Raw genomic sequence first — 50447 nt, 5'->3', positions numbered from 1 at the left:
CATGCTGCTCCATCCCGCGTCCGATTTGTGCTAATCAGTTTGAATTCATCATTAAGGAATTTGCTTACGGCGCTGGATATGAACCGACAACCTTCGAGGCTCTTATAGAGAATTGAGCCCGGCTTGTTACCATGCTGTTCCATCCGGCGTCCTTCAAAGCGGGGTGGACTATAGCGACCAAGGCGCGGCAATGCAAGGACAAATCATCAAAATGCCATTGAGTGTTCAAATTTGATTCATCTGTGCGTGGAGATTAAACCAGTTGATTACAACTCAAACAATTTTGCTGTGGTTGAGAAAGAAAAGCGGTACTGAAAACGGAAGTTTTTATCTTTTGCCTGGATCAATGGTTATAATGCGCCATTCATTTTTGCTTTGCTATCTGGTTAGTTCATGTTGAATTTTTTTGCGGCGGCCCCCAAGGGGTTTGAATATGCTTTGGCGCAGGAACTGCGCGAGTTCGGTGCGCTTGAGGTCAAGGAAAGTTTGGCCGGGGTCTATTTTTCCTGTCCACTGGAGCAGGCATACCGCATTACTCTTTGGACCAGATTGGCAAGCCGTATTCTTCTTATATTGCATCGCGGGCCCTGTGACTCAGCAGAACAGCTTTATAATGCTGCTTTCTGTATCGACTGGCCGAGCCACTTTGACAACCGTTGTACCTTTAGTATCGACTTTCACGGCATGGGCGGTTTTATCAAGAACACCCAGTTCGGGGCCCTCAAGATTAAAGATGCTGTGGTGGATCGTTTCCGCGAAGATGATCTTAACCGTCCCAATGTGCAACGTGTTGATGCCGACTTCAAAATCGATGCTCACTACCGTAACGGCCAGGTAACCATAGCGCTGAACTTCTCCGGGCCGGCGCTGCATCAACGTGGTTATCGCAGCGGTACCGGTGAGGCGCCATTGAAAGAGAATCTCGCTGCCAACATGTTGGCCCGCGCCCAATGGGATAAACAAACGCCTTTGCTGGATCCATTTTGTGGCAGTGGCACTGTGTTGATTGAGGCGGCTATGATAGCGGCCGATATGGCCCCCGGACTGCAACGCAGTCGCTTTGGCTTTGAGCACTGGCATCGCCATGACGCCAAACTTTGGCAAAGCATAGTCGAGGAAGCCAAAGCGCGCGCCAGCATAGGCAAGAACCGTTGTGAAGTGAAGTTCTTCGGCTCGGACATAGACTCGCGCATGGTGGCGCTGGCCAAACGTAATGCCAAGAGCGCCGGTGTCAGTGATCTGATCGAGTTCAGTGTTGCCAATGCTCTCAATATTACGCCACCGCTGGACAAAGGCTTATTGATCTCCAACCCGCCTTATGGCGAGCGTTTGGGCAATGTCTCCTCCTTGTTGCAGCTTTACTATCAGTTTGGCGACAAGCTCAAGCGTGAGTTCGGTGGTTGGCAAGTGGCCTTGCTTTGCAGTGATATCGAATTGATCTCATCGCTTAAGCTCAAGGCCGACAAGCAGATGAAGATGTTCAACGGGGCACTTGAGTGCGCCTTTAACCTCTATACCCTGCATGCCAATTCTACCCGCAGGGCGGCGGTGGCAGCCGAGCAGTCGGGGGCTGAGGTCAGTGACATCGCCAGTGCCTTTGCCAACCGGGTGAAAAAGAATCTGAAACAATTGGATAAGTGGGCCCGTAAAGAGGGGATCGACAGTTATCGCCTCTATGACGCAGATATTCCTGAATATAATGTCGCTATCGACAAGTATATCGATTATGTGGTGATTCAAGAGTATGCAGCGCCTGCCAGCATACCTGAAGCCGTCAGCAAGCGACGTTTGACTGATGTGCTTCTGTCTTTGCCCGGCGCCATAGGTGTAGAGCCGGACAAGATCATCCTCAAGACCCGCGAGCGGCAGAAGGGTACAAATCAGTACCAGCGGCTCGACAAAGAAAAGCTGGAGCTGGTTACCCAGGAATATGGTGCCCGTTTCAAACTCAACCTGACCGACTATCTGGATACCGGGTTGTTTCTCGATCACCGGCTTATTCGCAAACTGGTGGGCAGTAAAGCCAACGGCCGTGATGTACTCAACCTGTTCGCCTATACGGGAACCGCGTCGGTGCACGCCGGGCTTGGCGGTGCCAAGTCGGTCACGACTGTGGATATGTCCAACACTTACCTTAACTGGGCCAAGGATAACTTTGTGCTCAATGGTTTGATTGGCAAACAGTACCGTTTCGAGCAGGGCGATTGCCTGCAATGGATCCGCGATTGTGACCGCAAGTTCGATCTTATCTTTATCGATCCGCCAACCTTCTCCAACTCCAAACGGATGGAAGACTCATTCGATGTGCAGCGCGATCACGTCAAGTTATTGTCTGATCTGTTCAAACTGCTCAATCCTGGCGGAGAGATAATCTTTTCCAACAATAAACGTAAGTTCAAAATGGATATCGAAGCCATGGCGGCTCAGGGTATGTCAGTCACCAATATGGATGCCCAGATGTTGCCAATGGATTACAAGCGCAATCCGCATATTCATAATACTTGGTTGATCACCCATGCCTGAGACGCCATTGACCCTATACCACACAGATGGTTGCCACCTGTGTGAGTTGGCCGTGGCCTTGCTCGATGGCCTTAATATTCGTTATCGCACCCAGGATATTTGCGAGCAAGAAACGCTTGCCGAGCGCTATGGCGTGCTTATTCCTGTGTTGGCCAATCGCCAGGGTGAAGAACTCTGTTGGCCCTTTGATGAACAGCAAGTAAAACGCTTTACAGGAGCATAATGTGAGTCTGGTTCGTATCAATAATGGCTCGCTTGCCTATGGTTATACCCCTCTGCTACAGCAGGCAGATTTCAGTATTGAAGCCGGCGAGCGGGTCTGTATTGTCGGCCGTAATGGTGCCGGCAAATCCAGCCTATTGAAGGTGTTGGCAGGAGAAGTCCTGCTCGATGATGGTGAGTTCAATATCGCCACCGATGTGAAAGTCAGCCGCTTGCAACAGGACCCACCCAAAGCGGAGCAGGGCACTGTCTATTCCTATATTGCCGCCGGTCTTGCAGATGTGGGCCAACTGCTCGAAGAATACCATCAGCTGTCGCAGTCTATGGCCAAGGCCCAGGGTGAAGCGCTCGAGAAAATGCTGAAAAACCTCGAGCGGTTGCAATCCAAGCTGGATCACTTCGATGGTTGGCAGCTCGACAACCGTATTCAGCAAAACTGCCGATTGCTGGGGTTGGACCCGGATAAGCCTCTGTCTGAACTCTCTGGCGGCTGGCAACGTAAAGTCGCCCTGGCCAGAGCTTTGGTGAGCGAGCCAGATTTGTTACTGCTCGATGAGCCAACCAACCACCTGGATATCGACACCATAGAATGGCTGGAACAGTTTCTGTTGGGATATAAGGGCGCCATCGCCTTTATCAGTCACGACCGTGGCTTTATTCAAAAGATTGCCACCCGCATAGTCGATTTGGATCGCGGAGTGGTCACCTCCTGGCCCGGTGATTACCAGAGCTATCTTGATGGTAAGCAGGAGTGGCTCAGGGTTGAGGCTGAGCAAAACGCGCATTTCGACAAAAAACTCGCCGAGGAAGAGGTGTGGATCCGTCAGGGGATCAAGGCTCGCCGTACCCGTAATGAAGGTCGGGTGAGGGCCCTCAAGGCCTTGAGAATGGAGCGCCGGGCCCGCCTGGAGCGTCAGGGCAATGCCAGAATGCAGGTCTCCGACGCCGAGCGCAGCGGCAAGTTGGTGTTTGAGGTGCGGGATCTCAATTACAACCTGGCAGATAAGGACCTGGTGCGGGACTTTTCCACCAACGTGATGCGCGGCGATCGCATCGCGCTGATTGGCCCCAACGGTTGCGGTAAATCCACGCTTATCAAGTTGTTGATCGGTCAGTTGGCGCCGCAGAGTGGTGAAATCAAGACGGGCACCAAGCTGGAAGTCGCCTACTTTGACCAATACCGCGAAGCCTTGGATCCGGAAAAGACGGTTGAAGAGAACGTCGGCGAGGGTAAGAGCACTGTTACTGTTAACGGCAAAGACAGGCATATCCTCAGTTATCTGCAGGACTTTTTGTTTTCGCCCATGCGTGCCCGCACACCGGTCAAGGCGCTCAGTGGCGGTGAGAAGAACCGTTTGCTGCTGGCCAGGTTGCTGCTTAGGCCGGCCAACCTTATCATTCTCGATGAACCGACAAATGATCTTGATATAGAGACACTGGAATTGCTAGAGTCTCTGCTCACTGAATATGAAGGCACTTTGTTGCTTGTCAGCCATGACCGGGCCTTTATTGATAATACAGTCACCAGTTCCTGGTGGTTCAGCGGCAATGGCCGTTGGAGTGAATATGTCGGCGGCTATCAGGATGCGGTTGCCCAAGGGGCACGTTTCTATCGCGATGCTGAGGAACCTGAGGCGGCTAAGCCTGTCAAACAGGAGGTTGCGCCGCAAAAAACTGCAGAACCCAAGACAGCCAAAAAGCTTTCCTATAAGCTTCAACGTGAGTTGGATGCTTTACCTGCCTTGATGGAAACACTGGAGCAGGAGCTGGAACAGCTGCAGGAGCGCGTCAATCAGCCGGACTTTTATTCGCAGGATCAAACTATTGTGAGCAGCGAATTGCAACAGTTGGCAGAGAAAGAACAGCAACTGGAGGCTTACTTCGAGCGTTGGGAAGAACTCGAGTCAATGAAGTGAGCACAAAATTATAATGGGAATCAAATTAATGAAGTTGAATAGTGCGCTGTCATTGGTGGCCATGGGGGTTATCAGTGTATTACAGGTATCGCAGGCGGCTCCTGTCTATGAAGTCGTTAACCTGGATGAATATGATCTCAAAGGTAACCTGACCGATACTCGCACCGGTTACGGTATGGGCGTTAATGCCAATAATGAAGCCATCGCTGTGGCTAAGGGCAAGAAAAAGCTCAGCACCTCGGATGTAGACAATGATGACGGTATCATCGACATTGAAGATGGTATTGCTCCCGAGGAAAAGATCACTTATTCCATTAATAAACCCATCATTGCCAATAATTTCACCTTCAACTCCCAGGAAAACGATCCTGTGAGTCCCTGGACGCCTAATTTTGAGAGTATCAACGGTAGCACACCGCCGGCTGATACGGATCCAGCCGATCCTACAAGCGTCAACTCGGTTGATAGTTTCCTCTATGACATCAATGATGCCGGTATTCGTGTTGGTGCCATGACAGGTAAAGAGAAGAAGGTTGACTATACCGGGGAAACCGAAGGGCAGGAGTACTGGTATTACCGTGACTTTGAGCAGCGCGGTTTTGTTAAAGACAGCAGTACTGAAGTGCCGCTGTTGCCGCCTTATACCACTTACACCAAAGATGATAAAACAGCGGAGCTCGGTGGTTGGTCGATGGCTTCTGCGATCAACAGTAAAAACCAAATTGCCGGTTATGCCAGCACTGCTATCAGCAAATATGGGGCAGAGAGAGTGGCTATTTGTCTCAGCGACGACAACACGTTGCCGCTGGATGTTTGTCTGCAAAGGGAAAAGTACCCTAATGCCAATAATACCCGCAATATTCAGTACCAAATGCGAGCCTATGTTTGGCAATACGAGAACGGCGCGGTTACCGGTACCGAGTTACCGCTTGGTCTGACACCCGGTGATTCAGACTATACCTTTACCGCGCAGGGGCTGGGGCTGAACAACGCAGGGGTTGTTGCCGGACGCTCCCATGTTTATCGTTATAACGATTCAGACAACCTGAGAATGGATGCGGCTTACTGGAGTAAAGATGCCAATGGTGAATACAAGTACCATTGGATCCCGGTTGTCGATGATGATGTGCGCAACTCCATTGCCTATGACATCAATGATGCAGGGATTTTGGTTGGTAGCTACAACAAATATATCCAAGGTTATATCCGCGATAAGTTCTTTATCTACGATACAAACACCCCGGAAACCAAGCCGGTTACCCCCAATGATTTCTATAGCACCATGTCGGATCTCTCCAGCAAGCCCAGAGATATCAACAACAAAGGTCAGGTCGTGGGTTATATTGAGTCAACCCATGACAAAGATAAACCAAGGCCGAAAGTGGGCTTCCTGTTTGATAAAGAGTCCGGTGAGTTCAGTAATCTCAATAAGTTGCTGACCTGTGAATCAAAAGGCTATGAGAAAGATGCCGAAGGCAACTGGAAACGTCATGAAGTGAGTGTTGAGGACGGTTCAGGCAAAACCCTGACCTACAACACTGACATAGTGGTGGTGGAAGCCAACAGCATCAATGAGGAAGGCACCATAGTCGGTACTGCCTTTATCCGTAAGCCTTCTTATCAGTTTGATGAAAAAGGTAATTTGGTAATTGGTGAAAACGGCAAGCCGCTGTTTGAGCTTAATGGCAACGGTCAGCCAGTGACTTCTTATCTGCCGCGTATGGTTGTTCTTAAGCCCAGTGGCAGTGGGGAAGCCTGTACTCAGGTGGACGACGGTGATATTGATAAGCCGTTTGAGCGTTCCGGTGCGGCCAGTTTGGGTTGGTTGGCATTGCTGCCGCTTATCTGGTGGCGCAGACGTAAAATTTAAGCTTGGTTTAAGCCTGTGAGATCGGCGCCTAAAAGGCGCCGATTTTTTTTAATCAGGATCTCAATAGTTTAAAATTTCTTCGCTATAATTGGCGATTTTTTGATTGATCTCGGCGTTGAAAAGTTCTATTCATAGCAAGTGAAGCTGATGCTTCTATGTAAAATAGTACAGAGGACGCTTGCATGAAGAGACAAAAACGAGATCGTTTAGACCGAGCCTTTTCGAAGGGATTCCAAGCCGGTGTCGGCGGCCGCTCCAAGGAGCTTTGTCCTTATTCGAATCTTGATTCTCGCTCCCAGTGGCTAGGAGGTTGGCGCGAAGGGGTAGAAGGCCGGATAAGCGGCCTGTTCAGTAAGTAATTCAGCAAGATTGCCCTCTCAGAAGAGGGCATTTTTATGCATCTCTGAAAACAACAAGGTCGGCAATTGCCGACCTTGTTGTTTGAATTCTCTACTTTAGAAGGTGGAAGTATCGCTGAACACACCTACTTTCAGATCCGTGGCCGAGTAGATCTCGCGGCCATCTACTTCCAAAGTTGCATCGGCAATGCCCATCACCAGTTTACGGTGTATGGTGCGCTTGATATTCAGCCTATAAGTTACCTTCTTGGCGCCTGGCAGCACCTGGCCGGTAAATTTGACTTCGCCTACACCAAGTGCACGGCCTTTACCCACAGCGCCCTCCCAGGCAAGGAAGAAACCAACCAGTTGCCACATGGCATCCAGCCCCAGGCAACCAGGCATAACAGGATCATCAACAAAATGACAGCCAAAGAACCAGAGATCCGGATTGATATCCAGCTCTGCAACAATTTCACCTTTGCCGAAGGTGCCGCCGTTATCGTTGATGGTGACAACTCGGTCAATCATCAACATATTATCCACGGGGAGGCGAGGGGAATTCTTGCCAAATATCTCACCATGGCCACAGGCGATAAGTTCTTCTTTGTTGAAACTGTTTACTTTAGTCATTGTTGTTACCACATCCTTCTTCAAGTGCCGCCAAGATTAGCGAACAGGTGTAAGCTAAACAACTCCGATCAGCTAGTTATTGATTAAAAAATGGCAATCTTGCCAGTAACCTCGCAAAATAGCTTGGTTCTTCATCAAGATTACCTGCCAATCTGTCCAGTCGTTGTTGAACCATGCCGTAAAGCGTGTCCTCTGGGAAGTTGTTGTCCTCGTCGGCTTCCCCGGCTTTTATTCCCATCAGCAGAGTGACGGCTTGGTCTACATGAGTGATTTCGTAGAGCTGGAATAATCCTTGTTCTACCGCTGTTATAACATCGGGTGTCAGGTTGAGTTGCTGCACATTGGACTTGGGCATAATTACTCCCTGGCTGCCGGTCAAGCCGCGCCTCGCGCAGAGTTTGAAGAAGCCTTCAATCTTCTCATTGACGCCCCCAATTGCCTGTACATTACCAAACTGATCCAGTGCGCCGGTTACCGCGAGTCCTTGGTCTATCGGCTGTTCGGTTATGGCCGAGATCAGGCTGCAGTATTCGGCGAGAGAGGCGCTGTCACCATCAATTTCCTGATAGGATTGCTCAAATACGATATTGGCATTGAGGTGCAAGGGTGCATCGCGGCCAAATACCCGATAGAGACACGCGGACAGGATCATCATTCCCTTGGCGTGGATATTACCCGCCAACTCAGATTTCCGTTCAATATCGGCGACTTCACCATCTCCATAGTGCACCGATGCCGTTATCCTGGCCGGCTCGCCATAGCAATAATCCAAGGTGTCTATTACAGTCAGGCCGTTAATTTGCCCCACCATAGCGCCTTCAGTTGGCAAATAGATGAAGGCGTCATCAAGATTTTGTGCCGACTGCTGCTCTTGGGCGTTATGCCGTTGTTGGCGTTGTGCCAAGGCATGTTCAATGGCGTTGGCATCCAGCGCTTGTCCTTGGCTATAAAAAGTAGCTTCAGCGAACACTTGTGCCAAATCTGCGCTGGCGAGGCTCAAACGTTGTTGATGCTCTGTCAGGCGACTACTGTATCTGAGCAGAGGCAGTAAGGCCGACTCTGTCAACTGACAATGGCTGAGTTTTGCCAGTTCTGCCAACCAGACTACATAGTCATTGATAGCGACTTTTTGCAGGTCTACTTCAAATACCAGTTCGCCAAGCAGGGCAAATAACTCGCTAAATCTGCGTTCGTGGAACCTGAGTTCGCTGTAGAGCAGACTCGAGCCCACCAATACAACTTTGGCTTGAAGTGGCTGCCATTGCCCTTGAAGCTCGAAACCACCTTTTTCAATGGCATCTAATAATAGCTCCCATAAAGGCTCACGTTTCCACAGGGATTCGGCGCAGATAAAGAGTATTCCTGGCGTTGTGAGGGCACCCGGTTGCCTTTGTTGTTGACTATCCTGATGGCCGAGTAGCTGCGCCCGGGTGATGCGACCGCTCAAGTATTGCATCGGCATCTTGCTCTGGGCGCTCAGGGCTTTAAATAGCCAAACGCGGTGGATACCCTGGAAATCTGCCAGGAAAAGTTGTTGTCCTGATAAAGTTTGCAGCAGGCCAAAGGCCTCTATGACTCTTTCCTGTCCAAGTAATAGATCTGTCAGTTGGCTCGATGTGGGAAGCTGCAGATTGGAGTATTGAGGGGTAAGGGCCCCGGCCGGGATCAAGCTAGGCTTCATTGTGGCTCAAAGTCATTTAAAGATAAGCTGATTTTACCACAGGGGTGACGGAGCGGCATGGTAAATCTCCATTCTGGAGCGGCTTTTATTGTGCGATATGAGTTCCGTTTGAATCTTTCGGATGGCTGAGATTTGGGCATATGAACATATTTTTAGAAATAAGGGTTTACAACGGCTTAGGGAGCTTATAATATTTGCGCCGTTCCGGAGGGGTGGCAGAGTGGTTGAATGCACCGGTCTTGAAAACCGGCATGGGTTTATAGCCCATCCAGGGTTCAAATCCCTGCTCCTCCGCCATATTCAGAGAAGCCCGCTTGTGCAAACAGGCGGGCTTTTTCGTATCTGAGTTTTGATGATAGCGATTAGCTTGGCACCGCTGTGAGGGTTGCTGGGTTTATAGCGCCGTCATGCAGGGTTCAAATCCCTGCACCTTTGTCAGCTCCAGAGAAGCCCGCTTGTGCAAACAGGCGGGCTTTTTCGTATCTGAGTTTTGATGATAGCGATTAGCTTGGCACCGCTTTGAGGGTTGCTGGGTTTATAGCGCCGTCATGCAGGGTTCAAATCCCTGCACCTTTGCCAGATCCAGAGACGCCCGCTTGTGCAAACAGGCGGGCCTTTTCATGTGATTTCCATATTTTTATCCAAGCTAGTTGTTATTCTGAAGACCGTAGGGTTTTTAGCCCCAGGCATAAGGGCTGTCCCTGAGTATTTTTCGTCCTAGATTGATAATGATCAATTCAACTCGACCACTACAGGGGCTGGATTACAGAGGTTACAGTTTTTGATTATGGTTCTAAGTTGGTGTTACCGTTATCTCCACTCAATCAGCCCGCTATTTTCTTATCATATCCATGGCAAATCCCGCTTTCGAGTGAATATCCTTCAAGTAATAAATTAAATGGCTCAGAATCTGCCAAAGAGACTATAACCTGGGCGAGGACAATGGTATAAATGGAGCCGATTTGTCCCTACATGTCCAATTACAGGAAAGCTGTCATGATTTTTTCTCAGATTACCGCCGCGCCGGCCGATCCCATTCTTGGTTTAACTGAGGCTTTTAAAGCCGATCCCCGCACGGATAAAGTCAACCTGGGTGTTGGCATTTATAAGGATGAGGCTGGCCAGACCCCGGTACTCAAATCGGTCAAGTTGGCAGAAGCCAAGTTGCTCGAAGAGGAAAAGACCAAGAGCTATCTCGGTATCGAAGGGGTTGCCCTGTATAATCAAGCGGTTCAACAACTGCTATTCGGTATAGATAGCGCCATAATCGCCGCTGGCCGGGCAGTAACGGCTCAGGCTCCGGGAGGTACAGGCTCATTGCGGGTCGCTGCCGAGTTTGTCCTTAGCAATACAGACAGCAAAACTATCTGGATCAGCAACCCAACCTGGGCCAATCATAAGAACATCTTCGAAACCGCCGGGCTTGAGATCAAAGAGTACAGTTATTATCAGGCAGAAACCCACGATCTCGACTTCGATGCCATGATGACAGATCTGCAACAGGCGACTGAGGGTGATCTTGTGCTGCTGCATGGCTGTTGCCACAACCCGACCGGTATCGATCTGAATATCAATCAATGGCAGCAAGTTGCCAAACTGTGTGCCGAAAACGGATTGGTGCCTCTGTTTGATTTTGCCTATCAGGGCTTTGGCACAGGAATTGAAGAAGATGCCCAAGGCCTCAGAGCTGTTGCCGCCATGGTGCCTGAGCTGCTGGTGGCCAACTCTTTCTCGAAAAACTTCGGGCTTTATAATGAACGTATCGGTGCCGTGACTCTGGTGGCCAAAGACAATGAGTGCGCTGCACGGGCTTTCAGTCAGGTTAAGCGCACCATTCGTGCCAACTACTCCAACCCGCCGGCTCATGGTGCCATGATTGTCAGTACTATTCTTAACGATAGTGAGCTCAATACGCTGTGGCAGCAAGAATTGACTGAAATGCGTCAACGTATAGCCAGTATGAGAGCTCTGTTTGTCGAGAGCCTCAAGGCTGAAGGTGTCGATCGCGACTTCAGCTTTATCTCCCGTCAAAATGGCATGTTTAGCTTCTCAGGACTTAACAAGGAACAAGTTGCCAAGCTGAAAGATGAGTTTGGCGTCTACATTGTCGGCTCTGGCCGTATTAGTGTTGCCGGGATGACCAAGAGTAATATGCCGGTTATTTGTAAGGCGATAGCCAAGGTGCTCTAAACCTGCTGGATTTTGCCAAAACTTGATAAGGACAGCTTTTGCTGTCCTTTTTGCTGTTTGGCTATAGTTTATCGTTATTCAAGCAATAAGTTTTTTCGGCTGTAAAGTCTGTACCAAAGCGTTGACCAAGGCGTCTCTGTCGTGACAACCACTCTGGAGTGGATCGGCCAGCGGCGAGCGATAAATTAATCCGTCCTGATATGGTTGGCCATGACACAGTACAGCATCGATACGCCCTGCGCCTATCAGTTGCTGACACCAATTCAACTTTGCCTCCAAACTCAGCTCTCCGGCCACTGACGCCTCAGGTTTCAGATTATCGATAAATACCACTCTGGCTTGACTGTATTTAATCGCTGTTGCCAGCTCTGGCAATAACAAAGGTGGCATCAGGCTGGTGAGAAAACTGCCCGGGCTTAGAATAATCAGTTCGGCTACATTCAGCGCCGCTATGGCCTCTTCTGTGGCTTTGACCATAGGTTCAAGATTCATCGCCACCGGGCGCTCAGCCATGCTGTCGACCTCCAGCTCACCGAACACTTTGCTCCCTGAGGCGTCAAGCGCCAGCAAGTGAGTAGGGTGTTCAGACATGGGATATAGGCGGGTGTCAATTTTAAGTAGGCCGCGGATAAGATTAATCGCTTCGAGGGGCCTGACACAGAGCTGATCCAATGCTGCCAGGATAAGGTTGCCCAGGTTATGACCATTGAGTTCATCCTGGCTATCGAATCTGTATTCAAATAATAAGGAACCGACAGAGGGTTTATGCGCCAGTTGGCTGAGACAATTACGTAGATCGCCCCAGGCGATACAGTCATTACTGTTTCTTAATCTGCCTGTGCTGCCACCGTTATCTGTGGTCGCAACTATGCCTGTTAGTCGATCGCCGAGAAAAGCCAGGGATGATAGGACTCTTCCTAACCCATGGCCTCCACCAATAGCAACAACTTGCTGATATTGACTGAATAACTGCCTTTGCATAGCTGATCCTTGCCGTCGCTTTGAACTTGAACATTCTACACCAATGCTGCATAAGAGTCAGAGAGCTATTTTGTGAAAAGTGATATCTGACATATAATGCGGAAATTTTCCCCTTAACTTTTGGGTAACCGGCAAAAGGAAAGACTGATTGAAAACCGGAAAACTTGGCTCATTTACCCTGGCTTTGGCTTTGGTAATACTGTCGGTATTGGCACTTAGGGTGTACCTGATACCTAGTTTGAAAACTGCCGAGCAGAGTTCAGCACCACTGATAAAGAACCAATTGGGTATCAGCTTGATCCCAGATTTCAGCAGCATAGGTAATGTCAGCGATAAGAAGCAGGCGTTTTTTGACTTCTTGCGTCCGGCGGTGCAAAAGCAAAATAGCATTATCGCTGAGGAGCGTAAATTTCTCGAACAGGTGCAAAAGCACTTGCAAAACCAACATCAGCTTAATGATGCCGAGCAATATCGTATTCAGCGTCTGGCAGAAAAGTATCAATATGCCATGCGTGCTATCGATAGCGACAGCATCAATAAATTGCTGCGTCGGGTTGATGTGATCCCGGAATCTATGGTGCTTATCCAGGCAGCCAACGAAACCGGCTGGGGCAGTTCTCGGTTTGCCCGTGAAGGGCTCAATTTTTTTGGTCAGTGGTGTTTCAAAAAAGGTTGCGGTTTGGTTCCACAGTCGCGCTCTGAAGGCATGTCCCATGAAGTGGCCGTATTCAAATCGGTCGACGACTCAGTAGCTTCTTATATGCGTAATCTTAATTCCAATGCAGCCTATTCTTTGTTTCGTTCCATACGTGCCGATCTCCGTAGTCAACAGGAACCCCTGACGGCAGAGAAGTTGGTTTATGGCCTGGTAAACTATTCGGAGCGCCAGGAAGCCTACATTGACGAATTATTGGATATGCTGCGTCACAACGAAGAATATTTGGTGGAAAACCATGTCGAAAAAACTGCTGTTTAGTACGTTATTGTTGCTGTCCCCCTCTTTGATGGCCAGTCAGGTGTCTTTGAACTATGCCGACTTTTACGCGCGGATGAAAGTGATGAATAAAGGCAATTATCCACTTATTGATCTGGCTTTTACGGTTCCTGAAACCGAAAACTGTCAATTAAAAAATGGCAGTATCAGCACAGAAACTGAACGTTTTCCTCTGACATTTGATGCCAGTCAGAGGTTGTTTATTCCCTTCGATGAAAAGCTCAAGGGTGCCAGAGCCCTGATTAACCTTGAGTTGGCTGGAGATGGGCAAGGCTGCGGCATTGGTATGCAGCTCAGGGGTCGTACTCCCAAACAGGAGTACAGCGGCGATGAACTGAGAGACATCAGTAATCAAATGAATGAAGCCCTGAAGCAGATGCAAGGATTTCCGATGAAGTATTTTGCCAAGCCTATTTCAGGTCTTAATATTGAATTTACCGGCAGTGAAAATGGTGCTTGGCTCGATGGGCGCTATCAAACGCTGGGTAAGCGCTACGAACTCAGTAATGAGGAACTCAGCCAAATTGAAGTAGTAAAATTTGACTCGGCTCCTGCAGTGATCAGTCCATGGGTCATGCGAGACAACTAACTACTTGCCTTTTATTCAGATGAGTTTCCAAGGCAGGTTATCATTTGGAATGATGTTGCTGGCAGTTTGCTGACGCTCGAGTCGCCTCACTAGATGAGACTAGGTCTGGCTTACTGCCAACGTTCTAGCTATTTATCTGCCAGGTTGGTTGTCCATTTTCATTTGAGTAACAAATCATCGTCAATGGGACAGAAGTCGCTGGCGGCATTGAGCAGGAGCATCGAGGTTAATTCAGTAACGGAATAGATTTCAACTCGTTTGCCTTTTTGACGTAGCTTTTCGGCCAACAAGGCGAAATCACCGTCCCCGGAAACCAGTGCCACAATGTCCACAGCATCGGCATATTCCAACGCATCTATGGTTATTCCCACATCCCAATCACCTTTGGCTGTTCCATCAGCGCGTTGGATAAAGGGCTTCAACTTCACCTCAAAGCCAATGGCCCGCAGGATATTTTGAAACTCGCGCTGTTTTTTATCACCTCTGTCTATAGCGTAGGCAAATGCTCTCACCAGCTGTTTCTGATCAGTGACTTTGGACCAAAGCCGGTTGTAGTCCAGGTTTCGACCGAAAACTTGTTTGGTGGTGTAGTAGATGTTTTGAACATCGGCCAAGAGAAGCACTCTACTGGGCTGATCTTTCATTGTTTCCGTTCCTTATTTTATGAACTCTGTCTCCCTTGACCTATGGCGGGGGAAAGCTCTTTTTTGTGCAAGTACTTAAGTCGTTTAAACTTGTTAGTTGCATGTTGTATTCTTTGTGGCCTGTATAAGGACAGGTTTGTTCGCCAATTATCACAGCGCCCTTGTGCCGGTAAAAATTGACACTGGCTTGGTTGTCACAATAGACGTTCAGCGTCAACCGCTCTCTTTGTTGCCTGGCATGTTCAAGTAAATGACCGCCGATCCCTAACCCTTGCATTTCGGGTTTAACAAATAACGCTGCCAACTTGTCCTCATAGAGAGAGTAGAAGCCGAGCACTTGGGTACCATGCTGATAGAGATAATTTTCTGCCGCAGGAATATAAAATTGGCGCATGTTATCCAACTGTTCTTGCCAAAATTTTGCGGCAATAAAATGATGGGCATCGATAGAGGCTGTTAGCCAGATCTTCAATACAGTTGGCATGTCTTCCATTGTAAATGCGCGGATCATATGACGTCCTTGTGGATGACTGAGCAAAATAGAGGATTAACGGGCTTTACTGCCTCACAGGACAGGCCACAAATCCTAAATAACGTGCAGGGTAACAAAGTAGGTTGAATAAAAAAATGATAAGGCGCTCAGAGTGCAGCTTTGGTTCTTGTCGGGTAACAAGTTTATGGGTACTTGATAATAATTTGAAGCTGTTGAGTTCAAGGGTAACGCAGCAGATAAAAAATTTACACTGTTATTCCGTTGGTTAACCGGCACTAAGCCAAAAGTGGATTACACTTTAAATCACACATAGCGTACTGTATTGAAAAAGGCTTAATGCCGAATTGAACTGTAACAGCTTTAGCATTAAATGAGCTGGATTGTAGACTCGGGAGGAGCTAAACCGAGAGTTAAACCGTGCTGAGTACCGGGCAGGGAAATGGTCTCCTGCTGGTTTTGTCCCAAAGCAAGTGTGGACAAAGTGACTGAGGGATTAGTAACTATGCTAGATGATTTACTGTTTTCATCTGAAACATCACCGGAAGAAACTCATCAACGCGACGCCATGTGGCGTATTTTGGCGGTGGATGATGATGTCAAATTCCAGAATTCACTGAGTTTTGCCATTAATAAAATGACATTAATGGGACGTCCCCTTGAACTCATACAAGCCTACAGCATGGCAGAGGCATCCAGCTTATTGGGAAAAGATGCCGACTTTGCTGTGGTGTTGGTTGATGTCGTGATGGAAACCGAAGATGCCGGTCTCAGGTTAGTCAAAGCTGTGCGGGATTTGCTGGGAATATCCGATACCCGTTTCGTACTCTTGACCGGCCAGCCAGGAATGGCGCCGGTCGAATCTGTGATGCAGGATTATGACTTGTCTGATTATGTGCTCAAGTCAGATCTCGCCAACCGTGGGATACGCAATATACTCACAGGTGCAGTACGTAATTATCATCATCTCAAGACTATTTCTTCTGCTCGTCGTGGTTTGCAGCTCATTGTGGAGTCCAGCAATCGTTTGCTGGGGCTGAGGACGCTTACGCAGATAGCCTCTGTGACTTTGAGTGAAATTGCTAATCTCATCAATGTCGCCGACGAAGGCTTGGTTTGTGTTAATCGTGGTTCCCACGCAATGGATAGCTCTGGTCAGGAGATCTATGAACCCTTGACCATAGCCTGTAGTGGTCGTTTTCGTCAGTATATTAATCGTGCCTTGAGGGAATTGCCGGATCCGACTATTCAATCCATGGTTGAGCAGGCACTCAGGGAAAAACGTTTTGTCAGTACCGATGAAAGTCAGGTGCTATTTTTCCCCAAATCGGCAGCACTGGCTGAGTTTGCCATCTATGTGGCTACTAACCGCACGCTGGATGATACCGAGATGGAGTTGCTTAAAGTCTTTGCGGCCAATGTTTCCAAAGGTTTTGGCAATGTAGCCTTGATTAGCCGGCTGGATAAAGTGGCTTATCAGGATGAGTTGTTGAGTATTCCCAACCGCAGTGCACTGCTGCGTGAATTGTCCAGGTTGCAGGCCATGTCCAGCGCTGATGCCCATAACCTGCTGCTACTGGATCTCGATCATTTTTCCGGGCTCAACAATTTATTTGGCTGTGTATTCGGTAATCAGGTATTACAGGCTGTGGCTCAAAGGTTACAGGAGGCATTTCCTCAACCGATAGTCATAGGAAGACTACACTCGGATCTGTTTGCCATTATCGGCCATAAAGAACAGGTCAATATTGACAAGGCCCAAGAGGTGTTTGGTGCACCCTTTGAAATTGATAATAGTCGCCATATTCTGACCGCCTGTATGACTGAAGTCTCTTTGGCTATCAGTCTTGGACAGGATCCCGCGGAGTTTTTACGAACAGCCGGTACAGGGCTGAGAAATGCCAAGTCCAGAGGCCCCGGCAGCATACAGGCGTTTGATCCTGAATTTGAACATCAAGCGGCACACAGGTTCAAATTGATGCAGCGTTTACATAGCGCGATTCAACGTCAGGAGTTTGTGTTGCATTACCAGCCACAGATAGACCTCAATACTGGTGAGGTTGTTGGGGTTGAGGCTTTATTACGCTGGCAGACCGAAGAGGGTATGGTGCCACCCGGCACCTTTATTCCGCTGGCGGAACAGTCGTCCTACATTCACGGGATAGGCGACATAGTAGTTGCTTTGTCCTGTCAGGCTGTGCATGCACTCGATCTGGCGGGGTTTAGCGATATTCTGATCAGCGTCAATTATTCCGCCCGGCAACTGGATAAGCCGGATGTTTTAGACCGGCTCAAACAACAATGTCGTCTGGCCGGGGTGGAGCCGAGCCGACTGTGTTTGGAAGTCACTGAAACCGCTATGATGCAGTCTTTTCAACAGGTCGCCAATATTCTCCAGCGTCACCGAACTTCGGGAGGTACAGTGGCGATAGATGACTTCGGCACAGGTCTTTCATCACTCGAATATTTGCTGCAACTGCCTGCCGATCACCTGAAGATAGATATGACTTTTGTCGCCAGGTTGGATGAAGATGAACGCAGTCGCTTCCTGGCATCAATGATTATTGAATTGGGAAGGCGACTGAATATTTCGGTTGTTGCCGAAGGGGTTGAGACTCACAGCCAGGCTAATTGGCTCAGAGAACATGGTTGCCACATAGGTCAAGGATGGTTGTATGGCAAGGCCATGCCATTGGATGAGTTATTGCAATGGCTCAATAATCGCTGAATGGAATCTTGCTTATGTCGATAGATTTGCCCGAACAAGCTTTAATGGCACCGCCGAACTCTGAGGGCGTATCTTTAGGACGAACAAGGCGAAACTCTTGGCTGACTTGGGTGAGTTATTTGCTGCCCTGGTGGTTACTGGTGCCCCTTGGAAGCTGGCTTATGTATCACTATGCCTCTCAATGGCAGATAGATCAGGTGCGTTATGCCCAGCAGGAACTGGTAGATAGAGATACTCTGGTACTCGGCGCCACGCTTACCAGAGTTCATCAGGACGTCAGTTTACTATCAAAGATGACCGCATCGGTATTAGCTGATAACAGGCTTGGTGATACTGAACAGCTGGAATTATTGCAGCGTCTATTTGTTGACTTCAGCAGCGCCTATCCCAGCTATATGCAAGTGCGCTGGATTGGAAATTCCGGCGTTGAGCGGGTGAGGGTTGACTATATAGATAATCAAAGGCGAGTTGTCGCTGCAGATGCATTACAGGATAAATCATCGCGCTATTATGTCATTGAGGCCAAGCGTTTGGCTTCGGGGGCGGTTTATTATTCTCCTTTCGATCTCAATATCGAAGCCGGTAAAATAGAGATCCCCTATCGACCCACCTTACGTGCTGCTACCAAGGTAATGGATAGTAACGGCAAGGAGCTCGGGCTGGCACTATTGAACCTGGATGGCAGTGGTTTACTTGAACGTTTGCGCCAATCCGGTAAGACGATGTTGCTGAATGCTGAAGGCTATTGGTTGCTGTCAACTTTGGGTCACAGAGAGTGGGGTTTTATGTTCGACGCTCCTGAACAGCGCCTGGCAGTTGTCCATCCTGAAGTTTGGCGGCGTATACAACAGGAACAACAAGGGCAGTTTATCGATGAAACCGGGATGTGGACTTTCTCCCGCGTGGCGCCAATACTGAACGGTGACAGCAAGGTACCCATACTTTACACCCTATCTCATGATGAACAGCCACTGCTCATTCAAGCCAGATTAAAACGGCTCTACGCCGGCGTTGGTGCAGTAGTTTTTTTATGTATGACTTTGCTGGGAGCGTTTTTAGCGCGCTCCAACCTGCGTTTGGAAGACAAGGCTCATGAGTTACAGCAAAGTAACGCGGCGCTTGCAATGACGCTGGCTCAGTTGAAGGCATCGCAGCAGGAGTTGGTTCGTACCGAAAAATTATCATCCTTGGGTTTGATGGTGGCCGGGGTAGCTCACGAACTCAATACACCTATTGGTGCGGCAATGCTGTGTGTTACTGCACTCAATGACAGGCTAGGTGAACTCAAGCGGGATTATCACAACGGTACTATCAAACGCTCGCAACTGGAGGAATTTATTCAATACCAGGAGGAAGGTTTGACTCTGGCCGAACGCAATCTCAAACGCTCGGCACTGCTTATTCAACAGTTTCGTCAGGTAGCTGCCGACAGAGCTAATGCTGACCGGCAAGCCTTTTGGTTGCATGAGTTGGTGACGGACATTCTGGCGCTAAATCATGGTCAGTGGAAACACAGTCATCATAAGCTGACCACTGATATTCCTTCGGATATCCATATGCACAGTTATCCTGGACCTTTGGGGCAGGTACTTCAGAATCTGGTGCACAATGCACTCATCCATGCTTTTGAAGATACTGAGCGGGGAGAGATCCATATCTGCGCCCGTAAACTTCAGCATAAGGTTGAGATCTGTGTGATGGATAATGGTGTCGGGATTGAAGATCAGGATCGTCAGCGAGTGTTTGACCCCTTTTATACTACCAAACGCAACAGCGGCGGCACCGGGCTTGGGCTGCATATAGTGCATCATTTGACCACTGAAGTATTGGGGGGGAGCGTGCGGGTTTCAAGAGGAGTCAATGGTATAGGTACTTCGATGATTTTGCTGTTGCCGCTTGAGCAGGTCGATGGCAAATCGGAAAAGGCTGCTACCGGGAATATGGCTTCCTGAACAAACCGCATAGATGCTGAGCTCTATGGCGCTTGAGAGTGCTTTAAAAACAAAATTGCTGTCTATCTACTCCTTGGCAAGCAAGACACTGACAACACCCGCTGTAACGAAACGGGCATACATAATCACGGAGTTACTCGCAGTAGGTCGGCTTAACTGTTTGCTTTTGAAGTTGTCGTTCGATTGAGGCAGAAAAGGTTGGATGCAGGACGATACCCTTGCTTTTGAGCATAAAAGGTATCGTCCTTGATTGGGAAGTGTAACTTGGATTAAAGCAGGTTGTTTTCTCTGACGTAGGCTTCAAATTCAGTGCAGCCGCCGACGTGCTCTTTGTCGACAAAGATCTGCGGCACAGTCTCAACCGGCTTGCCTACGGTTTTTTCCAGATCGGCCTTGGTGATGCCTTCGGCGTGTATATCGACATACTTAAACTTGAAATCATCACGCTTCTCTGCCAGTTGCTCAGAAAGTTGCACTGCACGTACACAATATGGGCAACCTGGACGACCGAAAATAACTACAAACATATTGACTCCCATGGACTTGATTTGCAGCAGTTATACCACAGCTTAAAGGCCTATGCTAAGTTGCTTGATCCCAGGAATGATTTTTCGGTTTGAAACCTGCCTTGATAATCAAAGAAAGTTTGCAATAAATCCCAGCGCCGCGCCTGTTTTTTCAGCAGCAGCATGTCCGGCGCCCGAAATCGCGCCGCATCTTCGACAACTTGTTGTGGTTGGCTGTATTTTGGCAGATTCAGCCCGGGTGTTTTACTGTGGGGGTGGATAAAACAAGCAAACAGTGCCCGGCGTTGAGCACTGGTCTCCATTTTAAAATACTGGTTGAAGTCATTGCCGTCGTAATCCAGATACTGAACTCTGAGACGCCCCTCTTCGGCATGCAGCAACATTTGCTGCACTTTGAACAGGTGGTGATGCTGTTTTGACAACACCTCTTTGAGGCGTTTGTCCGGGTCGACCAGGGTCGATTGGCACTGGTGGCAAATCTTGGCAGCGATATCGTTTTCGGCGCCGCAATCCGGGCATGATTTGGCGCGATAGCGATAACTGCATTGATTATTGTCCTGCAACAGTCCCTGGCAGCGGCGGCCGAAGTGTTCGATGATGTCACCATCCTCATCCGTCTTGCCCCAGAAGATATTGGCAAAACCACACTCGGGGCAGGGAACCTGCACCGGCACCGAGTTTGCCGCTGGCTTGGGAGTGCCAACCTCGGGATAGAAGAGATCAAAGCCGCTGGCGGCATAATCTATGACCAGACAGTCCTGTTTGCCTTCGGCCAGTCTCAGGCCGCGGCCAACCATCTGTTGAAACAGGCTTACAGATGCCGTAGGCCGCATGATGGCAATAAGATCCACATGGGGCGCATCAAACCCTGTTGTGAGCACTGCTACATTGACCAGAAACTTAAGTTTCTGGGCTTTAAAGGCGCGGATGATGGCATCCCTTTGCTGCATCTCTGTGGTCGCTGTGATGAGCGCTGCCTGTTCGTCAGCCAGTAGTGTTAGCACTTCTTCGGCGTGACGCACTGTGGCTGCAAAAATAATCACCCCCTTGCGGGTGTTGGCCAGTTGTCTTAGCTGGTTAACAATGGCCTTGGTCGCGCGGCCATTGTGACTGAGCAGGGCATCGACCTTGGCCTCATCGTATTCTCCATTGCCGTTGCTCGGCAGGCTGCTGAAGTCATACTGAGCGCTCAGGCCATCGTAAAGCCTGGGCGGTGTCAGATAGCCCTGCTTAATGAGGGGCCTTAAGGGCAACTCGAAAATGCAGTCATCGAAAATCCCTCGGTCGGGATTACCAACCCGGCCGTGATAGTGGCGGCGATAGATAAATCCCAGTCCAAGGCGATAAGGGGTGGCCGTCAATCCCAGCAGCTTAAGTTTGGGGTTGTGGGATTTGAGGTGTTCAAGCAGTTGTTGATACTGGCTGTCTTGCTCAAGGCTCACTCTGTGGCACTCGTCTATGACTACCAGGGAGTAGTGGCTGTCAAAGGCTTCCAGGTTGCGCCCGGCGGATTGCACGCTGGCGACAACGGTTTTGCCTTGGGTGAGCTTTTGCCTCAGTCCGGCCGAGTAGATGCTGGCTTCATCGGTCAACAGAGCAACTTTTTCGGCGTTTTGGGCGACCAGCTCTTTGACATGGGTCAGTACCAGTATCTTGCCTTTGGCGATGCGGGCCAGCTCAGCAATCACCAAACTCTTGCCGGCTCCCGTGGGCAGCACTATCACAGCCGAGCCAGACTGAGCGCGGAAATAACGTACTGCAGCATCTACGGCTTGCTGCTGATAATCACGTAGGCGAATGCCGACCTTGGCGGTATCTTCTGCCTGAGTGTTTGTCGTCGCTTTCTGATCTGCTGGCTTTTTACTATCTGTGGACACTGAGTTGCGAAGAGGAGTTGACCGTGGGGCGAGCTTATCACAGACGCGCCAGGCTTCTGTGGTTTTCCGGGTTTGTTGGCGACTTTTTACCTTCGGACACCACAACTCATCCGCCTCAGGACATCAATGGTTAAAAAAAGCACTTTTTCTAGGCAATTCATTTGCTAAAATGCCTCATGACACTGGTCAAAGACTCGTGGCTAACGTAAAATTTCACGCTTTTACTGTTTTAATTCAAACAGACACCAAAATCGCCGCCTACGGGCCGGCATGCACTGGAAGAGAAGATGCAGCAGTTAACTGAGATCGTAGAACAGGCCTTAGCCGCCATCGAAGGGGCCAGTGATCTGAAAATCCTCGATGACATCCGCGTCGATTATCTTGGCAAGAAGGGCAAGATCACCGACATGATGAAGTTGATGGCGACCCTGAGTCCACAAGAAAAGCCCGCCTTCGGCCAGAAGGTCAACGAAGCCAAGCAAAAGGTACAGCAGTTCCTCAATCAGCGCATTGAAGGGCTGAAAGCCGCCGAGTTGGAACAGAAACTCCAGACAGAGAAAGTCGATGTCACCCTGCCGGGACGTCGCCTGGATAATGGTGGTTTACATCCGGTCACCCGTACCATAGAACGAATTGAAAGCTTTTTTGGTGAGTTGGGCTTTAGTGTCGTACAGGGGCCGGAAATCGAAGATGATTATCATAACTTCGATGCCTTGAATATTCCTGAGCATCATCCAGCTCGGGCTGATCACGATACTTTCTACTTCAATCCCAAGTTAGTGTTGCGTACCCAGACTTCAGGGGTGCAAATTCGCACCATGGAAGTGGAAAAACCGCCGTTGCGAATCATCTCTCCCGGCCGAGTCTATCGTAATGACTATGATATGACCCACACGCCTATGTTCCATCAGGTGGAAGGTCTGCTGGTGGACGAGAATGTAAACTTTGCCGAGCTGAAAGGCATTTTGCACGACTTCCTACGTAACTTCTTTGAAGAGGATTTGGAGATTCGTTTCCGTCCTTCATACTTCCCCTTTACCGAGCCGTCTGCCGAAGTGGATGTAAAAGGCAAGAATGGTTGGCTGGAAGTGCTCGGCTGCGGCATGGTTCACCCGAATGTGCTGCGCGGTGTGGGAGTCGATCCTGATAAATACTCCGGTTTTGCTTTTGGTATGGGTGTCGAGCGTCTGGCCATGTTGCGCTATGGTGTCAACGACCTGCGTGCCTTCTTCGAAAACGACCTGCGTTTTCTCAAGCAATTCAAATAACGGAGCTTTAGTATTATGAAATTCAGTGAATCCTGGCTTCGTGAGTGGGTTAACCCTGCGATTAGCCGTGACGAATTAACTCATCAAATCACCATGGCCGGCCTGGAAGTGGACGATGTCATTGCCGTAGCCGGTGACTTTTCCGGCGTGGTAGTGGGTGAGGTGGTTGAATGTGGTCAACACCCCGATGCCGACAAGCTGCGGGTTACCAAGGTCAATGTCGGTGGCGAAGAGCTGCTGGATATTGTTTGCGGCGCCCCTAACTGCCGTCAGGGACTCAAGGTTGCCGTGGCCGTTGTCGGTGCTGTGCTGCCTGGCGACTTCAAGATCAAGAAAGCCAAACTGCGTGGACAAGCTTCACACGGCATGCTGTGCTCTTATGGCGAGTTGGGCATAGATATTGAAAGCGACGGCATCATTGAACTGCCGCTGGAGGCGCCTATTGGTACAGATATTCGCGAATATCTGCAGCTCGATGACGTGATTATCGATGTGGATCTTACCGCTAACCGCGCCGATTGCCTGGGTATGGTGGGACTGGCCCGCGAAGTGGGCGTGCTCAACCGACTGAACGTGACCGAGCCAAGTTGGGAAGCCGCCAGTGTCAGTAGTGAGCGTACAGTTGAAATAGAGGTCGCCAACCCGGAAGCCTGTCCAAGATATTTGGGCCGGGTTATCAGTAATGTCAATGTCAAGGCGCAAACGCCTGATTGGATGGTGGAAAAGCTGCGCCGTAGCGGTATTCGTTCTATAGACCCTATCGTGGATATCACCAACTATGTGTTGGTTGAGTTCGGCCAGCCGATGCATGCTTTCGATTTGGACAAGATTGACGGCAGTATCAAGGTACGCCTGGGTAACGGTGAAGAGAAACTGACTCTGCTCGATGGCAACGAAATTACTGTGCCAGCCGATACCCTGGTGATTGCCGATAACAGCCAGGCATTGGCCCTGGCCGGTGTCTTCGGTGGTGAGGTTTCCGGTGTCAGCGAGCAAACCCGCGATATCATGCTTGAGTGTGCTTTCTTCGCGCCGCTGGCTATCATGGGCAAGGCCCGTCGTCTTGGATTGCACACCGACTCTTCGCATCGCTTTGAGCGCGGTGTTGATCCAGAGCTGCAGCATAAAGCCATGGACAGAGCCACCCGTTTGGTGCTGGATATCTGTGGCGGCGAAGCCGGTCCTGTGGTTGAAGCCAAGAGCGAAGCGCATCTGCCAAAGGCTGCCGACATTAAACTGCGCCGCAGCAAACTGGACAAACTGCTCGGACATCATATCGATGACACAGATGTTGAACAAATTCTGACCCGATTGGGCTTCCAAGTTGTAAAACAGGGCAGTGACTGGCAGGTGAAAACCGCCACTTACCGTTTCGACATGGCAATTGAAGAAGATCTTATTGAAGAAGTTGCCCGGATTTACGGCTATAACAACATTCCGAACACAGCCCCGCTGGCGCGTCTGTCTATGACAGATCATAAAGAGTCGGATCTTAAATTGAGCCGGGTAAGAGCTTTGTTGGTGGCACGGGGTTTCCAGGAGGCCGTCACATACAGCTTTGTGGATCCCAAGCTGCAAAAACTGGTTCACCCTGACAGCGACGCTATGGTATTGCCTAACCCGATTTCCAGTGAAATGTCGGCCATGCGCCTGTCCATGTTCACCGGATTGCTGAATGCCGTGGGTTACAACCAGGCCCGTCAGCAGGCTCGTGTACGCCTGTTTGAGACAGGTTTACGCTTTATTCCTGATGTACAAGCAGAATCCGGCGTAAGACAACAAACCATGCTGGGCGCGGTGATCGCCGGCCCCCAGAGCGATGAACACTGGAGCATGGAGTCGAAAACCGTTGATTTCTTCGATCTTAAAGGTGATTTAGAAGCCATTATTGGCTTGACAGTTTCCGAAGCTGAATTTAGTTTTAAAGGAGCGCAGCATCCGGCTATGCATCCGGGGCAATGTGCTGAAATATTGAGAAATGATCGGGTCATAGGCTATATAGGTGCAGTCCATCCCAGCCTCGAGAAGCCTTTTGGGCTGAATGGCAAAACCATAGTTTTTGAGCTGGAATTGGACGCCTTGCTGCAGGCTAAATTGCCGCAAGCCCAGGCTGTGTCTAAGTTTCCAGCCAATCGCCGCGATATCGCCATAGTGGTTGATGAAGAAGTCGCCGCAGGTGAAGTGATGACGCTGATAAGAAAAGTTGGCGAAAATCAGTTGGTTGGCTTAAACTTGTTCGATGTATACCGAGGTAAAGGTGTAGAGCAGGGCAAAAAGAGTCTGGCGATCGCACTTACGTTACAAGATAACACTCGTACACTTGAGGAAAAAGAGATTGCTGAGATGGTTGATACAGTGGTTTCTGCACTCAAGTCTGAGTTCAACGCATCGTTGAGGGATTAAAGTATGGCACTTACCAAGGCCGAAATGGCAGAGCATCTTTTTGAAACGCTTGGTATTAACAAGCGGGTAGCAAAAGAGATGGTTGAAGCGTTTTTCGAAGAGATCCGAACCGCGCTTGAAAATGGTGAGCAGGTCAAGTTATCTGGCTTTGGCAACTTTGACCTTAGGGATAAGAATCAAAGACCGGGAAGGAATCCCAAAACAGGTCAGGATATCCCAATTTCTGCCCGCCGGGTGGTGACATTCCGTCCGGGACAGAAACTGAAGAGTCGCGTAGAAGCCGCTAACAAAGGCAAATAACTGCTCGGTCAGTAATTTAGAACAGGGAAGCCGCTCCTGTGGGTGGCTTCCCTGTTTGTGTCTGTAGAAAGTGCTTCTACCCTGCTGTGTCGCATTTTTAATGCCTGGTTTGGCATTGCATTGGGATTAAACCCAGGGGTTAAACCTTGTCAAATACACCTTCCAAGCCTAAGAAAGGCAAATACTTCGATAGGCGCTTCCGTTGGTCATTGCTGCACCCCAGGTTTTGGGGGAGTTGGTTGGCGATAGGCGTACTGGTTCTGTTTGGTCTCTTGCCTGCTCTCATTAGAGATCCTATTGCCCGTGGGTTGTCGCGTTTGGTCAAACGTGTCGCTCATAAACCGATAAGTGTAGCCAGAGCCAACCTTAAAGCCTGTTTCCCCGATAAGAGTGAGCAGGAAATCGAGCAGTTGCTGGAACGCAACACCGAAGCTTTTGTAATGACACTGCTGGCACAATCTGAGCTTATCTTGATGCCGAGCTCCTATATACGCAAAAGAGTCAAGGTTGAGGGAGAAGAGCATATTGCCTCTGCCCGTGAAGCCGGGCAGCCGATTATCTTTATCATGCCTCACGTTTGGGGCATAGAGTATGCCGGCCTAAGACTCAATTTGGACTTGCCCATGGTGTCTATGGCCAAAGCGCATCGAAATGAATTGTTCAACTGGTTCAATAACCGGATGCGTAGTTCGCAAGGCGGCAATATCTATATGCGTGAAGCCGGGATCCGGGCCTTGTTGGCTGAGCTGAAACAGGGCAACAGTTTCTTCTATCTGCCGGATGAAGACTTAGGGCCGGAGCAGAGCGTATTTGCGCCATTTTTAGGGACTGTCAAGGCCACCTTGCCAGTGGTTGGCCGCTTGGCACAGGCAGGTAACGCCCAGGTGATGCCTGTGAAAATTGGTTATGATGACCAAGCCAGATGTTTTCGTTTGACGGTTATGCCGGCGATTGCCCCTGAGTCGATGCAAGGTAAGGAAAATGAAGCCATTGCATTAAACAAGGCCGTGGAGCAGGTGATTACCGCCTATCCCGAGCAATATATGTGGTTTCTTAAGGTGCTGCGTACCCGCCCGGAAGGTATGCCGTCTATCTATTGAATATCAACATAGGCTCGGATTACCAAGGAACTTAATATCATTACTTGCATTTAGACTTGTGTCTCATGCGGTCATTGCCATAGCGGGATAGCTGCTTATGGCAATGACTTTGCGTGCAATACCGGCAGGTTTGTGCTTGATGGTGGGCACTATGCAATATCAGATAATTCCGGCACGACTTAAACGCGCGAGATTAACCCCTTTCAGTACCGCTATTTGATTGACCAACTTATTTACTTCAAAAGCCTGACCTTTGAGGATAATGGTTTCCAAACACTTATGATGGTCTATGTGGACATGGGTACTGCAGAGCACGTGTACTAGATGATTGTGCTGGATTTCAATCAGCTTTTCCGACAAACCTCTCTGATGATGATCGAAAACCAAGGTCAGTACACCTACAACATCCTCTTTGCTGTTGTTCCATTGCTTATCAACTATCCTGTCGCGAAACAGATCGCGAATATATTCTGAACGTGATTGATAGCCTCGCTCGCGGCTATCATTTTCTATCTCTTCGAACAGTGATTGGGGTAGGGATACGGTAAAACGTTGAGTTTCATCTGTCATGACTGTTTCTTCAGAAAAACACTATTGGTTAGTAGAGCTTACACAAGCTTTGCCACAAAATGTCCTTTTCCATTTTCATTGGGTGTGATCTATAGCAAACTTTTTATCTTTGTTGGTTTTTTGTGCTGTTACACTGAAAGGAATCGGGGTAGTGTTACTAAAAATAAATAAGTAATATCGGCGGGTGGCGTTAGGTTCCGGTCGAACATAACACTGAAAATGCCTTGTGGGCGTTTAATAAACAAGCCTATTTAAGCAATCAAGAGAGCTTGATCATTTCCTGCTGCACCCATTGGTCGGATCCCTAGCTTATATGAATAGTTAGGGTTCGGCTCAAATGATCTGGTTATGCACTGAACTTGAATTGCGCTCTTCTCCTTGGCAAACCAACATACAAGTTAGTATCACTTTGCCGCGGAACCGCCATCATATCCGTCAATAAGTCTAAAAAATTTTAGCCAGGTTCGGGAGTTTCAGGTGTTGCTTTCATCTGCTTATATCAAATCCAAGAGCAAACCCATTTGCCGGTCCAAGCCGCAAAGGTCAGAAAAACTGACACAATCAAAACATGGGTCTAAGTCGACAATATCAACTACCGGATTGCTGTTACTGACTCTGTTGGCAGTAGCTTTGCCTTTCCAGTTGAAAGCGAATACGACCCCAGAGCCCTTGGTCATGGTGCTGGGTGCGGAGCCCGATGGTGGCTTTGACCCCATCCTAGGTTGGGGGCGCTACAATAATCCGCTCATTCAATCTGCCTTGCTGCGCCGCTCAGGCGGCGGCGAGTTTATCGGTGATATTGCCAGCGATTGGACCTTGAGCCCCGACAGGCTCAAATGGACAGTAACCCTGAGGCCTAATCTGCTGTTCAGTGACGGCAGTCCGCTCAACGCAGAGGATGTGGCTTTTACCTTTGAGCAGGCCAGAAATGCTGCCGGTATGCAGGATTTATCCAATTTGGTCAAGGTGGAACAAAAGTCTGAGCTGCAAGTCGAATTCACCCTCAAGCAGGCAGATATCGGTTTTATCGATACCTTGGCCGAGCTGGCGATAGTACCAAGCGACAGTTACGGCCCGGATTATGGTCAGCATCCCATAGGTTCGGGGCCCTATAAAATGCGCCGCTGGGATAAGGGGCAGCAGTTGATCCTGGAAGCTAACCCTAAATATCAGAGTGCCGATCCTGACAACCCGCTGCTGAAAAAGCCCTTTTTCGACAAATTGGTTATCGTCTTTGCCGACGAAGACAGCCGCTTTGCCATGCTCAGAACCGGGCAGTTGCAACTCTCGGCGCTGGCACCCAGATATGCCGATGCCCTGATGGCGCAGGGTAATTATCGCCTGTGGTCACAAACCAGCGTCGATAACCGCGGCATTGCCTGGCCGATGCGGGCGGAAGATAACCCGGTCACCAGTGAATTGGCGGTGCGCCAAGCCTTCGATATGGTGATCGACCGCCAGCAACTGGTCGATAATCTGCTGGGGGGCTACGCAAGACCGGCCTGGTCAATCGCCGATGACTTGCCATGGGGCGGCGCGGTTCCCGATTGGGCCGATTGGCAGATGAAGCAGCGTTTACTCAAAGCGTCAGAACTCTTGGCCAACGCCGGTTGGTTACCGGGAGCGGACGGCATTCGCGAAAAGAATGGGCAACGGCTGACATTCCCGCTCTACTATCTGGCCGGTGACAGCATACGTGAGCAGTTGGCGCTGGCCAGTGCCCAGATGGCCAGAATGGCTGGGTTCGAGGTGGAGCCCAAGGCGGACAGCTGGGAAAATATCTATCGGGTGATGCATCAGGCGCCGGTGCTCTTTGGCTTTGGCAGCCTTTCGGCCAATGAGATGGCGCTTGTCTACGACAGCCGCAATGCCGGTAAAGGCTATTTCAACTCCGGCTATTATGATAACCCGCTGGTCGATAAGGCGCTGGAAAAGGCTCGCGAGGCAGACTCTGTCGACAGTGCGATTGCATTCTGGAAACAGGCACAGCAACAGATAAGCCGGGATGTGCCCTGGAGTTGGTTGGTGAATCTGCAGCATCTGTATGCCGCCAACCCTTGTCTCGATTTGGGGCAACCCTTGGTGGAACCTCACGGTCATGGCTGGCCGATCACCAATAATATCAACCAGTGGCGCTGGCAATGTCCATGAAACCAATGTTGTCTGCCAACAAGCCGATAGTGGCGCAAAAGTGGTCGTCAGTTTGCTGGCGGGGAGCTTTGTTGCGGTCTCTGCGGCTGGCGCTGCTGTTGTTGCTTGCTTGTTTGCTGGCTTTTGTGCTCTTGTCCTTGTCGCCGCTCGATCCCTTAATTCACTATCTGGGCGGTAATCTGCTGGCGGTATCCGATGCCCAGCGCACCCAGATGATCCGCGAGCTAGGGTTGGACACTGGACTCTGGCAGCAGATCAGCAGTTACTTTTCCGCTCTGCTGAGTGGCGATATGGGTCAGAGTCTGGTGTTTCGCCAGAGCGTTTCCGAGGTGATTGCCGAGCGCTTGCCGCTATCCTTGCTGTTGATGGCGCTCTCCTGGGGACTGGCTCTGCTGCTCGGTTATGGCCTGGGACTGCTGTGTGCCATCACCGAAGGGAGTTTCTGCGATCGCTGGCTGAGACGCTTTGCCTGGCTGCTTTCGAGCATTCCGTCATTTTGGTTGGCAATGATAATGATAAGCCTGTTTTCTGTCACTCTGGCCTGGACACCCGTGTGCTGCGCTGCGCCGCTGGGGCTGAGTTTTACCGAGCAGAGCCTTGGCAGTATGTTGTTGCACCTCGCTTTGCCCTTGACTGTCCTGACGCTAAGCCAACTCTCACCCTTGGTGCTGCACACCCGGGAAAAGGTGCTGGATCTCTACCACAGCGAATATGTGGGATATGCCCAAAGTCACGGTAAAGGTCGTCTGGCGGTATTCAAGAAGCATATCTTTGCCAATAGTCTAAAGCCCGCGATAGTGCTGCACTTTGCTTCTTTTGCCGAGCTGTTCGGCGGCTCTATTCTCGCCGAAACCGTGTTTAATTTCCCCGGACTCGGTAGCGCCTTGGTCAAGGCCGGACTCGGTAACGATGCGCCCTTGCTGATGGGGATTACCCTGTTTTCGGCGCTGTTTGTGTTTTGCGGTAACCTGGCCGCCGAGCTTATCAGCGCCAGATTGCAGCGTGGCAGGCTCAGTGGACTTTCGACTCATGCCACTGGAGTGCAGGCATGATGGGCGGATTAACGCTTTGCTTGAAAAGCCTTCAGGCCAAGGATGGCAGTCGCGTCGCCATCTGGTTTTGGCCGGTTTGCGGACTTTTCTTGCTGACGACACTATGCCTGCTATTTGGCAATCATGCCAGTGAGCTTAACCTGCTGGCCAAGAGTCAGGGGCCATCCTGGGCTCATCCCATGGGGACGGATTGGCTTGGGCGTGATATGGCCGAGCGTAGCGGCGCGGCCATGCTCAAAAGTCTGTGGATAGGCGCGCTGGCGGTACTGCTCAGCAGTTCGCTGGCACTGCTGCTGGCCTTGCTGGCGCAAACCGGCTCCAGGTGGCGTCAAGCTGTATTACTCGGTTGCGATCTCTGTATGTCACTGCCACATCTGTTGCTGCTGATCTTGCTGGCGCTGGCCTTTGGTGGACAGGAATATGGGGTGATTGCGGCCCTGGCTTTGAGTCATTGGCCGAGACTGACCCGTTTACTCTTACTGGAAATGGATGAAATCCTGGCTCAGTCCTATGTCAGTCTGGCGCTGGGGTTTGGCGGCTCCAGGTTAAGCACCCGCATGCGCCACTTATGGCCTCATATCATGCCGCAGTGGCTGATTGGCGGGCTCAACTTGTTTCCGCACGCCTTGCTTCATGTCGCGGCGCTGAGCTTTCTTGGTTTTGGCCTCGACAGCAACGCGCCCTCCATAGGCGAACTGCTGGCTGAGGCCAATCGCTATCTGTTGCTTGGCCAATGGTGGCTGGCGCTGTTTCCCGGGATCTTGCTGCTGAGCTTTGTTTTGCTGTTGTCTAAGCTTGCCGAAAATCTGATCCAGTTTGCCAGAGACGGTATGGCTGCGCCTAAGTTACCGGGCACCAATGTCTTGAGATCTAAAGGTGATTTACTTTCCTCAAGCGATGTTAAACCCGTCGTCGCCATTCATACCCAAGTGACAGATTTAACGCTTAAGGATAGTAGTGGCAGAACCTTGCTGGATGGGCTCAATATTGAGGTGGTTCCAGGACAGGTTACTGCAGTGCTGGGTGAGAGCGGCGCCGGTAAGAGCTTGCTGGCGCTGGCTATCATGGGCTGTTTGCCAAAGGGGATAGTCATGCAATGCGCTGGTTTGATGCGGCCGCAAAAGACGGCGCTTTGCGCTCAGAGTACCCAGGTGCTGGACGCCAACATTAAGATAAGCGAATTGCTTGACTGGTACTGTGATGATGCCATGCGTCCTTACCGGCAGGCTCTGTATGACGAGCTGGGTATCACAGCGGAGATCTTGGCGGCTTATCCTCCCATGCTCTCCGGCGGTATGGCCCGGCGGGTATTACTGGCGCAGGCCCTATTGCAAGCGCCGGAACTATTGCTGGCCGATGAGCCTTGTTGCGGTCTGGATGAGCTTGCCGCCACTGAGCTTTACGCCTTACTCAACGACTTTGCCAGCGGCGCCTTGCAGCAGCGGCTGGGTTTAGACGCCAGCCCCAAGGCGGTACTGGTTATCAGTCATAACCTCAGGGCTGTGCTGGCCTTGGATGCCGAGCTGTATCTGCTGCGCCGCGGTCGGCTCACCGAGGTGACGGATAGCGCCAGTCTGCGAACGAGTATTGCCGGGCATAAGCCGGGAGATGAATATGAGAGTGACGGCTGCTATAGCCACACCTTGCTGGCGGCGTTGCCGGAAAACTGGCCTGCCGGCAGCTGTCGCTTGGCTGATGCTGAACCAAAGAGCGGGCCCAAGAGTCACCTCAATAGCCGGCTCGATAATCAAGCTGCCAGTCAACCCGTTGGCGAACCCGCTAGTCAACCAGCTGGTCAACAAAAGCCCCATGGTGACAGTCTGGATAGTTTCAGCAACTCGCCTTGTCGGAGGCGTGCATGAGTCTAAATTCTTTGCAAAAAAAGCCGGCTCAATCCGGCTCTGCCTTGGCGCTTGAAAGCGCGCCTTTGCCTTCTGAATCCTTATCGCCGCTGCTTTCACTCAGTGGTGGCTTGGCTTACCGGGGCAGCAAGGTGATTGAGCTGCCTGATATCGCTATTAATCGCGCCGAAATTCTCGGGATCTGGGGTGACAGTGGCTGCGGCAAGTCCACCATGGCCGCGATACTCACAGGCTTGATGCCGCTTACGGCGGGAAAGCTTGAGTGCAGTCAGGTGCTCAAGCAGGTTGGCGGCCGCCCTTCACCCATTCAGTGGGTTATTCAGCAGCCGGAGCAGGCGTTCAACCCCAGATTGACCCTGGCGCAATCCTTGAATGAGAGTTGGCAGGGGCGTGATTATGCTCATCTCTTGCCCATGCTCGGCGTGGCCGAGTCTGAATTCAGGCGCTGGTTGGCATCACGCCCCGGCGGCCTTTCCGGCGGTGAGCTGCAGAGGCTCAATATTTTAAGGGCTGTGGCGCCGGAAACCCGGCTGCTTATCTGTGATGAAATCACGGCCCAGCTCGATATGCTGAGTCAGCAAAGGCTTTGGCAGCAACTGTTGCAGATAGCCCGTGACAGGCAGTTGACCCTACTGGTGATCTCCCACGACAAACCTTTGCTCGGCGCGGTTTGCGACAGAGTACAGCCCTTTAAGCCGGTGTAAAATACGTAGCTAAACTTGATATCCAGCCAATAAAAAACGCGCCCGGAAGCGCGTTTTTTTGGATAAGAACTCGTTAGAAGTTGGCGCTTCTTGGGGCGCGAGGGAAGGGGATTACATCGCGGATGTTGGAAACACCGGTAACGTAAGACACCAGACGCTCGAAGCCCAGACCGAAGCCTGAGTGAGGCACAGTGCCGTAACGACGCAGATCTCTATACCACCAGTAATCTTCCTTGTTGAGATTCATCTCGGCCAGGCGCATATCCAGTACGTCCAGACGTTCTTCACGCTGTGAACCACCGATAATTTCACCAATGCCGGGGGCCAATACGTCCATCGCTGCCACTGTCTTGCCATCTTCGTTGAGACGCATATAGAAGGCCTTGATATCTTTTGGATAGTTCTTCACGACCACAGGAGCCTTGAAGTGCACTTCGGCCAGATAACGCTCGTGCTCGGATTGCAGATCTATGCCCCATTCGACATCATACTCAAACTGCTTGCCGCAGTTTTTGAGGATCTCAACGGCATCTGTGTAGTCCACCTGGGCAAAGTCACTGCTGACAAAGTTTTCCAGGCGCTCAATCACGCCTTTATCGACGCGCTGGGCAAAGAACTGCAGGTCGTCCATTCGCTCTTCCAGCACCGCCTTGAAGGCGTACTTGAGCATAGCTTCGGCGAGACCGGCAATGTCGTTCAGATCGGCAAAAGCCACTTCCGGCTCAACCATCCAGAACTCGGCCAAGTGGCGGCTGGTGTTGGAGTTTTCAGCACGGAAAGTTGGGCCAAAGGTGTAAATCTTCGACAGGGCACAGGCGTAGGTTTCACCGTTGAGCTGACCCGATACGGTCAAAAATGCCTCTTTACCGAAAAAGTCTTCTTCGTAATTTACCTTGCCATCGGCGGTACGTGGCAGGTTTTCCATGTCCAGCGTTGATACCCGGAACATTTCACCGGCGCCTTCACAGTCGGAGGCGGTGATAAGTGGGGTAGAAACCCAGATAAAGCCGTTTTCGTGATAGAAGCGGTGAATCGCCTGTGACAGGCAGTTACGTACTCGGGCAACCGCGCCAATGATGTTGGTACGTGGACGCAGGTGCGCCAGTTCCCTCAGGTGTTCAACCGAGTGACGTTTGGCCGCCATAGGATAGGTATCAGGATCTTCCACCCAACCTGTGACTTCCACTTGGGTGACCTGCAGTTCAAAGTCCTGGCCTGAGCCTGGGCTTTCAACCACTTCACCTGTGACAATCACGGAGCAGCCGGCAGTGAGCTTCAGCACTTCGTCATTGTAATTGGGTAAGCTATTTGGCACCACGCCCTGGATAGGATCGAAACAGGAACCATCATAGACGGCAAGAAACGAGATGCCGGCCTTGGAATCACGACGGGTTCTTACCCAGCCACGTACAGTGACCTGTGAACCGACCGCATGCTCGCCTTTAAATACAGATGCGACAGATGCAATGCTCATTATTGCTTAGTTCTCCAATGAAACGTTTTATGCTTCAATTCGCCCCGAAAATAGTTCGAGAGCAGAAATCAGGCAAATCCCTGACTATATTGATGACACAGGAAAAAATTTGGAGGTTAATATTACCTTGCTGGTGGCTTTTCTCAAGCTGAAAAAGGTATTCTGGGGACAATATCCCCCTTCAGACGGAAGGAGTTTGGATGAAAAAGGTCAAAATCTTTCAATATCTGTTGGCGAGCCTGTCGATTATTGGTTGGTCACTGGCGATTTACGCCCTGCTGATATTTGATAAAGCGCGGCCCGATAGGGCCGTAGGCTATTTCTTCAGCAAAGGGGCGCCGGTGCGTTTGTACTGGGACCCTCAGCAGACCATGCTATTGGAATATATCATCTGGGCTTGCGCTGCCATCAGTTTCATTAGTCTGGCTTTCAACTGGTATGTGGCTCATCACAGCCGCTTGGGTTATTGGTTCAATATTCCACTTTTGCTGCTCTCATCCACCGCCGCTGGCTTGTATCTGCGTTTCTTCATCTAAGGAAGGTGCGAATAAGTCCTCGCGGCCTTCTCTTTTGTAGAGAGTGGCTTACACAGCAATTGGCATTCAAGGCATCTGACTGAAGGCATGCCGGGGCCTGTCAAAGTCTTCCCTAACTGCCTTTATGCTGTGCTGTCAGCGCAGTTGTCGACAAAGCATATCGATAATCGCCGCGGTGGCGCCCCAGATAAAGTGCCTGCGATAGGGAATAAAGGTGACAGGGTAGAAATGGCCGCGGCGCTCGAACATAGCCGTGTGACGATTTTCCTCTTCCAGTAAAAACGCCAGCGGCACCCGAAATAGCTCCTGCACTTCGGCCGGGTCAATTTGGGCCTCAAAGGGTGACTTTACCCAGCCAAGCACAGGGGTGATCTCAAAGCCGGTAAAGGTGGGATGATTGGGCAGTTGACCTATGATTTCGACATTATCCGGCGCCAAGCCTATCTCTTCTTCAGCTTCTCTGAGGGCTGTCATGATAAGGTTCTGATCTTCGGCTTCCGGTTTGCCGCCGGGAAAGCTCACTTGACCTGGATGAGCCTTAAGATGCTTCGGTCTCTGGGTCAGGATAAGTTCCGGCCCCTGCAAACCCGGCTCCAGCGCGATAAGTACCGCCGCGGCCCTGAGTTTGGCCGGGAGCAAAGGACTTGAATGGTATCGACTCAGGGCCCTGAGTTGAAAACGGGTCAGTAGCTCGTCTTTATCCATAGCGTCCTTGAAGTAAATTGAAGTAATCAATAACCCAAGCCATTACTGTCCTGTCTTCGCAAAGAACTATCATCAAGCTTAAATGGCAAGCTTAAGGCTAAGGCGAGTCTGGCTCAGGGGTCAATAGCGGCAGTATTCGACTCACTTTATCATAGGTTTCCTGGTATTCGGCATCCACGTCTGAGTCGGCTACTATCCCGCCGCCGGCCCAGCAATAGAGTTGTCCGGAATCGGCAACTAGGGTTCGAATGGTGATGCTGCTGTCCATTTTGCCATCCTGACTCAGATAGCCGATGGAGCCGCAGTAGAGTGAGCGGCGACTGGGTTCCAGCTCTTCGATAATTTCCATGGCGCGGATTTTGGGCGCGCCTGTGATTGAGCCGCCGGGGAAGGCGGCCCGCAGCAAGTCTGTGGCCTGATAACCCGGTGCCAGTTCGGCAGTCACTGTACTGACCAGATGGTGCACCGCCGGAAAGCTTTCTATGGCAAACAGATGCGGCACGGCCACACTGCCTGGGCTGGCAACCTTACCGATATCGTTGCGCAGCAAGTCCACTATCATCAGGTTTTCGGCTCTGTCCTTTTCCGACTCCGCCAGCTGTTTGGCAAGCTGCCTGTCTTGCTGTTCATCGGCACTGCGGGGCAGGGTGCCCTTGATGGGCTTGGTTTCAATATGGCGATTGGAATCCAGGGCAATAAAACGCTCGGGTGAGATGGACAGGATGCAGTTGTGCTCCAGGCGAATAAAGGCAGAGAAGGGCGCGCCGTTGGCTTGTCTTAGCTTACGATAGGCTTGCCATTCATCGCCTTGATAGTCGGCCTGGAATCTTTGGGTCAGATTGATTTGATAGCAATCGCCGCTGTGAAGATATTGCTGCACTTGGGCAAACTTGTCGCCATATTGCTCGCGGCTAAGTTGCGAGCGCCACTCACCACTGAGCCGGAACGCTTTCTGGTCAAGGTGCTTATTGGGACTGTTTGCGACTTTGGACGTCAGCCGCGACAGGGTGTCAATCAGCGCCTTTTCACCGCGGTAGTGCACCAACTGCCAGCACGCTGATTCCTTATCTCGAATAAGGGCCCAGTTATAGAGGCCGACATTCATCTCCGGCAGAGCGATATCGGCTGCGGCCAGTTTCGGCAGTTTTTCCAGTCTGCGGCCAAGATCGTAGCTGAAGGCGCCCACAGCGCCGCCGCTGAAAGGCAGATTGACCGGCATGGCGTTGGGAAAATACTGTTGCAGCAGTTGTTGCAGCAAGGCAAAAGGATCGTCACTTGAGCGTCGTACGCTGCCTGCCTCAGCGATTTGGGTGGTTTCACCTGTGGTGACTAGCGTGGCTATCGGCTCGGCGACTATGATGTCGTATCTGGCGTCAGAGTGTTTGGCATCGGCCGAATCCAGCAGCATGGCCCAAGGCTCACCGCTGAAGTGGGAAAACAGCTCTAAGGTTGATAATTGCCAGTCAAGAAGGCGAATGGCGGGAGGGCAAATAGCCTGCTGGTACATCGAACGACCCTATCTGAAAATGTGATGTAGCCCAAAAAGGAACGAAAGAGTATCATAACGGCCACAAAAAACTAATAAAACCACCCCTGGCCCTTGGTGAAAACGCGTTGTATCACGGCTTTGCTATCGTTTTGAGCATTTTTGTGTCGCAAAACCGGCAAGCGGAGCCTGAAATTCAAGGCTTTGGCTTGAATCTCTGTTGAGCGTTGATCCTGAGCTGAAGGGGCGGATCCTTAGGCTAATGGAGCGCCAAACATGTCTGTAATCAAGCAAGCTGACTTTATCGACAGCATCACTGATGCCCTGCAATATATCTCCTATTACCATCCGAAAGATTTTATCGATGCCATGGCTGCCGCCTATGAGCGTGAGCAGAGCCAGGCTGCCAAGGATGCGATTGCCCAGATTTTGATCAACTCGCGCATGTCTGCCGAAGGGCACAGACCCTTGTGTCAGGATACCGGCATTGTGACCTGTTATGTCTATCTGGGGATGGGCGTGCAGTGGGACAAGACAGATATGACAGTGCAGCAGATGGTGGATGAAGGCGTGCGCCGCGCTTACACCAATCCTGATAACCCGCTGCGGGCTTCAATTGTGGCCGACCCGGCCGGCAGCCGTAAAAACACCCGCGATAACACGCCTTCTGTGGTGCATATTCAGATGGTTCCCGGCGATCATATCGAAGTGGCCATTGCCGCCAAGGGCGGCGGCAGTGAAAACAAGGCCAAGATGGTGATGCTCAATCCGTCTGACGATATCGCCGCCTGGGTTGAGAAGACACTGCCAACCATGGGCGCCGGCTGGTGTCCACCGGGTATGCTGGGAATCGGCATTGGCGGCACCGCCGAGAAAGCCGCTGTGCTTGCCAAGGAAGCCTTGATGGAGAGCGTGGATATTCATGAACTGATGGAACGCGGCGCCGAAACCACGGAAGAGAAGCTGCGTTTGGATATCTTCGAGCGCGCCAATAACTTAGGCATTGGTGCCCAGGGCCTGGGCGGTTTGACTACTGTACTGGACGTTAAAATCAAGACAGCGCCAACCCACGCCGCCTCCAAGCCTGTGGTGATGATCCCTAACTGCGCCGCCACCCGCCATGTGCATTTCCATCTTGACGGCAGCGGCCCTGCCGAGCTGACTCCGCCAAGCCTTGATGACTGGCCGGAAATCACCTGGGAAGTGGGTGAAAGCGTGCGCCGGGTCAATCTCGATACCGTTACCCAGGAAGAGATTGAAAGCTGGAACAGCGGCGATACTCTGCTGCTCTCGGGTAAGATGCTCACCGGCCGTGACGCGGCTCACAAACGGATCCAGAGCCTGATTGAAAGCGGTGAAGGCTTGCCTGAAGGGGTTGATTTCACTGGTAAATTCATCTATTACGTAGGTCCGGTCGACCCCGTAGGTGATGAAGTGGTTGGCCCGGCCGGTCCGACAACCGCTACCCGTATGGATAAGTTCACCGATCTCATGCTGGATAAGACAGGGTTGATGGGCATGATAGGCAAGGCAGAACGTGGTCCGGCCACAGTCGAATCTATCCGCAAGCACAAGGCGGTATACTTGATGGCCGTCGGCGGCGCCGCTTATCTGGTGTCCAAGGCGATTAAGCAATCCCGTGTGGTGGCGTTTGAAGATCTCGGGATGGAAGCTATCTATGAGTTTGACGTCAAGGATATGCCTGTTACTGTAGCGGTTGACTCCAACGGGGTGAATGCGCACGAAACCGGCCCGGCAATCTGGAAGGTGAATATCCAGAACGCCAAGGCTTAAGCTGAACCTTGAGGGGCCTATTGGCCCCTTTTGCATTGCAATCAACAACCAATAAGAAGATTTATAATGAAAACCAACCCACTATTGATGGCGCTGCTCGCCGCAGGACTGGCTCAGCCGGCGCTGGCTGCCGATAAGGCCCCTTTTACTGTCCAGGATCTGGTCAAGCTCAACAAACTTCATTCTGCCGCTGTATCCAATGACGGCACCAAGCTTATCTACGGCCTGAAAAAGGTTACCGATGATGGCAGCAGCTCAGATCTCTATCTGTTGGATCTCAGCGACAAGAATGCGACTCCCAAGCAGCTGACTTCTGCACCGGGTACCGAACACGATGTGGCCTTCAGCAGCGACGATAAGCAAGTCTATTTTATCGCTGCCCGTGATGGCAGCAGCCAACTGTATCGCTTGCCGTTGGATGGTGGTGAAGCCCAGGCCGTATCTGATCTGCCTCTGGGTATCGACGGCTACAAATTATCGGCCGATGGCAAGCAGGTGGTGATGAGCATTCGTGTGTTTCCCGAGTGCGACACCCTGGAATGTTCAAAAGCCAAGTTTGATAAAGAAGCCGAGCGCAAGAGTACAGGTCGTGAATACGATCAGTTGATGGTGCGTCACTGGGACACTTGGTCTGACCATGCCCGTAATCACCTGTTTGTGGCGCAGCTTGAAAACGGCAAGCTGGGTAAGCCGGTGGATGTGACCCAAGGCCTGGATACCGAAACCCCGCCAAAGCCATTTTCCGGCATGGAAGAGGTGACATTCAGCCCGGATGGCAAATATATTGTCTACAGTGCCAAGGCTCCGAGTAAAGATCAGGCCTGGACTACCAACTACGATCTCTGGCAGGTGCCGGTCACAGGTGGCAAGGCCAAGAATCTTACCGAAGATAACCAGGCCTGGGATGCTCAGCCGGTGTTTTCCGCCGATGGCCGTTATCTGGCCTATCTGGCGATGAAAAAGCCTGGGTTCGAGGCCGACAGATACCGCATCATGCTCAAAGACACAGTCACGGGTCAGAGCAAGGAAGTGGCGCCTATGTGGGACAGAAGCCCAGCCTCACTGAGCTTTGGTAAAGATAACAACACCCTGTATGTGACCGCTCAGGATCTGGGGCAGGTGTCTGTCTTCGCCATCAACACCCAGTTTGGTGATGTGCGCACTATTTACAACGATGGCAGCAACAGCCTGGTGGGTCTGGCGGGCGATCGTTTGATCATCAATCATAAGTCTTTGGTGGAACCGGGCGATCTCTACTCCATCAACATGGAAGGGCAAAACCTGACCCGTTTGACTGAAGTCAACAAGGCCAAGCTGGACAAGGTCAAGTTCGGTGAGTTTGAGCAGTTCAGCTTCAAGGGCTGGAACAACGAAGAGGTTTATGGTTACTGGCTCAAGCCGGCGAATTTCCAGAAAGGCAAGCAGTATCCGGTGGCCTTCCTGGTACACGGCGGCCCACAAGGTTCATTCGGCAACAGTTTCAGCTTCCGCTGGAATCCTCAGCTGTGGGCCGGTGCCGGATATGCGGTGGTGATGGTGGATTTCCACGGCTCTACCGGCTATGGTCAGGCCTTTACCGATTCCATCAGCCTGGATTGGGGCGGTAAGCCTTTGGAAGATTTGCAAAAAGGTCTGGCTGCGGTTGCCAAACAGCAGAAGTGGATCGATGCCGATAACGCCTGCGCCCTCGGCGGCTCCTACGGCGGTTACATGATGAACTGGATCCAGGGTAACTGGAATGACGGTTTCAAGTGCCTGGTTAACCACGCGGGCTTGTTCGATATGCGCTCCATGTACCATGTGACCGAGGAACTCTGGTTCCCAGAACATGAGTTTGGCGGCAGCTATGAGCAGGCCAAGGATCTTTATGAGAAGTTCAATCCGGCCAACTATGTGGAAAATTGGAAGACTCCTATGCTGGTGATCCACGGTGAGAAAGACTTTCGGGTTCCTTACGGTCAGGGTTTGGCGGCGTTCAGCTATATGCAGCGCAACAATATCCCTTCGGAGCTGCTGATCTATCCGGACGAGAACCACTGGATCCTGAATCCCAATAACCTTGAGCAGTGGTACGCCAAGGTGCTGGGCTGGATGGACCGCTGGACCAAGTAGAACAGGGAAACATGGCACAAGCTTGGTTATATGTTGCAGCGACATATACAGTTTATAGCCACAGATGCTGACTTGAACCACAAAGAGCCAAATCCGACGACTTCAGGTTGTCGGATTTTTTGTGTCTATAAGTAAAAATTTGATATCAGCGACGGTTAATAGCCGTTTTTAATAGGATGTTTTGCTAACAGAGAAAACGCTATCTATACGACAAGCATAAAGGCGTCATTTTCTTGGGAATGAGATCTACTGTTAACTTCTGAATACGGGGCCAATCATCTGATTGTTTTACCTATTTTAATGCTGTGCAGACTGCTTTTTACACCTGGGTTAACTATGTCCCCATTTATTCTTTAAGTTTTGATGCTAGTTATCTTGAATGAAGACCAACTATTGAAGTGAAGGTTGGGAAGGACAATAAAAATGCCGTCCACAATTGTGAACGGCATTTTGTGTTTCCAGTGATATTATCGACAGTCTTAAGCGGCTTGTTCTTCGCGGTTTTCCGGCTCCAGGCTCTGAGCCTTGAGTTCGGCGGGGTCAAAGTCATCCACGTTGATGGACTTCATTCGGCCGATTTCAGCGCGCTCCAGCAGGGCCACTTCTGCATCGCTCAGAACACCCAGCGCCTTGCCTTCTGCGGCCACTTTATCCAGCCACATGAAGGGCAGACGTTTGCCGGCAGCCTTACAGACTTTGTCATACAAGGGCTCTGCCGCCAGTATGTCTTTGAAGGTCTGTTCCTGAATACCTACGGCATTATTGTCGCAGGCTTCCCAGAATTGTCCCTTACCCAGACGGTCACGGCTGGCACAAGGGGTCTGCATTATCTTGGCTACCTTGTGGTCCAACACATCACTTGGGCGCTTCAGTGGTCGACCGAAGGGGAACAACACCAGGCGCAGCACGCCGCCGAGGCCAGCAGGGAAGTTATCCAGCAGCTCATCCAGAGAAGACTGCAGCTTGTAGAGCGCGTCTTCAACCGCCCACTGTACCAGTGGCAGATCTTCACTTTGACGGCCTTCATCCTGATAACGCTTGAGGGTTGCTGATGCCAGATACAACTGGCTGAGCAAGTCACCCAGGCGAGCAGAGATCCGCTCTTTACGTTTGAGGTTACCCCCTAAGGTCGCCATCGCCAGATCCGACAGCAAGGCCAGGTTGGCACTGAAGCGGTTCATATGCTGATAGTAACGCTTGGTCTTGTCGGCAAAAGGCGCATTGGAGAAGCGACTGCCGGTGAGGCCCATCCACAGGCTGCGGATAAGGTTACTTGTGGTAAAGCCGATATGGCCAAACAGCGCCGCATCAAAGTTATTCAGGCCGCGGTTTACGTCGGTATCAAAGGCCGACTCCATCTCTGCCAGCACATATGGATGGCAGCGAATGGCACCTTGACCATAGATGATCATGGAGCGGGTCAGAATGTTGGCCCCTTCAACCGTAATGGCGATAGGTGCCGCTTGATATCCGCGTCCCAGATAGTTGTTGGGGCCAAGACATACCCCTTTACCACCGTGAATATCCATGGCGTCGATAACGCATTTCTGCATTCTGTCGGTCAGGTGATATTTGACTATCGCCGAGATGACGGAAGGCTTTTCACCCAGATCAATACCTGTGGTGGTCAAGGAGGTTACAGCGTCCATCAGATAGGCGTTACCGCCGATACGCGCCATAGGCTCTTCAATGCCTTCCAGCTTACCTATTGGCAGCTTGAACTGACGACGAATGCGGGCATAGGCACCGGTTGCCAAAGCCGCGGTTTTAACGCCACCGGCTGAGTTGGAGGGCAGGGTGATGCCGCGGCCAACCGACAGGCATTCCACCAGCATGCGCCAGCCTTGTCCCGCCATTTTCGGGCCACCTATGATAAAGCTCAGAGGGACAAACACCTCTTTGCCTCGGGTTGGACCATTTTGGAACATACAGTTGAGCGGGAAGTGGCGACGGCCGGTTTCCACACCTTCAACATCGGTTGGGATCAGGGCGCAGGTAATGCCCAGCTCTTCCTTATCGCCAAGCAGATGCTCGGGATCTTTAAGCTTGAATGCCAACCCCAAAACTGTGGCAACAGGTGCCAGGGTGATATAGCGCTTGTTCCAGGTCAGTTTCATCCCCAGCACTTCTTCACCTTGCCATTGGCCTTTGCAGACTACACCGAAATCCGGAATGGCGCCGGCATCTGAGCCGGCCTCAGGACTGGTCAGGGCAAAGCAGGGAACTTCCAAACCTTTGGCCAGGCGGGGCAGGTAGTGATCCTGCTGCTCCGGGGTACCATAGTGCTGCAGCAGCTCACCCGGGCCCAGTGAGTTGGGCACACCTACGGTCGAGGCCAATTCACTGCTGACACCGGCCAGTTTTTGCAGTACCCGGGATTGGGCGTAGGCAGAGAATTCCAGACCACCGTACTTCTTCTTGATGATCATCGCAAAGAAGCCTTTATCTTTGAGGAATTGCCATACTTCGGCAGGCAAGTCCGCCAATTGATGGGAAACCATATGCTGGTTAACCATGCGGCAGACCTCCTCCACAGGTCCTTCCAGGAAGGCATGCTCTTCGGCGCTCAGACGGGCAACCGGATAGTTGTGCAGCTTCTTCCAGTTGGGATTACCGGCGAAGAGATCGGCTTCCCACCAGGTAGTACCGGCTTCAATCGCCTCTTTTTCGGTGGAAGACATCTCCGGCATGATGCCGCGATAGAGTTTAAGTAATGGCCGGGTTATCACACTCTGCCTGAAGGCACTCAGGTTCAGCGGCAGGGCAATAACCAGGAAAATTATCCAGCTAATCAGTCCAGTTACATCCAGCAGGCTGCCTGCTGCCATGACCACTGCGGCGGCTATGGTTGCAGTCAGCAGGGATACTCTGAGGTACGCTGCTGCTCCTAAAACCAAGAGCAATGCCAGGATCCATAGTAGGGTAGTCACTGTTTGTTCTCCTTAATAAAACGACCACTTTATTCAGTGTAGAACGCCTCGCTTGAGAGCGATCAAGATCACAATTATAGTATGTGGTCAGACCTGTGTCGCAATAAAATTAAACCTAAGCGAAATCGAATACAAGCATTTTTCAAACAATTGTTTAAATTTTTTATTGCAAGCAATAATTCCCCTGCCGACAAGGCTTGGCTACAATGCCGCAGATAATGAAATAACAGATTCAGTGACAGGAAAAACCAAGATGTGTGAGCTGCTGGCGATGAGTGCCAATGTGCCAACGGATATTGTCTTCAGCTTTACCGGGCTGGCGGAGCGAGGCGGGGTGACCGGGCCCCATGTGGATGGTTGGGGGATCACCTTTTATGAAGGCAAGGGCAGTCGCACCTTCAAGGATGCCAGCCCCAGCAGCCAGTCCCATGTGGCAAGCCTTATCAAGTCATACCCGATCAAGAGTGAAGTGGTGGTCAGCCATATTCGGCAGGCCAACCGCGGTGAAGTCTCGTTGGAAAATACCCACCCCTTTACCCGCGAGCTTTGGGGGCGCTACTGGACCTATGCCCACAACGGCCAGTTGTCTGACTATGAACAGAAGTTTCAAAGCGGCCGCTTTCAGGCCGTAGGTGATACAGACAGTGAGCAGGCCTTTTGCTGGATAATGAGCCGCCTGGCCGAGCGTTTCGGTGAATCCGAGCCGGATGATATTTTGCCCGTGTTTGAATATGTCGCCCAGCTTGCCGAGGAGATCCGCACTCTAGGGGTGTTTAATATGATCCTCAGCGATGGCCGTTATTTGATGAGTTATTGCAGCAATAACCTTTGCTACATCACCCGCCGGGCGCCCTTTGGCCGGGCGCAGCTGATAGACACGGATGTGGTGATTGATTTCGACACCCAGACCACCCCTAAGGATGTGGTCACTGTCATAGCCACCCGGCCGCTGACCGGCAATGAAAACTGGCAGCTATTGGCGCCGGGGGATTGGAAATTATTCCGTCTTGGCGAGCTGGTTATTGACTTCCGAGCCCAGGCTCAGCTTGGCTAACTTGATATCGAGCTGCTTGCTGCCTGACTCGAAATGGGTCAGGCGCACCGGCAGCCAGCCGAGATCCGGTGCCATCCAAATAAAGGTCTGCCGTTTGCTGCTGTCGCGGACCACTTCCAGTTTCACCGTGTTATAAACGCCACTGTCCAGTGTCATCCGCTCCTTGCCGACTATCTTGAAACTATAGTCATCTATCTCGTTGTCCTTGACCAGCTCATAGGCCAGTGGCTCCTTGCCGGCGGCGAGATCCAGCCGAAACTGCAGCTGTACCATCAGGGCATCGTAGAGGGCGCCTGAGTAGTCCAGCTTGCTCTTTTCATCCTTGTAGCGACTGAAGATTTTGCCCTGCTCCTTGGCAAAGGCTATCTGCTCATTGAAGTTGGGGCCTGTGCCGGTTCGCTGATGGCTGAAGCGCAGCGGCGTCAGCTGACCATCCTGATAGGTAAATTCACTGCGGATATGGCGTTTATCGCTCAGCACCAGCAGGCTGAGATCGCTGTCCAATTTGTATTGATAGAAGTCGCCCTCTGGCGGCAACAGCATAAAACGGGCGCCACCGAGATTGATTTCGCCATAATTGACCTGATATTCAGCAGTGTGGGGTGTCAGGGGGCTGGTCTGCGCCCATAGCGACAAGGGCAGTAACAGTACCAAGAGTAGAAGTGAACGGATCAAAGGCAGTCTCCTGTGGTTAAAACGGCATGGACAAGACCAGAGTGGCCATGTCCGGCCGCCACTCATATTCAGACAGGGCAATTCTGCCTTGGTTCACTTGTACGCCTTCGCTGCGCAGCAGGCTCATCTGTAGCTGAAACGGATGGGTATCCTTGGCAAAGGAGATTTTCCCCTGACTGTTGATCACCCTGTGCCAGGGCAGTGCCAGGCTGTCCGGCGCCTGTTTCAGTGCCCGGGAAACATAGCGTGCCCGTCCTGGTAAACCGGCATAGTCGGCAATCTTGCCATAGCTTGCCACCCGACCTTCGGGGATCAGTGCAACTATGTGCCAAATCTTCTGCATTGGACTTAGTGGCGGGGCGCTCGTTTCCGGGGTCATCTTGGCTCCTGATGCTATTGGCGCAAATTATAATACCATTCCATAGCGGAGGTTACTCACTTGGCAAAAGTGTCATGGCGGCTCTGCGCTGCACATGCAAGATTTGCCTTTTGATGCTTTTTCGCCATAATGGCGCCCATTGAACGCCAAGTCGAGTAAATTGAGAATATAACCCTATGGCAATTATGGATATTTTGACGGTTCCCGATCCCAGGCTCAAGCGTAAAGCCAAGCCTGTTACCGAAATAGAAGCCGTGCAGCCTTTCATCGATGATCTGTTGCAAACCATGTATCACACAGACGATGGTATCGGCTTGGCCGCGACCCAGGTGGGCAGTGAACACGCAATAGTCGTCATTGATATCTCAGAAGAGCGCAATCAACCTCTGGTGCTGATCAATCCGCAGATCACTGAGTCCAGCGGCGAATTTATCGGTGAAGAGGGCTGCTTGTCCATTCCCGGTTATCGCTCCAAGGTAAAACGCTTCGAGTCGGTCACTGTCAGCTATCTGGATCGCCAGGGCCAAGCCCAGACGCTCCACAGTGATGATTTCCTGGCCATAGTGCTGCAACATGAAATCGATCATCTGCACGGCAAGGTATTTATCGAGCATCTCTCTCGCCTTAAACAGGAGATGGCACTGAAGAAGGTGCGTAAGTTTACCGCTTAAGCGATAGACTTAAGTTGGGCTTCGCTGCAGCTTGGCAGTTGCAGCGGCAGCTCAAGCAATATGCTCAAACCGCCCTGAGGCCGGTTGACCGCTAGGGCCGAGCCGCCCAGGAGCTGCATACACTGGCGCACAATCGCCAATCCCAGCCCATAACCTCCCTGAGAGCTGTGACGCGCTTCATCCAAACGGGTGAAAGGGTTGAACAAGGCTTCCAGTTGCTCCTTGGGGATCCCGGGGCCATCATCGCTGACACTCAGCTGCAGCCTGCTATCACCTAATTTGTCGTCACCCAACTGAGATACCTGGATTTCCACCCGGCAGGTTTCACCGGCATATTTGAGGGCATTGCGACAGACATTTTCCAGCGCCCGCTTCAAGTAGGCCATATCGGTATGCAAAGTTTGCTCATCAATGGGGGCCTGTGCCCAGACTATGCTTTGCTTGGGGCCAGACTCAAACTCCAGATCCTGCAGCAGTGAGCGGCGTAATTCTGTTAGGGTAAAAGGCGCTGCCGTCAGCTTGATGAAGCCGTTGCTCAGGCGGCTGAAGTCTAAAATGGTGTTGATCAATTGCGCCATCTCTTCGCCCTGGCGTCTTAGCCTGGCAAGCGGTTGTTGATGTTCCTCCCCCAAGCGATTTTCCAACAGGTGTAAGGCCAGCTCCTGCCGGGCAAGAGGAGTGCGCAGTTCGTGGGAGACATCCCTCAGTAACCGCTGCTGGGTTTGAATGCTTTTTTGCAGCTGCTCGGCCATATGGTCAAAGTCGGTCGCCAACTGGAAAAACTCCGGCTGCTTTAGTGAAAAATGGCCGGCAATCCGGGTATCGAGTTGACCCTGTGCCAGCTGACGGGTGGCACTGCGCAATAAACTCAGTGGCTGGATCAGATAGCGGCTCAACAGACGACTGAACAACAAGAGCACCAGTAGCCCTACCAGGATACGGATAAGCCAGAGGCTTTTATCCAGTTGCTGCGCCGGATGTAAAGAGGCGTTGAGTTGCACCACCAAGAGCAGGGGATTATCCGGCTCCAAGCTATTGCGTAGTGGCAGGCCTATCAAAGGTTTTTGCACCCTGTCCCCCATAGGCTGCTGCAACTGCTTGAGGAAATTGAGTTTGTAAACAAAGTGCGGGTGCATTTCCCGCTGACTCACCGCCTGCTGCTCGCTATCCAGCACATAGAGTACAAATGCCTGCCGTCCCTCCCAATCCGCAAGTCCCGTAATATCGCCCCTGACGATATAGTCGTTGGCCTCATCGGCCAGTTGCTGTAACTGGCTTTGGGTCTGCTGGGGCAGCAGTAACAGGCGGTTTAGCAACATGGCTTCAATACCACTGGCGAGCAGCAGGATAAGCAGTAATGACACACCAAAATAGCCAAACAGTCGCCATTGGAGTTGGGAAAACAGGCCGGAAAAGGGCAGCAAGGCACGCTCCTGAATTATTCGCTGAAGTCGAGAATATGTTTCGATAATCATTCTCATTTATTCTATATCGGGTTAAGGCTTTGGCGCCAGCACGACTTGTCAGTTGGCTAAAGTTAGTTATACTGTATAAAAATACAGTATCGGTGTTTTTCATGCCTGTTTCAGCCAAAACTCACTCTGTAAAATCTAATTCAGCAAAATCTCAGGCCTTGAACAGCCTGCTGGAGCGCCGGGATCTCTGGTTGGGGCCGGGCAGTCAGAACAAAACATTGGGGTATCCCAGTGGTTTTGAAGCATTGGATGCGCAGCTCAGTGATGCAGGGTGGCCAAGGCAGGGTATTTGTGAACTCTTCAGCCAATCTCCTGGGCACGGGGAACTCAGCCTGTTGCTGCCTTTGATGCGTTATTTACTGCCGGCTCAGTGTGGCTCTTATTCCGAAAGAAATCATTCCGAAATAAATCATTCGACAACAAGTCAGTCCGCAAAAAATCAGTCCAAAAGAAATCAATTTAGAGGGGATGAGTCCAGAGATACCATGATAATGCTGATAGCGCCGCCACTGCAGCCGCTGGCACAGAGCTTTGCCCAGCACGGTATTGCCGCCGAGCGTATTTTGTGGCTGGAATTAACCCAGCGTAAAGAGGTGCTCTGGGCCATGGAGCAAGGGTTGAGCAGCGGCGCCTGTTCTTTGGTGCTGGCTTGGCTGGACAAGCTGACACTGAGTGAGGCCAGAAGGTTGCAACTTGCCGCAGAGCAGGGCAAAGCGCTGGGAATTTGCCAGTTGCCTATGGCTCAGGCCGATAGTAATCATCCTGTTACCCTAAAGCTGGCTATCAGCGCGGCTGGCGTTAATACCGCCAGGCTGCAAATTTTAAAGCGTCGCGGTGGTTGGCCCGTCCCTGAATTGCATCTGCGTGGCTTGCCGGCACTGGCGCTTGAACTGCCCCATGTCGAGCCGGGCGTGGTAACCCTGAGAAGCGGCAAGGCGGGTCTCAATCATAGTTTAAGTAACTCAACAGATTTAATTGAGCCAAACCATTCCGGCCGCAAGGCCAATGGCCCTGTGCTTCACGACTCTGGTTTACATGGCACTGGTTTTCATAGCACTGGTCTTCACAACTCTGGTTTTCATAGCACTGTGCTTCATGGTCCTTGGGGGATGGCGCAGTCAAGGATTGCTGCATCCAATGAATGCGCGGCTAATCCCTGGACGGCACGGCAAGAGTCAAATAAGCCCGCGGGGCTTTTCCCAAGCGCTAATCCGCAACCGGCCAATTCTCAAACGGCACAGAGCCAAGCCGCTCAAAGCCATACTGCTCAGAGTCAAGAGGCTATCTGAGATGCCCCAGGTATGGATGGGAGTCTGGTTTCCACAGCTATTGCTGCAATATCAGCGTTACCGCCTGGCTATGCTGGGCAATATGGCGGGCACTATTACCGGTTCTATGACCGGTACTATGAACGACACTATGACTGGAAGTATGACAGGCAGTGGTGCGGCTCAGGTTCAAATACGCGTTCAAACTCAGTTCCAAACCCAAAATCAGCCCAAAGCAGTGCCAACCGCTGCGGCGTCAGAGCCTTTTGATCCCCAAGTCCCCATGGCCTTGTATGACAGCCGGAAGCTGGTTATACATTCGG

The 50447-nt window shown here is 51.2% G+C and carries 40 protein-coding genes and 1 tRNA gene; 26 read left to right on the top strand and 15 right to left on the bottom strand.

What is annotated here, in order from left to right; all coding sequences use genetic code 11:
• Positions 1–393: 393 nt before the first annotated feature.
• The 5 genes from rlmKL (at position 394) to rmf (ending at position 6890) form a co-directional block, all read left to right on the top strand.
• Positions 394–2523 carry a bifunctional 23S rRNA (guanine(2069)-N(7))-methyltransferase RlmK/23S rRNA (guanine(2445)-N(2))-methyltransferase RlmL gene (gene rlmKL / locus RC73_RS14380; protein ID WP_039035297.1) on the top strand — a complete coding sequence of 710 codons (2130 nt, stop codon included), beginning with the start codon at positions 394–396 and terminating at the stop codon, positions 2521–2523.
• Positions 2516–2746, top strand: coding sequence for a glutaredoxin family protein (locus RC73_RS14375; protein WP_039035296.1), 231 nt, complete (start codon positions 2516–2518; stop codon positions 2744–2746). The genes rlmKL and RC73_RS14375 overlap by 8 nt, the downstream gene beginning before the upstream one ends.
• Before the next feature lies 1 nt (position 2747).
• Positions 2748–4661, top strand: a complete 1914-nt coding sequence (locus RC73_RS14370; protein WP_039035295.1) for an ABC transporter ATP-binding protein — start codon at positions 2748–2750, stop codon at positions 4659–4661.
• A 28-nt stretch (positions 4662–4689) separates the two neighbouring features.
• On the top strand, positions 4690–6531 hold the full coding sequence (locus tag RC73_RS14365) for a DUF3466 family protein (protein WP_039035294.1): 1842 nt from the start codon (positions 4690–4692) through the stop codon (positions 6529–6531).
• 182 nt (positions 6532–6713) lie between these two features.
• Positions 6714–6890 carry a ribosome modulation factor gene (gene rmf / locus RC73_RS20165; protein ID WP_082014336.1) on the top strand — a complete coding sequence of 59 codons (177 nt, stop codon included), beginning with the start codon at positions 6714–6716 and terminating at the stop codon, positions 6888–6890.
• A 96-nt stretch (positions 6891–6986) separates the two neighbouring features.
• On the opposite strand, the gene fabA is transcribed toward rmf, so the two are convergent.
• On the bottom strand, positions 6987–7502 hold the full coding sequence (gene fabA, locus RC73_RS14360) for a bifunctional 3-hydroxydecanoyl-ACP dehydratase/trans-2-decenoyl-ACP isomerase (RefSeq protein WP_039035293.1): 516 nt from the start codon (positions 7500–7502) through the stop codon (positions 6987–6989).
• A gap of 76 nt (positions 7503–7578) precedes the next feature.
• Positions 7579–9183 carry a Lon-insertion domain-containing protein gene (locus tag RC73_RS14355; protein ID WP_039035292.1) on the bottom strand — a complete coding sequence of 535 codons (1605 nt, stop codon included), beginning with the start codon at positions 9181–9183 and terminating at the stop codon, positions 7579–7581.
• 206 nt (positions 9184–9389) lie between these two features.
• On the opposite strand from RC73_RS14355, the gene RC73_RS14350 reads away from it, so the two are divergent.
• Positions 9390–9480, top strand: a tRNA-Ser gene (locus RC73_RS14350).
• A 699-nt stretch (positions 9481–10179) separates the two neighbouring features.
• The gene (locus tag RC73_RS14345) at positions 10180–11373 is read left to right on the top strand and encodes an amino acid aminotransferase (protein ID WP_039035291.1); all 1194 of its coding nucleotides are present in this window, start codon (positions 10180–10182) and stop codon (positions 11371–11373) included.
• 78 nt (positions 11374–11451) lie between these two features.
• Here RC73_RS14345 and yvcK read toward each other — a convergent pair whose 3' ends face one another.
• The gene (gene yvcK, locus RC73_RS14340) at positions 11452–12354 is read right to left on the bottom strand and encodes a uridine diphosphate-N-acetylglucosamine-binding protein YvcK (RefSeq protein ID WP_039035290.1); all 903 of its coding nucleotides are present in this window, start codon (positions 12352–12354) and stop codon (positions 11452–11454) included.
• A gap of 148 nt (positions 12355–12502) precedes the next feature.
• Here yvcK and RC73_RS14335 point away from each other — a divergent pair, with 148 nt between their 5' ends.
• Together RC73_RS14335 and RC73_RS14330 are read left to right on the top strand one after the other, a co-directional pair.
• Positions 12503–13330, top strand: coding sequence for a glucosaminidase domain-containing protein (locus tag RC73_RS14335; protein WP_039035289.1), 828 nt, complete (start codon positions 12503–12505; stop codon positions 13328–13330).
• Positions 13308–13937: a DUF2987 domain-containing protein gene (locus RC73_RS14330; protein ID WP_039035288.1), complete on the top strand. Its 630-nt coding sequence runs from the start codon at positions 13308–13310 to the stop codon at positions 13935–13937. The genes RC73_RS14335 and RC73_RS14330 overlap by 23 nt, the downstream gene beginning before the upstream one ends.
• Before the next feature lie 158 nt (positions 13938–14095).
• On the opposite strand, the gene RC73_RS14325 is transcribed toward RC73_RS14330, so the two are convergent.
• Both RC73_RS14325 and RC73_RS14320 read right to left on the bottom strand, forming a co-directional pair.
• Complete coding sequence (locus tag RC73_RS14325) at positions 14096–14581, bottom strand: LabA-like NYN domain-containing protein (protein WP_039035287.1); 486 nt, start codon at positions 14579–14581, stop codon at positions 14096–14098.
• Positions 14582–14621: 40 nt separating this feature from the next.
• Positions 14622–15092, bottom strand: coding sequence for a GNAT family N-acetyltransferase (locus tag RC73_RS14320; RefSeq protein WP_052248208.1), 471 nt, complete (start codon positions 15090–15092; stop codon positions 14622–14624).
• 484 nt (positions 15093–15576) lie between these two features.
• On the opposite strand from RC73_RS14320, the gene RC73_RS14315 reads away from it, so the two are divergent.
• Positions 15577–17799 carry a GGDEF/EAL domain-containing response regulator gene (locus tag RC73_RS14315; RefSeq protein WP_039035286.1) on the top strand — a complete coding sequence of 741 codons (2223 nt, stop codon included), beginning with the start codon at positions 15577–15579 and terminating at the stop codon, positions 17797–17799.
• A gap of 110 nt (positions 17800–17909) precedes the next feature.
• Positions 17910–19751, top strand: a complete 1842-nt coding sequence (locus RC73_RS14310) for a sensor histidine kinase (RefSeq protein WP_160289581.1) — start codon at positions 17910–17912, stop codon at positions 19749–19751.
• Between the two features lie 269 nt (positions 19752–20020).
• Here the strand turns inward: RC73_RS14310 and RC73_RS14305 are convergent, their stop codons facing one another.
• Both RC73_RS14305 and RC73_RS14300 read right to left on the bottom strand, forming a co-directional pair.
• Positions 20021–20278, bottom strand: coding sequence for a GrxA family glutaredoxin (locus RC73_RS14305; RefSeq protein ID WP_025009626.1), 258 nt, complete (start codon positions 20276–20278; stop codon positions 20021–20023).
• 50 nt (positions 20279–20328) lie between these two features.
• Positions 20329–22077 (bottom strand): DEAD/DEAH box helicase, encoded by a 1749-nt coding sequence (locus tag RC73_RS14300; protein WP_039035303.1) that lies wholly within the window; start codon positions 22075–22077, stop codon positions 20329–20331.
• A gap of 365 nt (positions 22078–22442) precedes the next feature.
• Here RC73_RS14300 and pheS point away from each other — a divergent pair, with 365 nt between their 5' ends.
• From pheS to lpxM, 4 genes are all read left to right on the top strand, one after another.
• Positions 22443–23423, top strand: a complete 981-nt coding sequence (gene pheS, locus RC73_RS14295; RefSeq protein ID WP_039035284.1) for a phenylalanine--tRNA ligase subunit alpha — start codon at positions 22443–22445, stop codon at positions 23421–23423.
• 15 nt (positions 23424–23438) lie between these two features.
• Positions 23439–25826, top strand: coding sequence for a phenylalanine--tRNA ligase subunit beta (gene pheT, locus RC73_RS14290; RefSeq protein ID WP_039035283.1), 2388 nt, complete (start codon positions 23439–23441; stop codon positions 25824–25826).
• A gap of 3 nt (positions 25827–25829) precedes the next feature.
• Positions 25830–26126: an integration host factor subunit alpha gene (ihfA, locus tag RC73_RS14285; protein ID WP_025009628.1), complete on the top strand. Its 297-nt coding sequence runs from the start codon at positions 25830–25832 to the stop codon at positions 26124–26126.
• Positions 26127–26272: 146 nt separating this feature from the next.
• Complete coding sequence (gene lpxM / locus RC73_RS14280) at positions 26273–27226, top strand: lauroyl-Kdo(2)-lipid IV(A) myristoyltransferase (protein ID WP_039035282.1); 954 nt, start codon at positions 26273–26275, stop codon at positions 27224–27226.
• Between the two features lie 159 nt (positions 27227–27385).
• On the opposite strand, the gene nikR is transcribed toward lpxM, so the two are convergent.
• Positions 27386–27796, bottom strand: a complete 411-nt coding sequence (gene nikR / locus RC73_RS14275; RefSeq protein ID WP_039035281.1) for a nickel-responsive transcriptional regulator NikR — start codon at positions 27794–27796, stop codon at positions 27386–27388.
• A gap of 642 nt (positions 27797–28438) precedes the next feature.
• On the opposite strand from nikR, the gene RC73_RS14270 reads away from it, so the two are divergent.
• Genes RC73_RS14270 through RC73_RS14255 form a run of 4 tightly spaced genes read left to right on the top strand, consistent with a single transcriptional unit; the run spans position 28439 to position 33565 of the window.
• The gene (locus tag RC73_RS14270) at positions 28439–29947 is read left to right on the top strand and encodes an ABC transporter substrate-binding protein (RefSeq protein ID WP_233962381.1); all 1509 of its coding nucleotides are present in this window, start codon (positions 28439–28441) and stop codon (positions 29945–29947) included.
• Positions 29938–30999 carry an ABC transporter permease gene (locus RC73_RS14265; protein WP_233962382.1) on the top strand — a complete coding sequence of 354 codons (1062 nt, stop codon included), beginning with the start codon at positions 29938–29940 and terminating at the stop codon, positions 30997–30999. The genes RC73_RS14270 and RC73_RS14265 overlap by 10 nt, the downstream gene beginning before the upstream one ends.
• On the top strand, positions 30996–32861 hold the full coding sequence (locus RC73_RS20155; RefSeq protein WP_082014331.1) for an ATP-binding cassette domain-containing protein: 1866 nt from the start codon (positions 30996–30998) through the stop codon (positions 32859–32861). Before RC73_RS14265 ends, RC73_RS20155 begins: the two co-directional genes overlap by 4 nt.
• Complete coding sequence (locus tag RC73_RS14255; RefSeq protein WP_233962383.1) at positions 32858–33565, top strand: ATP-binding cassette domain-containing protein; 708 nt, start codon at positions 32858–32860, stop codon at positions 33563–33565. Before RC73_RS20155 ends, RC73_RS14255 begins: the two co-directional genes overlap by 4 nt.
• A gap of 73 nt (positions 33566–33638) precedes the next feature.
• On the opposite strand, the gene asnS is transcribed toward RC73_RS14255, so the two are convergent.
• A complete protein-coding gene (asnS, locus tag RC73_RS14250; RefSeq protein WP_039035280.1) occupies positions 33639–35039 on the bottom strand; it encodes an asparagine--tRNA ligase in 1401 nt (466 codons plus the stop codon).
• Positions 35040–35239: 200 nt separating this feature from the next.
• Here asnS and RC73_RS14245 point away from each other — a divergent pair, with 200 nt between their 5' ends.
• Positions 35240–35575: a hypothetical protein gene (locus RC73_RS14245; protein WP_039035279.1), complete on the top strand. Its 336-nt coding sequence runs from the start codon at positions 35240–35242 to the stop codon at positions 35573–35575.
• Between the two features lie 135 nt (positions 35576–35710).
• Here RC73_RS14245 and RC73_RS14240 read toward each other — a convergent pair whose 3' ends face one another.
• Both RC73_RS14240 and pabB read right to left on the bottom strand, forming a co-directional pair.
• Positions 35711–36280, bottom strand: a complete 570-nt coding sequence (locus RC73_RS14240; protein ID WP_039035278.1) for a CoA pyrophosphatase — start codon at positions 36278–36280, stop codon at positions 35711–35713.
• Positions 36281–36377: 97 nt separating this feature from the next.
• A complete protein-coding gene (gene pabB / locus RC73_RS14235; RefSeq protein ID WP_039035277.1) occupies positions 36378–37787 on the bottom strand; it encodes an aminodeoxychorismate synthase component 1 in 1410 nt (469 codons plus the stop codon).
• Between the two features lie 255 nt (positions 37788–38042).
• Here pabB and RC73_RS14230 point away from each other — a divergent pair, with 255 nt between their 5' ends.
• Both RC73_RS14230 and RC73_RS14225 read left to right on the top strand, forming a co-directional pair.
• A complete protein-coding gene (locus RC73_RS14230; protein ID WP_039035276.1) occupies positions 38043–39560 on the top strand; it encodes a fumarate hydratase in 1518 nt (505 codons plus the stop codon).
• Positions 39561–39626: 66 nt separating this feature from the next.
• Positions 39627–41672, top strand: a complete 2046-nt coding sequence (locus tag RC73_RS14225; protein ID WP_039035275.1) for a dipeptidyl-peptidase 5 — start codon at positions 39627–39629, stop codon at positions 41670–41672.
• 479 nt (positions 41673–42151) lie between these two features.
• Here the strand turns inward: RC73_RS14225 and fadE are convergent, their stop codons facing one another.
• Positions 42152–44602: an acyl-CoA dehydrogenase FadE gene (fadE, locus tag RC73_RS14220; protein ID WP_039035274.1), complete on the bottom strand. Its 2451-nt coding sequence runs from the start codon at positions 44600–44602 to the stop codon at positions 42152–42154.
• A 253-nt stretch (positions 44603–44855) separates the two neighbouring features.
• On the opposite strand from fadE, the gene RC73_RS14215 reads away from it, so the two are divergent.
• Positions 44856–45656: a class II glutamine amidotransferase gene (locus RC73_RS14215; RefSeq protein WP_039035273.1), complete on the top strand. Its 801-nt coding sequence runs from the start codon at positions 44856–44858 to the stop codon at positions 45654–45656.
• Here RC73_RS14215 and RC73_RS14210 read toward each other — a convergent pair.
• The gene (locus RC73_RS14210) at positions 45600–46328 is read right to left on the bottom strand and encodes a DUF3108 domain-containing protein (RefSeq protein ID WP_405130443.1); all 729 of its coding nucleotides are present in this window, start codon (positions 46326–46328) and stop codon (positions 45600–45602) included. The genes RC73_RS14215 and RC73_RS14210 overlap by 57 nt on opposite strands.
• Positions 46329–46347: 19 nt before the next feature.
• Positions 46348–46710, bottom strand: a complete 363-nt coding sequence (locus RC73_RS14205; RefSeq protein ID WP_037436559.1) for an MGMT family protein — start codon at positions 46708–46710, stop codon at positions 46348–46350.
• 176 nt (positions 46711–46886) lie between these two features.
• Here RC73_RS14205 and def point away from each other — a divergent pair, with 176 nt between their 5' ends.
• Entirely contained in the window at positions 46887–47381 is a 495-nt protein-coding gene (def, locus tag RC73_RS14200; protein ID WP_039035272.1) for a peptide deformylase, read from the top strand.
• Here the strand turns inward: def and RC73_RS14195 are convergent.
• Entirely contained in the window at positions 47378–48856 is a 1479-nt protein-coding gene (locus RC73_RS14195) for a sensor histidine kinase (protein WP_052248206.1), read from the bottom strand. The genes def and RC73_RS14195 overlap by 4 nt on opposite strands.
• Positions 48857–49341: 485 nt before the next feature.
• Here RC73_RS14195 and RC73_RS14190 point away from each other — a divergent pair, with 485 nt between their 5' ends.
• Both RC73_RS14190 and RC73_RS14185 read left to right on the top strand, forming a co-directional pair.
• Complete coding sequence (locus RC73_RS14190) at positions 49342–50145, top strand: ImuA family protein (protein WP_152608449.1); 804 nt, start codon at positions 49342–49344, stop codon at positions 50143–50145.
• Position 50146: 1 nt separating this feature from the next.
• Positions 50147–50447: hypothetical protein (locus RC73_RS14185; protein ID WP_039035269.1), on the top strand; the 301-nt coding region annotated here is incomplete at its 3' end.

It is taken from the genome of Shewanella sp. ECSMB14102 (assembly GCF_000813075.1).
GTDB classification, from domain to species: Bacteria; Pseudomonadota; Gammaproteobacteria; order Enterobacterales; family Shewanellaceae; genus Shewanella; species Shewanella indica.
This window is presented reverse-complemented; position numbering and strand designations above follow the sequence as displayed.

Bases quoted from the DNA above. Each gene is read 5' to 3' on its own strand.
- ihfA (WP_025009628.1), top strand. From the start codon at position 25,830: ATGGCACTTACCAAGGCCGAAATGGCAGAGCATCTTTTTGAAACGCTT.
- RC73_RS14240 (WP_039035278.1), bottom strand. From the start codon at position 36,280: ATGGATAAAGACGAGCTACTGACCCGTTTTCAACTCAGGGCCCTGAGT.
- rlmKL (WP_039035297.1), top strand. From the start codon at position 394: ATGTTGAATTTTTTTGCGGCGGCCCCCAAGGGGTTTGAATATGCTTTG.
- RC73_RS14230 (WP_039035276.1), top strand. From the start codon at position 38,043: ATGTCTGTAATCAAGCAAGCTGACTTTATCGACAGCATCACTGATGCC.
- RC73_RS14320 (WP_052248208.1), bottom strand. From the start codon at position 15,092: ATGATCCGCGCATTTACAATGGAAGACATGCCAACTGTATTGAAGATC.
- rmf (WP_082014336.1), top strand. From the start codon at position 6,714: ATGAAGAGACAAAAACGAGATCGTTTAGACCGAGCCTTTTCGAAGGGA.
- RC73_RS14255 (WP_233962383.1), top strand. From the start codon at position 32,858: ATGAGTCTAAATTCTTTGCAAAAAAAGCCGGCTCAATCCGGCTCTGCC.
- RC73_RS14305 (WP_025009626.1), bottom strand. From the start codon at position 20,278: ATGTTTGTAGTTATTTTCGGTCGTCCAGGTTGCCCATATTGTGTACGT.
- RC73_RS14215 (WP_039035273.1), top strand. From the start codon at position 44,856: ATGTGTGAGCTGCTGGCGATGAGTGCCAATGTGCCAACGGATATTGTC.
- RC73_RS14375 (WP_039035296.1), top strand. From the start codon at position 2,516: ATGCCTGAGACGCCATTGACCCTATACCACACAGATGGTTGCCACCTG.
- pheT (WP_039035283.1), top strand. From the start codon at position 23,439: ATGAAATTCAGTGAATCCTGGCTTCGTGAGTGGGTTAACCCTGCGATT.
- pheS (WP_039035284.1), top strand. From the start codon at position 22,443: ATGCAGCAGTTAACTGAGATCGTAGAACAGGCCTTAGCCGCCATCGAA.
- RC73_RS14345 (WP_039035291.1), top strand. From the start codon at position 10,180: ATGATTTTTTCTCAGATTACCGCCGCGCCGGCCGATCCCATTCTTGGT.
- RC73_RS14195 (WP_052248206.1), bottom strand. From the start codon at position 48,856: ATGATTATCGAAACATATTCTCGACTTCAGCGAATAATTCAGGAGCGT.
- RC73_RS14315 (WP_039035286.1), top strand. From the start codon at position 15,577: ATGCTAGATGATTTACTGTTTTCATCTGAAACATCACCGGAAGAAACT.
- RC73_RS14330 (WP_039035288.1), top strand. From the start codon at position 13,308: ATGTCGAAAAAACTGCTGTTTAGTACGTTATTGTTGCTGTCCCCCTCT.
- def (WP_039035272.1), top strand. From the start codon at position 46,887: ATGGCAATTATGGATATTTTGACGGTTCCCGATCCCAGGCTCAAGCGT.
- nikR (WP_039035281.1), bottom strand. From the start codon at position 27,796: ATGACAGATGAAACTCAACGTTTTACCGTATCCCTACCCCAATCACTG.
- RC73_RS14355 (WP_039035292.1), bottom strand. From the start codon at position 9,183: ATGAAGCCTAGCTTGATCCCGGCCGGGGCCCTTACCCCTCAATACTCC.
- RC73_RS14245 (WP_039035279.1), top strand. From the start codon at position 35,240: ATGAAAAAGGTCAAAATCTTTCAATATCTGTTGGCGAGCCTGTCGATT.
- fabA (WP_039035293.1), bottom strand. From the start codon at position 7,502: ATGACTAAAGTAAACAGTTTCAACAAAGAAGAACTTATCGCCTGTGGC.
- RC73_RS14365 (WP_039035294.1), top strand. From the start codon at position 4,690: ATGAAGTTGAATAGTGCGCTGTCATTGGTGGCCATGGGGGTTATCAGT.
- asnS (WP_039035280.1), bottom strand. From the start codon at position 35,039: ATGAGCATTGCATCTGTCGCATCTGTATTTAAAGGCGAGCATGCGGTC.
- yvcK (WP_039035290.1), bottom strand. From the start codon at position 12,354: ATGCAAAGGCAGTTATTCAGTCAATATCAGCAAGTTGTTGCTATTGGT.
- RC73_RS14265 (WP_233962382.1), top strand. From the start codon at position 29,938: ATGTCCATGAAACCAATGTTGTCTGCCAACAAGCCGATAGTGGCGCAA.
- RC73_RS14205 (WP_037436559.1), bottom strand. From the start codon at position 46,710: ATGACCCCGGAAACGAGCGCCCCGCCACTAAGTCCAATGCAGAAGATT.
- RC73_RS14325 (WP_039035287.1), bottom strand. From the start codon at position 14,581: ATGAAAGATCAGCCCAGTAGAGTGCTTCTCTTGGCCGATGTTCAAAAC.
- RC73_RS20155 (WP_082014331.1), top strand. From the start codon at position 30,996: ATGATGGGCGGATTAACGCTTTGCTTGAAAAGCCTTCAGGCCAAGGAT.
- RC73_RS14190 (WP_152608449.1), top strand. From the start codon at position 49,342: ATGATAATGCTGATAGCGCCGCCACTGCAGCCGCTGGCACAGAGCTTT.
- RC73_RS14225 (WP_039035275.1), top strand. From the start codon at position 39,627: ATGAAAACCAACCCACTATTGATGGCGCTGCTCGCCGCAGGACTGGCT.
- pabB (WP_039035277.1), bottom strand. From the start codon at position 37,787: ATGTACCAGCAGGCTATTTGCCCTCCCGCCATTCGCCTTCTTGACTGG.